Consider the following 57,671-nt stretch of genomic DNA (forward strand, 5'->3'; position numbering starts at 1 on the left):
CCGCTCTTTAAGCTAGCTAAGCTTGCAGCTCTGGTTTCTGCGAAGGATTTGGTATTAGAATTTACGCGCGCGCTAGGAGCCGAGGAAGCATCAAATCCTAAATTTAGATAATTGCCGCTTTGATAAATTTTAGGGTTATAGCTTAGACTTACCCCTACATTTAGCGTTGCATGCATATTGGCTGCGTTAGGAGCTATAAGGCTGCCGCTTCCTTGCTTATTGATTAGATGAATCTCGCTGCTTGGACTTAACGGGCCGCTTACTCCGCTGATATAAGCCGTGATATTGCTTACGTTGCTTAGATCTGTGTTAGCGGTAGGATCGCTTAGGGTAAGCACGCTATCGCCTGCTCTAATAGAGTTAGGAAGAAAGAAGTTTAGCCTGTCAAAACCGCTAATATTTTTAGCGCTTAAGGAATTTGCTGCCGCAGGAGAGCTATTGCTAGCTCCTATGTTAAGGGTGTTACCGCTACCGCTTGCGCTTATTACGCCTACATTATGACCGCTGATGAAATTTAGCGTATTATTTGCGCCTGCTGCGTGGATATTTCTAGCGTTAAAATTCTTATCCTCCCCCGCTTTGCCTATATCTATGTTGTTTCCGTTAAGACCGCCGGCACCAAGATACTTTTGCAGCTCATCCGCATCAAAGTCTCCATTTATACTCTCGTTAGTCTTAATAAGCTTTTGAATATAAAGCTCCCGCTCATCCTCGCTTATATGCATACCGCCTATGTTTCTGCTAAAGGTATTGGCATCTTTTATGACATAGTTTTTATTTAGTTGAGTTACGTAGCCTTTATCTTTAAAGCGCGGATCATATCCGGTAAATTTACCGCCTCCGCTTTTATAGGCAAGGGTATATTTCTTATTATCGTCACTCGGATAGCTTGCATTGTTTAAAGCGTTAAATTCGCTTGCTGAGTTTACGAATATATCGGTACCGCTTAGATCGGTATTGCCAGAACCTGTCAAGCTTAAAGCCCTTTTAGTACTTGATGAAGCATCATTTTCAATCTCGCTAAGGGAAGCTAAATTGAATTCCAATTTATTGAAATTTGCAAAATTCCCTGCATTTAGGCCATTGCCTGAGTTTGGAGATAGGATATTTAAGCTGTTGCCCGAATTGCTAGCGTTTGCGCTAGATACTCCGTATATCGTGCCTGCTACGCTGCCGCTTCTGAAATTTACTACGTTGTTGCTGCCGCTAGTAGCTTCCGCTGCGTAGACGTTGCCAGCAACTTGCGTGTTGCCGTTTAAATTTATAGTGTTGGAGGAGGCGATGCCGCTAGCCTTTCCGCCGTATACGCTTCCGCCTACGTTTACCGAGTTGAGAGTGATAGTGTTGGAAATCGCGCTGTTTCCCTTGCCGCCTACCGCCATTGCTCCTACGCTGCCGTTATTTATAGTTACGATATTGGATTTGGCTTCTCCGTTGCTAGTATTGCCGCCGTAAATGCTATTGTGGATTATCGTAGCATTCGTAGTTACGCTATTATCGTGGACGTTTCCGCCGCCGCTACTGCTATGAGTGATGCCCGCATTTACGTACCCCACGTCTATTCCGCTTGCTTCGAAAGTTACATGGTTATTATAAATTTCTTGCGGGGTAGCGGAATTTGAATATCCTCCATCGATCTCGCCTATATTGCTTCCGCCCTTGATCTTGGCATAGTTATCGTGGACGCTATTGCTTCCGTCGGTAGCGTCGTCTCTGCCCGAGCTTATGTTTTTGCCGCCTAGATTGCCTGCATTCTCCTTTACCATTACGGTGTTTCCTTTATTGCCGAATAGCTCAGTAGCGCCCGCAGCCTTGTTGGAATTTTGATTTTGCATTAGCTCGCTTTGATCGAAGTTGGGATCTATCCAAGAACGAGTTAATGTGCCTTTCTGCATGATTAAATTCTTACTGTTTTCGACCTCGATCGTGGTGCCGGTGATTTGATAGTGATCTTTGTCGGTAATCGTGTAAATTTGATTATCTTGCACGGTTTGTGCGGCTCTAGTAATCGTGCCGCCGCCTGAATTATGTATCAGATAGTACTTTCCTTCGCCAAGATCTGATTTTATACCCTCTATCTTTGTACCGTTTAAATTCGTATTGCCATTAGTGGTTAGAGTAAGCGGCGCATCGGCTTGGGTAGTGGAATATAGATCATGAAAATTTATAGAGCCGAAATTTTTAATGTCTTTAGCTTTTTTAATGCCGCCGCCGACCCAATTTTCTATATGTAAGGTATTAGTTTTATCCGTAGGCTTATTGCTGCCGTAGATTGTACCGCTTATAGTGCCGCCTCTAAAATTTACGTTGCTATTCTCGACGCTGCCGCTTGTAGCGTAGCCCGCAAAGACGTCTCCTGCTATCGTCGTTCTTTCTTTATTGATATAAACGACCGCATTTTTGACGCTTCCTACACGTGCGCCATAGACATTGCCTCCGATGTGTACGCCTTTGTTGGAGTCTGACGCTCCTAGAGTAACTCTATCGCCATCCGATTCGCCTGCAATGCCGCTTGCTGCCGCGACATCACCTTTTACGGTACCTTTGTAAAGATCAACTACGCTTCGCGAGCTCGAGGCGCCGCCCAAAGAGCCTGTGACGCTGCCTACGATTGCATCGTCGTTGTTGATTTCTACGCGATTTGCGCTCATTATGCTAGCGCTATTTGCTTGGCCGCCGATTACTTGGTAATTTTGCGCTTTTAGCTTTGCGCTTATGGATACGGAGTTTGCGCTAGAGCTTCCGCTTCCACCCGCTGCGCCCCAAATTCTACCACTACCGCTTAAAGTAATAGTGTTTGTGCTGACCGTTATATTGACGCTATTAGAGTTACTTTGCCCTGTGGAGGATTGCGCGCCGAATATATCGAAGCTCCCTCTAAATGTGCCACCTTTGATAGTTATTCTATTTGATACGGCATCGCCGCCGCCGCTTACTATACCGCCTACGATTACGTTTGTAACGGAGCCGTTGCCGATAGTGCCTCCGTCGATTGTTACGGCGTTAGAGGAAGCTTTTTTATCCGCTCCGCTTCTGCCGCCGATGATATTATAATGTCTATTTGAGCTACCGCCGAAGTTATTGGCATTTCCCGTAATTTCAGCGCCGTATTTTACAAAAACCTGATTTCGCGTTGCTTCACCTTCATTGCCTGTTTTAGATGCCGCTATACCTTGTCCGCCCACGACCAAATTTACCTTAGAGCCGTTTTCTAAGCTCACGTAATTATCTGATACCCCCTTGGCTTCGGCGCCTATTGCGATACCCACGTAGGCGTTTGTGCCTCTAATCGTAAGTCTATTGTTGGAAGCAGAATTCAACTCGGTAAAGCCAGCGATCCCGTCGCCGCTTCCTCCGCCGTAAATCACGCTACCAGAGTAATCCGTCCCGCCGCTTGTAACGCCCGTAATCGTCGTAATATTGCCGTTCGAGCTGGTACTTCCGCTGCCGCTAGTATTGCCGCTAAATCCAGCCGAATAGAGGTTATTATGGGTATGGATAAGCGGCGGATTAGAATCTGCATTGCAAAGCGCTTGTGCGGGCGCTAGTGCGAGCACCGCTGCGAGGCTAAGCATAGAGGAGCAGATGGATTTTTTCATATATTGATCCTTTGAAATTCGTAAAGTTTGCGATTATACATAAAAATAGATCAGTTTGCAATATGAAAATCACTGATCGGTTTTTGACAGAGGGGGGCTGCATTTGTAATTTTAAGTAGTAAAAATTTACTCTTTGCGCAGAATAAATTCTTGACTGCAAAATTTAACCTTTTTTAGGGGGGGGGGTATTTCGAGTGGATTGCAAGTGGTGAAAAAACCTAACAAAGAGATTCTGAGTAAAATTTGAAATAATAAAAATCTGAGCTAAATTAATTCTGGCAATTTCAAGCTGCCATGGAATTTATGCAGGGTAAATTTTTAAACGAGCGAAATTTTATATAAATGCCGTTTTACCCGCGAAAAAGCTTCTTTGAAAAATTTAAACGAGCAAGATTGCGCGATAAATTTTATGTGATCCCCGCTGCAAGAGCTAAAGCATAGCAAGCAGGAGATAAAATTTACGTGATAAATCTTGCGTGATAAATTTTAAAATGAGCCGCAAATCCTACAAGAAGCTGTAAATTCCATCTAGCAAGAAATATCTTTTATCCGCAGCGCCGTGATAAAATGGATTAAAAGTCCCTTCGTATGCCTTTTCAAAAAAGCCCTCTTTGCTTAGCTTTATAAGCTCTGCATTGACGAAGTCTAGTAGCTCTTTATTACCTTTCTGCACGCCAATACCCATGAAATCAGGCTTACCTAGCGTTTTAAGCGGCACTTCCACCTCGCTATCGACTACTGGATATGCCATTGCGATTAGATTATCGGTCGCATAGGCGTCCACGTCGCCGTCTTTTAGCATGCGGTAGCACTCTCTGGCGATCTTGCAAAATGTAAAATTTCCAAAGCCTTTTTGTTTAAAAAATGCCTCGCCTGTACCGCCGCTTTCAAGTAAAATTCTCTTCTCTCGCAGATCGGCTAAGGATTTTATTCTATCGGCCTTGCGGGTTAAAACTCCAAGATTTACCGAAAAATACGGTGTTGAAAAATCGATCTGCTGCGCGCGTTCAGGCGTAATGGTAATCGTAGCGATGACGATATCTACGCGGTTGTTTACTAGTGCTGGAATTCTATCCTCGACCTTCATCGGCACAAACTCGATTCTGCCGCCTTTTTCGCCGAAAAGATCATTTGCTATGGCCTGTGCCATCGTAACTTCAAAGCCCTCGAAAGTTCCATCGTTTAGCTCACTAAAAGGAGGCTGTCCGTCGTAAACGCCGATGCGAACGACGCCTTTTGATCTGATCTGTTCCAAACTATCGGCAAAAGCAACAATAAATGGTAGCAACATTGCAAGAAGCAATTTCATGGCAAATCCTTAAATTTAATCTCTTTTCCACTTTCAAATGAAGCAGGAAATTTTATTTACTAAAATTCTAAAAGCCGAACTTAAAATTTAAATAAGCTCTTAGAGCATATTATAAATCTTAGAGCATATTATAAATTCCATCTAACAGAAAATATTTCTTATCCGCCGTACCGCGATAGAATGGATCAAAGCTCTGCTCGTAGGCCTTTTTGAAAAAGCCCTCTTTGCTTAGCTTGATGAGCTCTGCATTGACGAAATCGAGTAGTTCCTTGTTGTCTTTCTGCACGCCGATACCGATGAAATCGCTAGGGCCTAGGTTTTTAAACGGCACTTCTAAAGTATCATCGATGACGGAATATGCAAGCACTATGAGATTGTCGTTTATATAGCCGTCCGCATCGCCATTTCGAATCATTTCGTAACATTCCTTAGCCGAAGCGCAATGGCCCAAATTTTTAAATCCTTTGTTTTTGAAAAATCTCTCCGCCACCGTCGCATCGCCTTCGAATACAATCTTTCTATCATGAAGCTGCGCGATATCGGTAAAAGCGTCGGCTTTGCGGGTTAATACGCCCAAATTTACGGAGAGGTAGGGGAGGGAGAAATCGATCTTTCTTTTTCGTTCGTTGGTAATACTAAATAGGCCGATCACCAAATCAAGCTTATTTGCCTCTAAAAATGGAATCCTATCATTTACGCTTAGTGGGATAAACTCGATTTTGCCCTCTTTTTTGCCGAAAATTTCTTTAGCAATAGCGTTTGCAAGATCGATTTCAAATCCTTCAAATTTGCCGCCATTAGACTCGCAAAGCGGTGGATGATCGTCGCGCACTCCGATGCGAATGACGCCGTTTTGTCTGATTTGATCTAGGCTATCTGCAAAAAGCGCCGCACAAAATAAAAATATAGCGATAAATGCCCTCATTCCCTATCCTTTATCGTTAAATCTCAATGTTATTCTAGCGAAAATAAGGCAAAAAGAACTAAAATTTTATGAAAAATTGAATTTATTTTTTGAAAACCGAGTAATTGAATGAGATTTTAAAAGATTTTTTTGAAATTTAGCGGGTTTCGTACTAAACCCGCTAAGTGTTTATAAAAGGCTGTAAATTCCATCTAGCAAGAAATATTTTTTATCCACCGCCTTTTTGTAAAACGGCTCGAAAGTTTCGTTGTATGCTCTTTCAAAAAAGCCCTCTTTGCTTAGCTTGATTAGCTCAGCATTCACCAGTTCTAACAGCTCTTTGTTGCCCTTCGAAACGCCCACGCCGATAAATTCTGTAGGTCCCAGCGTCTTAAAAGGCACGTCCATCGTCTTATCCATGATCTCGTAAGCAAGCACTATTATATTATCGTTTACGTAGGCGTCGGCTTGGCCGTTCTTTACCATCTCGTAGCACTCCTTTGTAGTAGCGCAGCGCATTAGATTGTCGAATTTTTCCTTTTTAAGATACAGCTCTGGGGCCGTTGCATTGCCCTCTACTAAAATTTTCATATCTCTAAGCTGCGAAATATCGCTGATCGTATCTGCTTTGCGGGTCAGCACGCCGAAATTTACGGAAAGATAAGGGATTGAGAAGTCGACATGCTTACTGCGCTCGGGCGTAATGATGAAAGTTCCGATGATCAGATCGACTTTGTTATTTGCCAAATAGGGTATGCGTTCACCCGCCGTAACTGGGATAAATTCTATCTTGCCGCGCCCTTCACCAAATACGCTTTTACTAAGCGCTCTTGCTAACGAAATTTCAAACCCCTCGAATTCGCCGTTCTTGGATTGGCTAAGCGGTGGGCGACCCTCTCTTACGCCGATTCTGATCGTGCCGCTTTGTTTAATGCCCTCAAGGCTATTTGCAAAAAGCCCCGCACAAAACAAAAATAATGCAAAAAACAACTTCATTTTTTGCTCCTTTTCTTTGAAATTTATATAATGATATCAAAATAAAACTGTTGTTTGTGCTAATAGTTTTCAAATAGTAATTGCTTAAATGCGTGTTTATGTGCATTCTCTCGCAGTAATTGGAATTTAGATAGTAAATTTATAGCTTTTCGCCAACCTCTACGATTTTGCTTAGCACGTATTGTTCTAGCTCGCGTCTAGGCACGTCATTCTTGAGCGCTTCGTTGTAGATATTTTCGACTATGCGGCTGTATTTTTCGTAAGGAAAGTAGAGGAAATGGTTCGCCCAAGCGCGTTTGATGAGCTCGTGGGTTAGCTTTTTTCTAGCCCACGCTTTAAAGCAATCAAAGCCGATAAAAACCGCCGACGTCGCTATGATCGTAAATAAAATGGAGAAGTGAAAGTCGATCTTTTCAAACATCGCGTGCGTCAGAGTTATCAAAAACATAACGCAGACAAATGCGAAGCAGGCGAAGATCACGTAGGATTTGCCGTAGTTAAATTTAAAATTTAGTTTCGAAGGATCGACGAGCATACCGTCGTTAAACTCGGCGTTGGCTTCGAGTAGATCGCGGAAGAGTACCGGCTTGTGCGACACATGAAACATAATTTCTAAAAGCCTATCTTTAAAATTTGATTTATCCATCGGAGTTCCTTCGATTTTTGCGGCATTATATCTTAAATTAAATTGTTATAAGATAAAATGATGCGAAATTTCAAGGAGAGATTATGTTTGAAATCAGCGGAATGAGCGGCGATGAGATAGTTTATATTAACGGTAAGCTCTGCAAGGCCAAAGAGGCCGCGATAAGCCCTTTTGATCGCGGTTTTGTGCTTGGAGACGGCATCTATGAAGTAGCGCCCGTGGTAAATTTTAAAATTTGTGACAGAGCGGATTTTTGGGAGCGCTTTGAGCGCAGCGCCGCGCAGATCGAGCTAAAAATTCCATATTCTCGCGAAAAATATGAGGAAATTTTATATGAGCTCATCGCGCAGGGTGGCGTGAGCGAGGGCGCTTTCTACACCCAGATCACAAGAGGGGCTGCGATGCGCGATTTTGATTACGTCCGCGACATCGAGCCTAGCGTCTTTGCTTTTGTCTATCATACGCAAATTTTTGATAATCCGCTCGCAAAAGAGGGGATCGAGATCGTAAGCCTGCCCGAGATCCGCTGGCATAGGCGCGATATAAAATCGATCTCGCTTTTAGCTCAGTGCATCTTAAAGCACGAGGCTCACAAGGCGGGCGCTTATGAGTGCTTTTTGATCGAGGACGGGCTCGTTACCGAGTGTTCGAGCTCCAGCGCGTTTATTATCAAAGATGACGTTCTGATCACGCGGCCGCTTTCAAACGACATACTGCCCGGTATCCGCCGCAAGGTGATCTTAGGCCTTGCTGAGCAGGCGGGGCTTAGCGTGCAGCAGCGAGCGTTTGGAATGAGCGAGGTTTATGAAGCCGATGAAGCCTTTATCAGCGCAGCGACGCTGATGGTGCTGCCGATCGTAAAGGCAGACGGCAGGCAGGTCGGCGGCGGCACAGTCGGCAAATACGTACCGCGCCTGCGCGAGATGTACGCCGCACGGCTAAAAGCCGAAGCGGGACTGTAATAGGGCGGTCAAATTTAGCCCGTTAAATTTAAACTATGCGGGCTGATTAAATTTTGCTTTCTAGCTCCCCGGTTATGTGACCCAACTCGCTTACTAATTCTAAAATTTCAGCCAGTTCGTATTGATGAGCATACGCTGTTCCGGTTGTCGGAGGTATGCTAAATAGCTCTGTTTCAAAGCGGTTCGGCGCGCCGTTTAGAAATAGGTAAAATTTATTATCCATAAACGCCGCGCTTATGCTAAATTTATGGTAGTATCGCTTTAGCTCGTTTAGTCGCTCCATCAGCGCAGGCGTTAATAGATATCGAGCTTCGACCTTGTCGTCGGCAAACACGCGAAATTCGCTATTAAAAATGACGTTGTCCATTAGCTCCTTCTCGCCTAAAATTTTTGTATTTAGCTCGCGGCTCGCCAAGATGGTTTTAGTGTAAAATCTCTTGCCGAATTCGCATATCAGCACGCTGCCGCTAAAATCCATATACGCATCATATAAGCTCATTGCAAGCGAAGCTAGCTTCACATAGGTATTGTCTATGCCCAGATCGTAGTTCTTTTTGATTCTAATCGCCTCGCTAAGGCCAAATTTTACCCCATCCCATTCGCCTTTTATCTCATCTTCGCTGATAAAATCGGAGTTTGCAAAGATTCCCACTCGCCTGAATTCCTTCGCGCTTATGCCGCGGCCTGGCGAATAAGTAAGCTGCGGATATGCCTGCGAGATCGCCGTGCGCACCAAAACTTTTTTGTAAAATAGTTTATATTCATAAGCGGCGTCTGCAATGCCGTCGTAAATGCAAGCAACATAAATAATCAAAAGCACCGCGTAGATAAGATAGACTTCGATCATCTTGTAATCCGTATCACCGTCTGTTTTAAATACCGCATCGATCGCAAACATCACGATAAATGGGAACAGATACAAAAATGCTATCTTGGCATAGATCATCACTACCTTGCAAATACACTTTTTTTGTTTGGCTCTACTTAGCGCTATCGCCCTGTCTAGTTGCATACGTTTCCTTAAATTTTTTGATCCGAAATTTTATAAAATTCATTCTCTTGATAAAATTTCACCACAGCTTCGTCCGCGCTTGCGCTGCGCTGCAAATACCGTAGCAATGGCTCTGCGCGCGTATATATCACCCCGAGCCCCGCAAGGCTCGTCGCGCGCGAAAGCGCCACGTAGAGCTGCCCTTTGGCAAAGATCCTGTCGATGTCGCAGATGAGCCGCGGGATGCTCATACCTTGGGATTTGTGGATCGTGATGGCGTATGCGAGCTTGAGCGGGAACTGATAATACCGCGCCAGCACGATCTGCTCGGCATCCGCGCTGCTTGCGGCGATTTCGCTTAGTTCGTATGTTTGCAGCTGCACGCGGCTTAGTATGCCCGAGGGTTTTTTTACGACCACGCTTTCGATATCGCCGCCGGAACTTTTTTCGATCTTTTCGACGACGCCTTGCTCGCCGTTAAAAAACTCGCCGCTTTTGTTTGCGGTAAACAGCACCTTTGCGCCCTCTTTCAACGTCAGACTTTGCGGCGTATTTAGAGAGGCGATCCATTTTTGAATTTTTTGCTCGCTCACGCCACTTTGCAGCGCTTCATAAAAGCCCTCAAAGCTGCTTTGCGGCGCATTAAGCTTGGCTAGTCTGGCGCTATTTATTGCATCCACTTCGGCGTTTCTGCCCGAGATTATCGTGGCATCTGGTTCTGCTCGCGCGGCATCGATGAGCAAAGATCGCATCAGCTCCGCCGTCTGTTCGCTTGGGGTGCCGAGCCGCAGCTCGCAAAGCAGGCGGTATAGCGCCGCGTCTGCGGTGCGCTTGGAGCCTATCATCTCGACGTAAAAAAACTCGCACTGCCTCCACGCGTACGATCCGAAGGCGTAATCTGAGTCGCTAAATAGGCTCGCGCGCGGCGCACTCTCGCCCTCTTTGCGCACCGGCGGAAGCTGATAAAAATCGCCCGTAACGAGCAGCCGTCCATTAAATTTAGAATTTGAAATTCTAAGATAGATCATCTCGAAAAGCTCGGCGCCGATCATCGAAATTTCATCAATCACGATGAGATCCGCGAGGGCTAAAATTTTTCGCAGCTCGCTTAGCTTGCCACTTTGTTTGCGATCGAAGCTTTTTAACTCCTCGTGGTTTTTGCAGATGCCGAAGCGGAAGAAGCTATGCACGGTCACGCCGCCGATCTCTACGGCACTGATGCCGGTGCTGCCGAGTACGATGACGAGCTTGCCGCGAGCGCGGTAATCTTCGATGAGCTCTTTTATCACGTAGCTTTTGCCCACGCCTGCGCCGCCCGTGATGAAAATATTGCGATCTTTTAGCTTTTGGATTATGAAATTTATCAAGTTTTTTCCTATTTTTTGGCAAAATTATAGCCAAAATTTTTTAAAAGGCATTTTGTTTGAAACGATTAGTATCTCTCATCTTCGCGGCTTTAATCCTTGCAGGTTGCGGTAAAACCGTCCATAAATTTATCCCTGAAAATCCCGCTGTTTTGGATCTCGAATACGCTCAAAACAGCGAGCGGCTGCCCGCTCCTGCGTCGGTGCAAAACATAAGCGGAAAAGCGTTTAAGAGCCGCTATTTTAAAATTTGGTTTGACGATGCGCCGATTAAGGCGGGAATCGATACGTTTTGGGGGCTTAATTACGCCAAGGGGCGCCACTTTGACGCCGCAGGCAGGATATACGACGACGCGGTTTATCAAAGCATTCGTATAAACGCCAATGAAGAGGCGTTCGGGCTGATCTCCGCGCCTGCTATAACGGTAAAAAACGCACTGCTGCGAAATATCCCAAGCGACTTGCCGATTTTCGGCGATCCGAGCGAGCCGGGGGAGGGCGAGCCGTTTGATTACGCGGCAAATTCCGCCGTGAGCGTGGGCTATCCGCTGCTGCTATCGCATTACAGCAGAGACGGAGCGTGGGCGTTCGTGCGCAACGACGGCGTGTGGGGCTGGATCAGAAGCGACGCGATAAAGCGCATCAGTCCCCAGCAGGCGGATATCTACGCAAATTCTAAATTTATAACGATCCTGCGCGACGGCGCCGCCGTTTATGACGAAAACGGCGCGGAGCTTTTTAGGGCGCGCACCGGCACGATCCTGCCGTATGATTTTAGCGGTGAGCGCGATCTTGGCGGCACGCTCGGCGTACGGAGCGTATTCGGTGGCGAAATTTTAACCCAGTTTGGCGGCAAGAGATATTTTGTTAGCGCGGATGATGCGAGGCTTTGGCCTGCGGCGCTTGATGAGCAAAACTCAAAGATCGTAGCCGCTAGCCTGCTCGGGCAGAAATACGGCTGGGGCGGGTATAAATTTCTTCGCGATTGCTCGCTTATGACGAAAGATTTTTTGGCGAATTTCGGGCTGTGGCTGCCGCGAAATTCCAAGGCGCAATCGAGCCGCGGCGAGCGTTTTTCGCTGGCGGGGATGAGCGCGGATGAAAAGCTTAGCTTCATCGGAAAAAACGGCGTAGCGTATAGAACCCTGCTGTATATGCCTGGTCACGTGATGCTCTATGTGGGGCAGGTGGATGGCGAGCCGGCGGTGCTGCACGATATCTGGGGGCTTCGCACGATGGATGGCGGACGCGCGGTCATCGGACGTACGGCGATTACGTCGCTTACTATCGGTTCGGATCGCGCCGACATCGCCGAGGATCGACTGCTGATCTCGCGTATCAGCGCGATGAGCGTACTTTCGGGCGAGGATGACGCTATCTCGGACGATCGGTTCGCTCCTGAGGATCCGAGCGCCTTATCTGCGTATGCGAGCGGAAATTAGGCTGCTTGCGGGTATGGGCGTGAATTGGACTTCGCTTAGCAGCTGCCGTCATAGTTTGCTTTTGCCGTTGGTGGAGTCGCGCGCTTGACGATGCTGCGGTGCACGCAGGCGCAAATTTAAAATGGCGTTTTATGTGCTGCGCCATTTTAAATTTAGCCTAGGCGGCGAGCAAATTTGAAATTTCGGGCTTAAATTTAGTCTAAATTTAAGCCTATATCTCGCAAGTCCTTAAAATTTCGGGCGAAATTTTAAAATTAGCCCGCAAGTCTGGTTAAAATTTTAAAGCGCTATCCAAATTTACGCTCCTGTTTTAAAGCTCAATCGCGCGCCGCTCCCCTTAAAAGAACAAAAAATATCTCGGCGTCTTGCGCTTATACTTTAGATACTGCTGTCCGTAGGCTCGCTCGCAGTAGCGCTCCTCGCCCAGGACCACGAGATGGTTGTATATGGCAAAGGGCACTATCGCTATGAGTAGCCACAGCGACGCCGAGGCGACGCAAACGCCCGCCATGCCGAGAAAATAAAAGAAATACATCGGATTGCGCGATAGGCGGTAGATGCCGCCTTGTGCGGCTCTGTCCGCAGGGGCCGCCGCATAGTCGTAAAAAGCTTTGATGAAGCCCGCAAAAGCCGCTACGTAGATCACCGCTCCGATCCAAAACCACGCGCTACCCGTCTTAAGCGGCACGAACACCGATAAAATAAGCAGCGCTACTTGCAGTAGGGCGCTTATGATCGCATTTCGCCTATCTGCGGCGTCGTACCACGAGGTATCGGTGGCGCGCTTGCCGACCTCCTTGTAGATAAACATATACGCAAATTGTATCAGTACCATCGCAAATGAGGGTATCCAAGCGCCCGCTAGAGCAGGCTCAAGCATCGTAAAAAATGAAATTTCCATGACCGCCCCTTTGGCTTTAAATTTTATCTTGCAGTCTTGTTTTGCCCTTGTTTACTTACCGTTGCTTTGCCCTTTTCTACTCGCCGCGGATTTAAATTTTACTTCGCCTCGCACCGCCCGTTTGACATACCGCGGATATGTTTGCTTGGCACGCCGCGGGTTGGGGATGCTGCTTCGGTTGGGACCATGCGGCAGCGACGCCGTCATTTAGGTATCGACTCGCCAAGCACCGATTGGATCTGCATTTTATGCGGGCGACATCCGCACTTCAACGCACCAAAATGCGAGACAGCGGCGCTTGTTTCGACGATACGACGATGCCCGCTGGCCCGTATGACTAGACGATTTGTCTATCCGGTGCCGAGATAGGGCGGGCGGTTTGCTCGGCGCCGATGTACCGCTGCACGATGAAACATCCCGCGCCGATGTGTTGCCACCTACTACATGATGAGACATTCGGCACGGATGCTTCCTGCTAGGTGCAGCGCTGACGCCGTTGCTTCGGCGCCGCGCCTTATTTACCCTCCGGGTTAAGTCCTTTTAAAATATAGCCAAATTCCGTATCGCTTAGCTCGTAATTCATAAATTTTTTATAAAACGCCTTCGTTTCGGCCTTTACGTCGATGTCGGCAAAAAGCTCCGGCTGGATGGTTTTCGCCGCCCATAAAATTTGAAGTACCGCATCCGCGCCGTATCGATCCCAGTTGAAAACCCCGCGCGGATTGCCGTAAACGCGTCCGTTTTTGACCGCATCCGTGCCGCTGTAAACCGGGCTAGATTTGATTTTTTCTACCACATCTTCGTTGTGATCGCCGCCTACGATTATGATCTGCGGGTTGCTAGCGATGATCTCCTCGGCTGTGATAGTCTTCATCGGACCTTTGGTAGCGGTGATAGCATTCGTTCCGCCGGCTAGCTCTATCCACGAGTCGATCAGCGTGCCCTTACCGTCGATCTTTAAAAGATCGCTTCCGCCTACGATGTGAAGGACGCGCGGGCGCTTATCGGGGCTTAAATTTGCGGTGCGGCCGCTAACTAAAGCGATATTTTTATCGAGATTTGAGATCAGATCCTTCGCTCTTTGCGGCGCATCGCCGCCTAGCATATCGCCGCACATCCTGATGCTGCGCCTCATCTGCTCGTAATCGCTAAAGCTCGCCTTTAAAACGGTAAAGCCTTGCTTAGCTAAATTTTCGCCTGCCAATGCAGTTGAGACGATGACTACGTCGGGGTTTAGCTTCATCAGCTCCTCTAAATTTACGTCATTATTTTTTAGCAGCACGGGGATTTGCGCTAGGCGTGGATAAATTTTACGAAACCACGAGTTTTTGCTGATGTTATCGGTAGTAGCGACGATTTTATCCGCTCCGCCCAGAGCTAGTAAAATTTGATTGTTCGAGTGCCAGAGTGCCGCGATACGCTCAACTTTTGCGGGGATTTTGACCTCAGCTCCGTCCATACCCTTGATAGTTCTAAGCTCTGCCGTGCTCGCAAAAAGCGCACCCGCCAAAAGCAGTAGTAAAAATTTTTTCATTTTTTCTCCTAAACGGTATTGAAATATATGTCGCGATATTACAAAAAACCTCATTAAAATTGCGTAAATTTTAACCGCTGTCGCCGCGATTATTTATTATTTTTCAAAGTAAATTTTTATATAATCCATTTTAAATTTAGCATTTTTAAAGGAGAGAAAATGGATGAAATTTTATATTTAATAGGCGCCGCCGTCGGGGTTTTAATCGCGCTTTTTATCATCGTGCCGCTGTTTTTCAGGCGCATAGTGGAGACGAATGAAGTGCATATCGTCCAGAGTGCACGCAAGACGACGAGCTACGGCAAAGATACCGGTAACGGCAATAGCTACTATGAATTCCCGAGCTGGGTGCCGGTGCTGGGCGTTACGAAGATCGTTTTGCCGGTCTCTGTTTTTAGTATCAAGATCGAGGATTATGAGGCGTATGATTTAGGCAGACTTCCTTTCGTAGTCGATATAACGGCGTTTTTTAGGATTATGGATTCAAATTTAGCCGCGCAACGCGTCAATAATTTTGAGGATCTTAACAATCAGCTTAGAAATATCATTCAAGGCTCGATCCGCTCGATCCTTTCAAGCCGCGTGCTTGAGGACATCTTGCAGATCCGCTCCGAGCTCGGAGATGATTTTACCAAGGCGGTAAAGACGCAGCTGCAAAACTGGGGTATCGAGCCCGTCAAAAATATCGAGTTGATGGATATCCGAGATAGCAGCGGCAGCAAGGTTATCTTAAATATCATGGAGAAGAAAAAATCCCAGATCGAAAAGGAAAGCCGCGTAGAGGTCGCAAACAACACCAAGCTCGCCCAGATCGCGGAGATCGAAGCCGCGCAGGCGACCGAAGTACGCCAGCAGGAGGCCAATAAGATGGTAGGCCTTAAAACCGTCGAAAACGAGCGAGAGGTCGCGATCTCAAAGGAGCAGGCCGAGCAGCTCATCAAGGATCAGCAAAAGATCACGCAGGAAAAGGCGATGGAGGTCGTGCGGGTAAACGACGTCAAGCAGGCCGAGATCAAAAAGCAAGTAGAGATCGTAAAGGCCGAGCAGGAGCAGCGCAAGATCGAGATCGACGCCGAGGCGCGCAAAAACGCCAAGATCCGCGACGCCGAAGCGATTAAAGAAAATCAAATTTTAGTAGCGCAGGGCGATAAAGAGAAGCAGTTTCTCGCCGCCGCGGCGCTTTTGGAGATGAAGGACAAAGAAGCGCAGGGTACGCTAAAGATAGGCTCTGCCGAAGCCGAGGCGCTTAGGTTAAAAGAGCTCGCGCCGGTAAACGCACAGATCGAGCTCGCGCGCGAGATCGGCGAAAATCAGGGCTATCAGACCTATCTCATTTCGATCAAACAGATCGAAGCGAACCGCGACATCGGCCTAGAGCAGGCCAAGGCGCTAAGCGCGGCGGATCTTAAGATCATCGCAAACGAAGGCGGCGTGGGCGAGGGGATGAGTAAATTCGGCGAAATTTTAAGCGCCAAGGGCGGCACGCAGCTAGCCGCGATGCTTGAAGCGCTAAATCAAAGCGAGGTCGGCAAAAAGGTGCTGGATAAAATTTCAGGCGCCAAGGAGGGGGATAAATCCGAGTAATATTCGCAGTCTCGGGCGAGTAAAATCGCTAGCGGCACCGCGCGGGCGAACAAATTTGAGCGGTCCGCTCGTCTGTGCGGTTTGTCTGTCTGCATTGGATAAAATTTAAGGCGCTAGCGAAATTTAAAGGTTGCGAAATTTCAAATACTCGCGGAATTTCGGATTTTCGTGAAATTTTAAAATGTCGCGGAATTTTAAATATCGTAAAATTTCAGGCCCTTGTGCGCTAGCATTTAAAGGCGGCGCTGTATCGCAAGTATTCGCAGGGCGCCAAAACTGCGGGTAAATTTTAAAAAATTCGCAAAGCAAGATTTAAAATTTAGGCGCGGGTGCATAGCGTTCACGCGAATTGCACCTAGTAGTTGTAGGTTTGCCGCCAAATGTTTGAGCTTTGCCGTCTAGCGGTCAAATTTTGCCGCCATGCGAGGCTTAATTTATTCGGTTCGGATGAAATTTAAGAAGTGCGAGCCGTTGGCGGCAGCGTAAAATTTAACCGCCCGCATAAAATTTTAAGGAGCGCACGATGGCAAATGCCGTAAATTCCGCGCAGTACCAAGCGCGCATCAGGCAGGCGGAAACTCTTTTCGAGGGGCGAAATTTTACCCGGCGCCAAACGATAAATTTAAGCGGCGGATATGAGATCGTAAAGGACGCATATAGGCTCGGCGCGACAAGCTTTAGCAGCGGCGAATACGCGCTGTTTGATACTCACAAAACGCAGATAAAAAGCTGGCGCTGTATAGACGATCGGGCGGAATTTTTTAGCCTGATCCGCCACGCAGACGGCAAATTTTACCTCGTTTTTCGCCAGGATCTATACGGCTACAGCGTGCTTGATCTAGCCTCAGCGCAGATCATGCGCTTCGTGCCGGACGCCTGGCTAGACGGCAAGGAGAGCTTCATTTGGGACGGCGTGCACTATCTGCGGGGTTGGGACGCGCTGGCCGTAGACGGCTGCTACTGGGGTGCTCCAAACGACGTGCATTTGGTAAGCTTTGCCGAGCCGATGAGCGAAGAGCAGAGATATGTCGATGTTTTAGACTGCATGCAGGGCGGCTACGACATCTACGAGCAGGCTGATTTTGCGGGCTTTGAGGGTAATGAACTTAGCCTAAAATGCTTTCGCGCGGACGCCTTGCGATATGAAAAAGTAAAAATTTCGCGCGAGCAATACCGCGAATGGATGTGTGAAGCAAAACGGCTATAAGGCTTAAATTTGCTAAATTTCGCGCTCAAATTCAAGGCTTGCAAAACGGTAAAATTTAAAACAAGCCGCAAAAAGCGGAATTCAGAGAGATCAAAGGGGCTGAAATAAGGAATACGGATGTTTTTTGAATACATTTTAATCGGCGCCTGCGTAGGCTTTATCAGCGGATTTTTCGGCATCGGCGGCGGCACGGTCGTGGTGCCCGTGATGATGCTCTTCGGCTACGATGTCAAATACGCCATCGGCATTAGCATCATGCAGATGATCTTTAGCTCGATCTTCGGTTCGTTCGTAAATTTTAAAAGCAAAATGCTAGACGTCGCGCCCGCGCTGGTGCTGGGGCTCGGGGGCTTTTGCGGCGCGCTTAGCAGCGGCTTTATCGTAAGCTATTTTTCGTCAAAATTCCTTCTGGGCACGCTTATTTTGGTGCAGATCGTAAATTTAATCAAACTCTTTAAAACCCCGACCGAGCCCGCGAGTGAGGCCAACGAATCTAAAATTTTGCTCTTTATCGTGGGGCTGTTCGTCGGCGCCGTGGCGATCAGCGTGGGTATCGGCGGCGCGGTATTTGTGATGCCTATTTTGATCAGTTTTTTAAACTACGACATCAAAAAGGCCGTCAGCACGGGGCTGTTTTCGTGATATTTTCCTCAAGCGCGGGCTTTATTAGTCTTGCCGCACACGGGCTCGTGTACTACGAAATCGGCGCGTTACTCGGCGTCGGCTCGCTAGCGGGCGTTTATGCGGGCGTCAAAACCTCGCACAGGATCGGCAAAAAAGCTCAAAAGCGCTGGATGATCGCACTTATCGTCACGATACTTTGCGTGACGATCAAAAAATTTATCGCCCTAAACTAGGGATATTCGTTTTGCCTGCCACGCCTAAATTCGGCCTAAAGAGTGCTTTAAATTTTAAAATTTAAACTCCGTCCGTTTGCGCGAGCGATTTTTGAAATTCGTATTTGAAATAAAACGTCCACGCAAGCGGACAGAGGATTATTAAAATGACGGCTACGACTTCGGCGGCTTGTGCATGAAATATTACAAATAAGGCACCTATGTAGTTAAGAACATAGGCAAAACCCCAAAATACCGTGTTTGAGCGGTCGTTTGATATTCCGGTTGCGACCAAATAGATGCAAATGCAAATTAGCGAGGCAATCAAAAAGGCTTCAAGGACGCCTAGTTTTTGGTAGTTTACGTCCGAAGCAAAATAACCCAGCGCGCAAGACGCTAAGATTATCGCGAATAAAATTTTACGTAAAATTTTAAGCGATTTGACTTCGGGCGAAGCATAGATTATATGCGCGCAAAGAGCTATAAAATAGGCACCTGCGACAAAATCGAAAAATATGTAATAAGCGAATTCTCCAAATACCCCCAAATCATAGCCGCTTACTAAAATTTTTTCATCTATGACATATAGCGTGCCGAATTTCGCCGCTAAAAACGCAGCCGTAAGCAGGATCGGATGTAGTAGCGCTCTGCCTGCAAGCAGGTCCGTGCAAATGTGCCCGAGGAAATTTATCAATCTTTTCACGCTAGGCTCCTTTGAGATTTCGCCGCTTGCAGCGTCTCTCGTGAAATCTTCGCCGTTTGGTTTAAATTTGATCTCAAATCGAGATAAATTTTAGCTCGAGAGCTTTTAAAAATCGCTTAGAGACAAAAGCATAAATTCGCGCGCCCGGGAGCGGGTCGCGTATTTTAAAATCTGCGCCGTTCAAATCATTTTCCTATCGCAAGCTGTTTGCGAGCGAGCACATATTGCAAAAGGCGCGGATGAAATGGGAGCATCAACTAGCTCGTCCGTCCGCTCGTAGCATTTAAAATTTTATTCGATTTTTAGTTGCGCAGCTGGTTTATCCGCGGCGGCGGGTTTGCGCACAGCGAGGTTCGTGTGCGGTCGGCTTGCTTACGGTATGGATTTGCGCGTAGTGAGGTTTACGCAGCAGGCGGCGGGTGGATTAAAATTTTGATTTATCGTTAGCGAGGGTGCGCCCTTTTTTCGCAGCGGATGCGAGGCAGGGCGCAAATTTCGTAAATTTTATAAATTATTTCGGCAGATCGCCGAGCTCAAAGCGTAAAATTTTACGTACCTATAATCACAGCCGACAAAAGCCCCCACAAAATGGCCTCTATCGCTAGCACTGAATGAAGTACGGTCGTATTCATCGCTTCTCCTTTGTTTTTAACTTTATTTATTGCTCGGCTCGGGCTGCTAGGGGCGTGCCCGATCGATCTATGAGCGGGATTATATAAGATGATTGTGTTCTTAATGTGTCTTTTGAAATTTAGGACAAAATTTCTCCGTCCGTTGCAAAGCGCGAGCGAGCGACGGCATATTTCAGGCAAAATTCAGCTACCTACGTTAAGGCGCGGCAAATTTAAGCGAGCCTGCCGCCCGCCGTAATGCGCGGCAAAGTCGTAGCACGCGGTAAATTTAAAGCAGATTTCCGACCTCGTCGCGGCGCACGAGGCGTCCGCTGCAAATCGATATAAAATTTAAAGTAGAATTTTATGTGAATGCGGCGCGCGACACGCCCGCACTTTTTTACGTCGTCAAAGCTTGCATCATCAAAGATTGCATCGGCCAGGATTGTGCCGTCAGGGCCCGTATCGTCAAAGCTTGCATCGGCGTGGCTTGCGCCTGTGGGGCGAAATTTTACGGCGAGTTATGAATTGCAAGACGCAGATCATCCGCACCGTCTTGATCTGAAATTTAAAGCGGAATTTTAACGCGCGCCTCGGTTCCGACGCCGGGTTCGCTTTCGTATTCGATCTGGCCGCCTAAAAGATCAAGCGCCGTGCGTACGATGCTAAGTCCAAGCCCGCTGCCGAGCTCCTTATGCGATTCCTCGCACTGATAAAATCGGTCAAAAATTTTATCCAGCTTCTCGCGCGCGATACCGATGCCCTCGTCTTTGATGCTCACCTGCGCAAAGCCATCGCAAGCGCGGCAACGGATGAAAATTTTACCGCTCGGGCGCGAGTACTTAAGCGCGTTTTCGATTAAATTTCGCCAAATTTGATTTAGTAGCCCCGCGTTTGATCGCACGCTAAGCGGCGATAAATCTAGCTCAAACTCGTGTCCTTCGTAGCTTTGGCTCAGCGATATGATGCATTGCCGCAGCTGCTCGTCGATACGTACCGTCTCATCTAGGCGCACCGCCGCACCGCTATCAAGTCTCGTTAGCTTTAGCATATCGGTGCAGAGCTTGCTTAGGCGGTTTGCTTCTGCGCCGATGGAGGCTGCGTATCGCACCGCGCGCTCCTCGCTCACGCCGCCCTCTATCATCTCGCTTAACGCGGCGATTGAGGAGATCGGCGTTTTCATCTCGTGCGAGACGTTTGAGACGAACTCCTTTTGTAGCTGCTCGTGCTTTTGCAGCTTCTGCGCCATTTTATTGACGTTTACTACGAGCTCGTCCATATAGACGTAATCAGTGCGGTGTCCGTGCAGCTTGCGCTCGGCGCGCGCCTCAAAATCGCCGTTTGCGATCGCAGTGATCGCGCCTAGTAGCCGCTTGATCGGGCGGAACAAAATTTTAAGTCCGAAGTAAAGCAGGGTAAAATTTAGCGCCATCGTGATTAGGCAGATGATCGCGCACAGCGCCACTCCGTCCCAAAACCCGCCGATCTTGCCGCCGATGCCTATGTAAAAAAGCATGCAAACCGCAAAGCAGACGATGAAATTTATCACGCCGAATGCGAGCGAAGAGTAAAACGCGATGAAGCTTTTGAGGCTGATGAGGTATTTTTTCACGCTCGCTCCTTTTTTACGGCTTTGTAGCCGAGCCCGCGCACGGTGATTATCTCGAAATCCTTGGAGTTTTCAAATTTCGCCCGCAGCTTTTTGATGTGCGTATCGACGACGCGCTCGTCGCTGTCCGTTTCGTAACCCCAAATTTCGCTCATTATCTCAAACCTCGTAAAAATTCTGCCCGCGTAGCTTAGCAGTAGAAACAAAAGACGAAATTCCTTCGGCGCTAGGCTTATCCGCTCGCCCTCGGTGCGGACGCTGAGCGTATCGTAGTCAAGCTCGCTTTCGCCGATGAGTAGCCGCTTTTCGTTCGCGATCTTTGCGCGCCTTAGCAGCGCATGCACGCGCAGCACGAGCTCTTTTAAATTTATCGGCTTGCTCATATAATCGTCCGCGCCGCTTTTAAAGCCCGTCTGCATATCCTCGATCTCGCTTTTTGCCGTTATGATCAGTATCGGCTGGCTCTTGCCGTCGCGCCTAACGTATCTGCTAAGCTCAAAGCCGTCCATCTTAGGCATCATCACGTCCGAGATGATCAGATCGAAGTGCGCCTCGTCTAACGCCTCTGTCGCCTGCTTGCCGTCGAAGGCGCAGCCCACGCTAAAGCCCTCATCAAGCAGCTTTTCCCTTATCGCCGAGCTCAAAGCCTCGTCGTCTTCGACTAGTAAAATATTAAGCATCATCGCTCCCGGTTTGATAAATTTATACGCTTAAATTTATACATAAAATTTTAAGAAACAATGAGATATTATACGTAAATTTTTTCAAGGAGTAAAGAATGAATTTCAAAAAAACCATATCGGTTGCCGTTATTGCGGCTTCGGTGCTGGCGCTATTTAGCGGATGCGCGAAAGAAAGCTCTCGCGTAGTGCAAACCCCTACGGTAGCGAGTTTAAACACCAACTACTCGGGCGAGCGAATCGCCGTGTCGGTAGGACGCTTCAACAACCAGTCCTCTTATAACAACGGCGTGTTCTCCGACGGTGAGGACAGACTGGGCAACCAAGCGCAGACAATTTTGATCTCAAGCTTACAGCAAACAGGACGTTTCTCGGTGCTTGATCGCACGAATATGCGCGCCATCAAAGAGGAAAGCGCAATCTCTAAAAGCGCACAAAACTTAAAAGGCGCCAGATACGTTATCACCGGCGACGTGACTGAGTTTGGTCGCAAGACGACTGGAGATCATCAGCTGTTTGGAATTTTGGGTAAAGGAAAGACCCAAACCGCGTATTCTAAAGTAAATTTAAACATCGTTGACGTTAGAACGTCCGAGGTGGTCTTTTCGACTCAGGGCGCAGGCGAATACGAGCTATCAAACCGCGAAGTGCTAGGTTTCGGCGGCACTGCGGGCTATGATTCGACGCTAAACGGCAAGGTGCTAAGCCTAGCGATCATCGAAGCGGTCAATAATCTCGTAAACGGCCTTGAAAACGGCGCGTTTAAAGTGAGATAAGGATTAAATTTGAAAGTAGGTAGCGCTCTTGCGCTTGCCGCTGCTGCCGTGATCTTTTGCGGCTGCGGCGGCGGGACGCGGAATCAAATTTATTACTGGGACGGCAGCTACACGGACTCGACCTATCAGTATCTAAAGCAGGAAGGCGACGTAGGCGAACAGATCGAAGCGCTTGAAAAATCCATCCAAAAGGCATACGAAAAAGGACTCAAAGTCCCGCCGGGGCTTTATTCGCACCTGGGACTTTTGTATCTAAGCGCAGGCAACGGTGCGAGGGCGAGGGAGAACTTTGAAAAAGAAGCTCAGGCCTTCCCTGAATCAAAGCCGTTTTTGACCTTCGTTACAAACCCCGCCGCGCTTAAAAAAGCTGAGGCTGCGACCAAGCCGGGCGCTGATAAAGTCCAAGGATCAAGCGGGCGCGAAGCCGCTAAAGCAGCCTCTGCGAAGCAAGGCAAAGCTGCCGCGAAGCAGGGCGGCAAAACGAATAAAAAGGCTAAAAAATGAAAAACAAAGCTCAAATAGCGATTTTTAGCGTATTCGTGGCGCTGTTTTTTAATGCGTGCGCTCTAAGCGAGCCTGAAATTTACGACTACTCGGCACTTCAGCAGGCTAAGCCACGATCGATTTTGGTGTTGATGCCGAGCAACGAAACTACCGAAGTGGATGCAGGCGCTGCCGTGCTTGCCAACGCGATCTATCCGCTAAGCGAGGCGGGTTATTACGTATTTTCGCCCGCGCTCGTGCATGAGACCTTCAAAAATAATGGAATTTACGAAGCGAGCGAGATCCAAAACGTCTTCGCGCACAAGTTAAGGCAAATTTTCGGCGCAGACGCCGTGCTATACATAGATGTCGTCAAATACGGCACTTCGTACATGTTGCTAAATAGCGTAAGCGTAGTGGCGGTCAATGCCAAGCTCGTGGATCTGCGAAGCGGCGCGACGCTCTGGGAGGGCTCGGCGCAGGTAAGTGACGACTCAAGCAGAGGCAGTAGCGATCTTGTAGGCATGCTGATCTCCGCGGTCATCAAGCAGATCGGCGATACCGTCTCCGATGCGGGATACAAGCTCTCTGCGAGCGCAGATGCGATGCTGCTGGGCCAAAACTGCAACAACTGCTTGCTCTACGGCCCGTATTCACCGCACTACGGCCAGGATAGGCAGCTTGGCGGCGGCAAATAAATTTTAAAAAGGACTAAAATGAAACTAGCCGAGGCGCTGATACTGCGCGCCGACATACAAAAACGCATCGAGCAGCTAAAATCAAGGCTCGCGGACAACGCGAAGGTGCAAGAGGGTGAGAAGCCTAGCGAGGAACCAAAGGCGCTGCTAGCAGAGCTGGACGCGCTCACAAGCGAGCTTGAGCGGCTAATCGTTCGGATAAATTTAACCAACTGCACCGCAAAAGCGGACGGCAAGAGCCTAACCGAGCTAATCGCCAAGCGCGACGTACTCACGCTAAAAGCGGGCGCATTGCGGGCTTTCGCGCAAGTTGCCGCGCAAAAGATCGATGCATATTCGCGCAGCGAGATTAAAATTTTAAGCACAGTCGACGTCGCGGCGCTGCAAAAGCAGGTGGATGAGCTGGCTAAGCAGATCAGGCAGCTTGACACGACGCTGCAAGGCGCGAACTGGCAGACCGATCTAATCGACTAAAAAATCGTCAAATTTAGCGGCGAAATTCGAAAGGATTTCGCGAAAAATAAAATTTCGGGTAAGTATCGCAAGGGGCGAGTACGAAACTCACCTGTGAAACAGGTTTATGGCAGCGCTCGCGGAAACGGGCGCATCCCTTTTACGATTTATTTTCAGTAAATTTACAGGGGCAATGTAACTACGCAATGTAACTACCGCGTACTGATCTAGCGATACCGAGGGCGGGAACGGGGAAATTTAAAACGAAATTTTGATTTTGGCGGCGCGGCTTGCAGGCTCGCGGCAAAATTTTGCGGCGCTTTGAGCGGGCTTGACGCTCAAATTTTGCGTTAAATTAAGGCGCGCTTGCCATTTTGCATTTTAACTGCGAGCGTCAAATTTTACAAAAATCATAAAATTTAGCCAAATTTAAAGGATGAAATTTGAAATTTAAAACCCTTGCGCTAGCGGCCGCATTTTTCTTTGCGATTGGCATACACGTGGAGCTTGCGGCAGAAGCGAATTCCATAGATTTTAGAAAAACGAGCGGCGCGGAGCAAAATCTCGCGGACGCAAAAGACGCCAAATTTCAAAACGCGTATTTTAAAAATGCAGATACCGCGGAGCGCGGCACGAATCCAAACTTATCGCAAAAAGCAACCCTCATCGACGAAGCGAAAAATTTCTACCGCGTGGACGAGCTGCTGTTTCGCAGCGCTCAGCTTGATGGAAGCTACGCTGCAAAGCTGCACGAGCTTGGTATCAAAAAGCATCGTAAATCTGCGCCATTTTAGCAGAAGTGGCGACAGAAGGGCGTTTGGCGATCAATTTTGGCTCTCGAACAAGCCGCTTCAAAGCTGGGAGATAAAGCCCGCACAGATCGCGGACGTTTTGCGCACCATTCGCGAGCGCCAAAAGGAGGGCGCCGTGCTCGTGCACTGCTATCACGGAGCCGATCGCACGGGGCTTGTGGTGGCGATGTACCGCGTGATCTATCAGGGCTGGAGCCTGGACGCCGCACGCAGCGAGATGATAGACGGCGGATACGGCTTTCACTCCATGTGGCAGGATATCGCGGGCTTTTTGACGCCGCAAAACGAAGCGCTCGTAAGAGCCGAGCTTGGAATTTAGACGAAATTCGCCCGTCCGATCAGACGGCGGCAAAATTTGTAAATTTAATAATGACAAAATGCCGTTTATAACGAAATTTTAGAATATGGGCTATGTATATTTTCTGGGGCGAGGCTCGGGATACACCAAAATAGGGGCGAAAAACGAGCTGAAAAGGTGCGCGGAGTTTGAGCAAAAATTTGAGGCTTGCAAACAAAAGGCGCGAGAAATTTTAAATTTATAGGTATCGCTAAAATTTTACTCTTTGCGGCGAGCTAAATTTAAAACCGTAAATTTCTACAAAGAAGCAAAGAGACCTTAAAATAGTAAAATTTAAGTCGTAAAATTTTACGCATTTTTCTACTTAAAATTATCATACTCTTTTTTCAAATATGCGCTCACACCGACGCCGCGTGCGTATCGCAACGAAAATCGGTTAAATTTAAAGAGCCCGATTTGCGCTTGCGGCGACGGGGCGCGTAAAACGCCGCAGATATTAGAAAGATATCCGTAAATTTAGCCGAAACGCAGTAAAATTCGAGCGGCAAATTTAGCAAAAGGAGCGATCGTGGAAAATTTATTACTAGCGCAGCTGCGCGAAGCGCTACCGCAGGGCATGCGCGTGCCAAGCGAGACCCAGGCGCTTTATGCGTGGATCGAAGCAAACAGCTTTTATGACGACGTTGGCGGGCGCAGACGCGGCTATCTCTACCCGCAGGATCGGCTACGGCAGAGCTGGAGCGGCGATGAGCGCGAGGGCGGCACGGACATCGTATTTTTCACGGATGAGCCGAAAAATCGCGACGAGGAGCTAAGGTATTGGTTTTACGGCGAGGATCGCGAGCTTGCCGCGGAGATCAAGCAGCGGCTTTGCGTGTTCGCAGGCAGCGGCTCGGAGGGCTCGATGTGCGCGCTGTGGCTGGACGATGCGGGCGAGACGAAGATCGTGCACATGGGCTCCGGCTCGGGCTCGACGATGACCTGCATTTTGGCTCATAGCGGGCTTGATTTTTTGCGATTGCTCGCAATCGGTTATGATGAAATCTGCTGGGACGAGGATTTTAGTGCGCCGCCAAACAGCGAGGATGACGATTTTATCGTGCATCCAAACGTGAAATTTCAGCAGTGGGTAACACAGACGTTCAAAACGACGATCCCGCAAACAGCGCTTGAGCTCGTCACGCCCGCGCATATGGACGACGAGAACCCGAGCGACGAGTTTTTGATCTGGGTAAATCGCGTCGCGGGATAAAATTTAAAGCGGCTTTTGCGCTGCTTAATGAAGTATTGCGGGGTTTGCTTTCACAGGGAACCTTGTGAAATTTAAGCTTTTGCTGGCTAATTTAAAGAGCCTAAATTTAATGGATATCTTTTGATTAAAATTTTAATGGTAGCGGTATCTATTTGGAAAAGCATTAATCATCTATTATTGCTTTTGCTACTCTTAAAATTTTTAATAAATTTGCTCGATAGAATTTAACTCTTTGCAGTGTGGCGGTAGAATTTTTGCTGCTATCCGAAATAAGACGCGATAGAAAAGTTGCTGCGTCTTTAGGAATCCAAATAAAAATTTAGCTAAATTCCGCGTGGATGGATTATATCAAAGCATGGAAGTTCTGTCGGTTTAGCAAAGAACTGATTGAGACTAAATTCTAAAGCAGAAAAAACAAGGTTAAAAGCTTTTCGGTAGTTTTGGCGATAGGTTGTCTTTAAATGTCGTATCAGAAAAATTGTAACCGCAGCGACGCAGGCAGCGCGCGCAGAGCAAAAAATGGCGCGAGCATCTGTATCGGCGTAGCGCTTTTAGGCTTCGTACGAAAGATCGTATCCAAACGATCCTATTGCCAAATATCTGCATAAATTACGACGGATTTTTATCGAGGGTATGGGGGGCGAGCTACAAGGCGTATCCAGCGAATATGTCTTTGCAGCTAGCTGCGCGCAGGCATTTAAAAGACGGAAAGTAAAAGCGAACAGGTTGAAATCTGAAAGCATTAATAGGCGCGCAATAGGCAAATTGCGCTCAGTGGCGAAGTGAGTGCAAACTTTTGTGGTAGCTTTGAGCTGTTTGCACGCGCGCAGAGTAGCAAGCGCTACTTTACTTTAAATCTCTTTTTGGATCTTGGGTTTACACTCGCAGAGCAGCAAGCACTAGCAGCTCGGCGCGGAGGTATCGTATTTTGCACCGCTTTCGCAGTAACTTCTCCTTGATACCTACCAGCTGACGCACTTTCTAGCAAGATGAGTGATTGTTGTTTTGACATTGATGAGGATGAGCTTGGCGGGCTTATGACAGCATATACAGCTCAGTAGCCGTAAACGCGTAGTTCGCAGCGTTTTATGAATTTAGCGGAGGGTTTGAGCCGGGTGGGCATGCATAGTTTTTTAGCGCCTTGTGGAAATTTAAGACGAGTGTTATTGCGAGCGGGTGCAAATTTTTAGGTAAAATTTTATGCTCATTGATTTTTATATGGCTGCACTAAAGCATGCTCTATACGGAAAAATTTCGTATAAATTTTTAACGTAAGCTTTGCCCATTTAAGGGGATAGGAGAAGGGAATAAAATTTTACGATCAAAAGGACAGGGATTGTGCTCACGGGATCGCGTGTGTGACGCAAAAATAGCGATGTAGAAAACTCACCGAGCAGTGCGGATGAAACGAGACGATCTTCATCCGCCACTTTTTAAAATAAAATTTCGCGACTAAAAAAGCGATTTTGCCTTTGTAAATTTTAAAATTTTGCTAAAAATTCTTTGTATTTTTCTGCACTTTTTGCGATATATTCGCTATCTGGATGAAATGAAAATCCATAGCCGAAGTGGCACGGCAGCAGCTTGGCGCCTGTAAAATTCATCGCGCATTTAAAAGGCGTGATAACTTCTTCTATGCCAAATCCGATCGTGCCGTCTTTTTTATAGTTGTTTCGCTCGTCGCCGATAGTGATCGCTAGGGCGAATTCTTTACCTTTTAGCTTGTCGCCGGTGCTGCCGTAAGCCCAGCCGTAGGCAAATACATCGTCGAACCATCGCTTTAAAAGCGGCGGATAGCTGTACCAATAAAGTGGAAACTGAATGATAATTTTATCGTGGCTTAAAAGTAACTCCTGCTCGTGCGCAACATCGATTTTGCCGTTTGGATAAGCAGCGTAAATTTCGTGAATATCAAATTTATCCGCTTGCTTTTTGGCTACCTCGCGCCACGCCTTATTTGCGTGTGAGCTTGCCATATCGGGATGAGCGATGATGATTAGGTTTTTCATATTTTCTCCTTGTTTAAAATTTCTTACATTATATGTTTTTTGGCTGAAATTTAAATTTACTATTCAGATACTTATATTATAAAGGATTTAAAATTTATATACGAAATGCGATAAGCTTTGTAATCGTAAAATTTTATCAGAATTAAATTTTTTACATAAATTTTATTTGCGAGATTTCATTTAAATTTATAAGTAGATTTTGACCTTAGCCATATTGGAGTGACAAGAGGGATAAAATTTGGTCTATGCGAGACTTTACTTATCAACAAAATTTAAGTTTAAGTAGATACTCTGGATGGGATATTTGCGTCATTGCTTTTAGGTAAATTTCAATATTAGTGTTTAAGTCTTAAGCGAATTAATAAAGCCGAGAGCGAGTCTCGGCTAAATTCTACAATAAAATCGGTGCTATTAGAAAGCCGAGCGCTACTGAAAACGCTATAGCTAAAACACCTGGTAGGAAAAAGGAGTGGTTGAATATATATTTACCTATCCTAGTAGTTCCGGTATCATCCATCTGAACAGCTCCAAGTAAGGTCGGATACGTAGGAAGCACGAATAGTGCGGAAACTGCAGCGAACGATGCGACTAAGATATATGCGTCTCCGTTATTTGTAGCAGTTAGTCCAAGCGCAGCAATAACCGTAGGTATAAGCGCTTTTGCAGTAGCGGCTTGAGAGTAAAGAAGCATACTCGCAAAAAATAACGCTATAGCTAGCATAAATGGATAGTCTTTGACAAAATCACCAGCGAAATTTTTGATAGCATCGGTATGATTTACCACGAAAGTATCACCTAGCCACGCTACGCCGAGTACGCATACGCACGCCGTCATACCACTTTTAAATGTAGCGGTATTAAATAGCTTATCGACTTTGACGCCACAACTTACCGTTATTAGAGTAGCGATGACTAACATGAAACTCATAATGGCGTTATCTCTAGTTAGCACTAATACTTTAGTAGGTTTATCGGTATTTTCTACGTATTTTACATTGGTAGTTGAGTCGGTTTTGACTTTTATGTTTTTTGCGACTAGTTCGTTAAATTTATCAGGATCTTTGCTTTCATAGATTTTTTCGTAGCCTGTCACGTAACTTGGTTTTATCCAGCCTACATTTTTGCTAATAGCCGTAGCGTATAAAACGACGGCGATAACACCGATCAAAAATATCAATACCGATCTTTTGGCTCCTGCAGGAAGTTCTTTATTTTCTTCTGTTTTAACCTCTTTTATTAAGCCCTCTTTAAGCCTTCTTTGATATTCTGGATCGCTACTTAGATCGAGATTATAAAATAAATTTATAACAAGAGCCGTAAGCATACAACCGATAAAGGTCGTAGGTATCCAAATAGCAAGCAATAATGGATAGCTAATGCCTAATCCGCCTAAAGCATGCTCGCCTGCCATAAATACAACCGCCGCTGAAACGGGGCTAGCAGTAATGGCTATCTGGCTAGCGACGACGGCTATACTAAGAGGTGCACTAGGCTTAATATTTTGAGTCTTTGCTACCTCTGCAATGACAGGTATCATAGAAAACGCCGTATGTCCCGTCCCTGCAAATACCGTAAGCAAATATGTAACTATCGGAGCTAAGAAATTTATATATTTTGGGTGTTTTCTTAGTATTCCTTCGGCTATTTGTACCAAATAATCGAGTCCTCCTGCTACTTGCATAGCCGTAATAGCGGCGATAACAGACATAATGATTAAAATGACGTCCCATGGTATACTGCCCGCTTTTAGACCAAGCCCCAACGTAAGAATGACGACGCCAAGACCGCCTGCATAGCCTATAGCCATACCACCTAGTCTAACACCCAAAAATATCGCACCGAAGAGTACGATCAATTGCAATATCAATGAAATGTCCATTGCAAAACTCCTTATAAAGTAATTTTTTTAACGGCGCGCAGAATTCTAAAGATTTCAGCAGGTAAAATCCGAATTATCTTTATAATTCAGTGGTCGGAATTCTATGCGGAATTTTATCCTAAAATTTCGCAAGTGGAATTTTACTCCACGGAAGCTAAATCTAACTTGATGAAATTCTGCATCTACGGAATTCTGCACGATAAATTTTATCTATTTAGAATTCTACTTTGCGGAATTTCGCCTATTAAATTAACCGACGAAATTCCGCGCCGCACCTAGTTTGGAACTATTTTTTGCTCATATGTGGGTTGAGCATAGATTTAGGCTCTAGAATTTTATCTATCTCCTCTTTTTTCAAATATCCGCGCTCTAAGCAGATTTCGCCGACAGATTTTCCGGTCTGAAGTGCCTCTTTGGCGATACTTGCAGATTTTTCGTAACCGATGTAAGGATTGAATGCAGTAACGATACCGACAGAATTTAGCACCGATTTTAGGCAAGCTTCAGGGTTTGCTTTTAGATGTTTGATAGCTTTTTCAGCTAGTGTATTCATCGCATTTTCCAAAAGCACAATCGAGTTAAATAGCGCATATGCGATGCCAGGCTCAAACGCATTAAGCTCGAATTCTCCGCGCTCTGAGCAAAGCATAATCGTAACGTCGTTGCCGATAACCTCGTAGCAAGCCTCGCCTACGACCTCGGCGATGACCGGATTTACTTTGCCCGGCATGATGGAGCTGCCCGGTTGCATCTTAGGAAGCTCGATTTCGCCTAGACCGCATCTAGGACCGGAGTTCATAAGACGTAGGTCGTTTGCGATCTTGCTTAGGCGAACGGCAGCTGTTTTTAGCGCGCCACTAACGTGAACGAAGTCTGCGGTGTCTTGTGTAGCGGCGATGAAATCCTCTGCAGCTTTAAATTTAACGCCGGTGATTTCACCCAGTTTTTTCTCGACTACGTTTTTGTAATCAGGGTGGCAGTTGATACCTGTGCCGATCGCCGTAGCGCCCATATTTAGGTAAGTCATCGACTCTCTAGCAGCTTTGATAAGTGCGATATCGGTTTTGATGTAGGTAGCAAAAGCGTTGAAAGTGTTTCCAAGAGTAGTAGGGACGGCATCCTCAAGCTCCGTCCTTCCCATTTTGATGACATCTTTGTATTCTTTGGCTTTAACTTCAAGCTCTTTTTTCAAATTTTCCATAGCTTTTAGTAGATCGGTTAGCTTGGCGTAAGCAGCGACTTTGATCGAGCTAGGATAGGTATCGTTGGTGCTTTGACCCAAATTTGTGTGGTCGTTTGGATGGAGGTATTGGTATTCGCCCTTTTTGTGTCCCATGCTCTCCAAAGCTATGTTAGTAATGACCTCGTTGGTATTCATATTCGTCGAAGTTCCGGCGCCACCTTGGATCATATCGACTACGAATTGATCTCTGAACTCTCCTGCGATGAGCCTATCGCAAGCTTTTGCAATCGCATCGGCTTTTTGTGCGTCTAGGACTCCGACCTCTTTATTGGCTAGTGCAGCTGCTTTTTTGATTTGTGCAAATGCCTTGATAAAAAATGGATAGTCTTTGAGCGCTCGTCCGCTTAGATGGAAGTTCTCTAGTGCCCTAAATGTCTGCACACCGTAGTAAAAATCGTCGGAAATTTCTAATTCACCGATGAAATCGTGTTCTTTTCTGGTCTTTGCCATAATAAGTCCTTTCGTTGAAATTGTTAATGGAATTTTAAAGCTTTTAGTATTAAAAGCAGCTTAAAACGTAACGAAAAATTAAAATTTAGAAATTAGTATGATTGTTTAAGGCTTTAAATAGAATTTTACTTAAAAAATATTTTGGAATTCGCTACTAAGGCATAATTACACTTTAATAGAAATATCGTATCATAAGTAGATTATGAAAGTGAAATTATAAAAATTCTTGTTTAGCTTAAATTATAATTTGAAAAATTTGAAGTTAAAGGCGGTAAAGGCGGAATTTTTTATTGCATTTATATTTACTAGAGCGGAGCTATTTTTTGCGTTTTATAAAATAAATATATAGGAGCGAGATTATAATGACGACAGCGAACAGAGCGATCGTAATTAGATGCAGATCTTGCTTGATTAGCTCCTCGTTTTCGCCGATGAAATATCCCAAGCTCATAAGTATTAATGTCCAAATCGCAGCTCCAAGCCCAGTAAATAGCACGAAGCGCGCGACATTCATCTTTGCAAGGCCCGCAGGAAGGCTGATGTATTGACGAATGCCTGGGATTAGGCGGCAGTTAAACGTTGAAATTTCGCCATGGCGGTTAAAAAAAGCTTCGAATTTTGCAAATTTCTCCTCGGTGATGCCTGCGTATTTGCCGTATTTAGCGATAATCTTACGTCCAAAAAAATAGCATAGATAGTAATTAAACAGCGCGCCGGTGATGCTACCGCCAAGCCCACAAACAAATGCCGCAACAAAGCTCATCTGCGATTTTGAGGCCAGATAGCCCGCGGGGATCATCACGACTTCACTTGGGAAGGGAAAGAAGCTGCTTTCTAAAAACATCATCACAAAAATGCCAAGGTATCCCCAACCTGCGACAAATTCTACTATAAAATTTACGATATCAGAAAGCATTTGAATTCCTTGATTTAATGTAAAAAACCGGCTGCGCTTAAAATTCCGCAAAATTTAACATCGGCATAGCGAATAAGTTTAGAATTTAACAATCCGGCGATACAAGAGTGATCTTAAAATTTCACAAAATTTAGCGCATATAAAACAAAGGCGCGGGCTAAATTTTATCCTTACAAGTTGCCACCGTAGCGAACTTGCATTATAAATTTAATAGCCTCGCGCCTTAAAATTAAAACTATTTTGCGTATTCGATGTTTAGTTTGCCGAATAGCTCATTAGCCTTGTCATCGATTTTTTTATTTACTTTGCTTGGAAGTAATTGATTTTTGATGAGATCTTTTACCTTTTCAAACGGCATAGTCTCAGCCTTTTTGCTGCTTTCTTTGTAGATTATATGATATCCGAATTGCGTCTTTACCGGCGTTTTGCTCATCTCACCATCTTTTAGCGCAAACGCCGCTTTTTCAAACTCCGGCACCATCATGCCTTTGCCAAAAGAGCCCAAATCGCCACCGTTTTCTTTCGCACTTGGATCGATTGAAATTTCTTTAGCTAGCTTATTAAATTCCTCTTTTAAATTCTCTTTTTTGACTTTTGATAGCTTCGCAATCGCGTTTTTAGCAGCCTTTTCGTCTGCTACTAAGATATGGCTTGCAGTAACGGAATCTGGTTGCATGAAATTCTGTTTATTTTCATCATAAATTTTTTTAGCTTCCTCGTCGCTGATGCTTACGTCTTTAGCTTGTTCGCGTTGCCATAGATTAAATGCGATGCCATCTTTAGCAAGCTCTAGCTGATGCTTATATTCGTCGCTGTTTTCAATGCCTGATTTTTTCGCCTCTGCGATTAGAAGTTTGTATTTGATCAGATCATCGATTAGTTTTTTCTTCTCATCGGCGGTTGGTTCCTGTCCGCCGTGCTGCATACCTTGAGCCAAAAACGGTGCAACATCCTCATCCGTAATAGTGATATTTGCGTCTTTTGCAGTAGCCAAAACGCCTGCATTAAGCGAAGATATAGCCATAGCGGCAACAAAGCTGAAAGATAAAATTCTTTTCATTATTTTTCCTTTATTCGGTAAATTTCGCGCAATTATAAAAAAAGATAGTAAATAAAATAGCCAATGTCAGCAAATTCGGCGCGAATCCTGCGCCGAATTTTAAAAAGAGGGGAGTTAAAACGACGGGATGATTGCGCCTTTATATTGCGTCTCGATAAATTTTTTCACTTTCTCGCTTTGAATCGCTTTATCTAGCGCCTTGATTTTAGGGCTGTTTTCGTTGCCTTCTTTAACGCTAATGACATTTGTGTAAGGGTTGCCCTCAGCCTTTTCTAAAAATAACGAATCCTTGATCGGGTTTAAATTTGCATTAAAAGCAAAATTTGAGTTGATGACTGCAATATCGACATCACCCAGAGTGCGTGGAAGCGCGGCGCCTTCAAGCTCTAAAATTTCTAAATTTTTAGGGTTTTTCGTGACATCTAACGGCGTGCGTAGCTTGGCGTTTTGATCAACTTCGATGAGCCCTGCGGCTACGAGTAGATCCAGCGCGCGGCTTTCGTTAGTCGGGTCGTTCGGCACGGCAACTTTGGCACCGTTTTTAAGATCTTTTAAATTTTTAATCTTATGGCTGTAGATGCCCATCGGCTCTAAATGCACGCCTACGGTCGCTTTTAATTTCGTGCCCTTGTTGGCGTTAAATTCCACCATATACGGCACGTGCTGGAAAAATCCCGCATCCACGTCGCCGCTATCGGTAGCGAGGTTCGGGGTTACGTAGTCGTTGAAAACCTTGACCTCAAGATCGTAGCCTTGGGCTTTTAGATCGGGCTTGATCTGCTCCAAAATTTCGGCATGCGGTATCGGAGTAGCGGCGACTACGATTTTTTCGGCAAGAGCGAAACTGACGACGCTAGCGCTAAGAAGCGAAGCGAGAAGAAATTTCTTCATATTTAATCCTTTTGGTTAAAATTTTGCGGTATTATAGCAGGTAGAATTTTTAATGTCAAGTATTTTTATATGATTTTTTAAAATTTTATCTAAAATATTCTAAAATTCGATATTTCTATATATATTTAAATACTACATTTTATTGTATAATGCAGAATTGGCACGCTTTAATGAGCGCTTTACAAAAATTCCGCTAAAATCGCAAAATTTAAAATTTTAAAAAAGGGCTGAAAATGGCAGATTTTTACGACGCGAAAGCCGTAGAGGAGAGCTTTTATAAAATTTGGGAACAGCGCGGCTACTTCGAGATCGACGGCAATAAAGATATCCAACAAAAAGGCAAAAACTTTTGCATTATGATGCCCCCTCCAAACGTCACCGGAGTGCTTCATATCGGGCACTCGCTCACTTTTACCTTGCAAGATATCATGACGCGATACAAGCGAATGGATGGCTACCGTACGCTTTGGCAACCGGGGTTAGACCACGCAGGCATTGCGACGCAAAACGTCGTCGAGCGCGAGCTTTTGATGCAAGGGATTAAAAAAGAAGCGATCGGGCGCGAGGAGTTTTTAAAGCACGTTTGGCGCTGGAAGGAGCAAAGCGGCGGGCAGATCGTAAAGCAGATGAAGCGCCTGGGCGTCACGCCCGCGTGGAGCAGACAGCGCTTTACTATGGATGAGGGGCTTAAAAATGCCGTTCGCAAAGCCTTCGTAAATTTATACGACGCAGGGCTCATCGTGCGCGGAAACTACATGGTGAACTGGTGCACGCACGACGGCGCGCTAAGCGATGTGGAGGTTGAGCACAAGGAAAACAAGGGCAAGCTCTATCATTTGCGTTACTACTTTGCGGACGGACAAAATTTATCAAATTTAAATGGATGCCGAGCACCAAATTTAAATAAAAATTCTGTTTCAAATTTAACTCAAAATGACGAGGCAAAGTATCGCGATGAAGATTTGCAGGTTGTGCAGAATTTTGCGAGCGCAGATAGAACGGATGGTTCATCAAGCGAGCAAAATTCAAACTCTTGCAAAGATTCGAGCGAGATGAGCCGCAACTACATTGTTGTCGCAACTACGCGCCCCGAGACCTACTTCGGCGACACCGCCGTAATGGTAAATCCCGCGGACGAACGCTATAAAAATTTAATCGGCAAAAAAGTCGTGCTGCCGCTAATCGACCGCGAGATAGAGATCATCGCCGACGAATACGTCGATATGAGCTTCGGAACGGGTGCTGTGAAGGTCACGCCAGCGCACGACACCAACGACTACGAGGTCGGTAAGCGCCACGAGTTGGAGTTTATCACCGTTTTTGACGAAAAAGGAATTTTAAATGAGCAGTGCGGTAAATTTCAAGGCTTAGAGCGACTTGCCGCGCGCGATCAGATCGTAGCGGAGCTTGAGCGGCTGGGCTTTATAGAAAAAATCGAGGATTACGAAAATCAAGTCGGCTACTGCTACCGCTGCAAAAACGTCGTCGAGCCGTACATCTCTCAGCAGTGGTTCGTGCGCGCAGATATCGCAAAAGATGCAATTACCAAAGTAAATTCCGGTGAGGCGGAATTTTTCCCGAAGCACTGGATCAATAGCTTCAACGCCTGGATGCGCGAGCTGAAGGACTGGTGCATCAGCCGCCAGCTGTGGTGGGGACATAGAATTCCCGTATTTTACTGCGACTGCGGCCATCAGTGGGCAGATGAGCGTGAGAGCCCCGATGCCTGCCCGAAATGCGGCGGTAAAAATTTTACTCAAGATCCCGACGTACTCGATACGTGGTTTTCAAGCGGTCTTTGGCCGATCAGCACGCTTGGCTGGGGCAACGGCGAGGCGCTGAAAAACGAGAAGTGGTTTGAGGAGGATTTGAGCGAATTTTATCCGAATACTATGTTAATTACCGGCTTTGACATTTTGTTTTTCTGGGTCGCGCGCATGATGTTTCAGTGCCAAAACGCCATGGGCGAGCTGCCGTTTCGCGACATCTACCTGCACGCCTTAGTTAAGGACAAAGACGGCAAAAAGATGAGCAAATCGAGCAAAAACGTAGTCGATCCGCTGCTAAAAATCGATGAATTTAGCGCCGATATTTTGCGCTTTACGCTTACGATTTTGTGCGTGCAGGGGCGCGATTTGCGCCTTAGCGACGATAAGCTTTTGATATATCGAAATTTTACGAATAAGCTCTATAACGCGAGCAAATTTTTGCTTTTAAACGCTTCTAAATTTGACGATTTAGACGCGGCGCAGATCAAAACGAGCCTCGGCAAATATATGCTTTCGCGCTTTAACTGCTGCGTGGGCGCGGTGCGGGAAAATTTAGACGAATACCGCTTCAATGACGCTGCGACCGAGCTTTATAAGTTTTTTTGGGACGAGTTTTGCGACTGGGGCATTGAGCTTAGCAAGGCGGACAAGGCCGCGATCGGCGAGCTAGGGATGATTTTTAAAGAGGCGATGAAGCTGCTAAGCCCGTTTATGCCGTTTCTAAGCGAGTATCTGTATCAGGAGCTAAGCGGCACGAAGCTGCAGGACGCGCGCTCCATCATGGTGATGAGATACCCGCAGCGGGGCGAGCGCGACGAGCGGATCGAGGAGCTATTTTCGCTTCTCATCGAAGCGATCGTGAGCATTCGTCGCGCAAAGGCGACGATTGAGCTCGGCAATGCGCGCGTAGCCAAAGCCTACGTCAAATCCGCAGTCGATTTAAGCGCCGCCGCGGACTACATCAAAACGCTTGCCAAGGTAGATGAAGTGGAATTTACGCAGCAAAATATCGCAAATTCCGCCCGCGACGTAAGCGAGAGCTTAGAAACTTTCGTGCCGCTTGAGGGGGTCGATCTTAGCGGCGTGATTTCGCGTCTTAACGCGCAAAAAACGAAGCTGCAAAAAGAGATCGAAAAGCTCTCAGGCATGCTAAATAACGAAAAATTCGTAGCCTCCGCCCCGCAAGCCGTGGTTGAAGCCAACCGCGAAGGGCTGCAGAGCGCGCAGGAAAAATTCGCCAAAGTATGCGACGAGCTAAAGGCGTTTGGCGAGTAGCCCGTTAGTTTGAGCTTAAATTTTAAATTAAGGAGAAAAATATGTCAAAAGGTAGTATCGGTGGATTTACGTTAGGCACGGTCATAGCCGTCGCACTATCATGGGGAGTCAATAAAAGCATAATGTGGGCGATAATCCACGGATTTTTAAGTTGGTTATACGTGATTTATTATTTCTTACTGAGGTAAAATTTCATCGGCGGCGCGCCGTTTTACGCGCTAAATTTTAAAATTTATCAAGGATAAAAAATGAGCGAAAAAATAAAAATAGCGGTTTTAGGATATGGAAATTTAGGTCGCGGCGTGGAGCTTGCCGCGCGAAATAGCAAGGATTTGCAGCTTTCGGCGGTGTTTTCTCGCCGCGAGCCGCACAGCGTGCAAACATGCGGCGCGCCGGTATTTAGCGTGGATGAAATTTTAGCGCACAAGGGCAAATTTGACGTTTTGGTGCTTTGCGGCGGTAGCGCGACGGATCTACCGACGCAGACGCCCGAGTTTGCGCTAAATTTTAACGTCGTTGATAGCTTTGATACGCACGCAAAAATCCCGGAGCATTTCGCCGCGGTGGACGCCGCAGCCAAAAAAGGCGGAAACGTAGGCATCATCGCCGTGGGCTGGGATCCTGGGCTGTTTTCGCTAAATAGATTATTTGGCGAGAGTGTGCTGCAAAACGGCAGCAGTTATACGTTTTGGGGCAAAGGCGTGAGCCAAGGCCACTCAGACGCCATCCGCAGGATCGAGGGCGTCGTGGATGCGCGCCAATACACCGTACCGATAGATAGCGCCTTGGAGCGAGTTCGCGCGGGTGAAAACCCGAGTCTTAGCACGCGCGAAAAACACCTGCGCGAGTGCTACGTCGTGGCCGAGGACGGCGCCGATAAAGCGCGCATCGAGCGTGAGATAAAAACGATGCCCAATTACTTCTCCGATTACGATACGAGCGTGCATTTTATCGATATTGCGACGCTTAAAAAAGAGCACGGCGGCATCCCTCACGGAGGCTTCGTCTTGCGAAGCGGAGCGACGGGCGAGCGCGGCGAAAATAAACATTTGATCGAGTTTTCGCTAAAGCTTGATTCAAATCCCGAATTTACCGCAAGCGTGCTCGTAGCTTACGCCCGCGCAGCGTATCGTTTGGCACAAAGAGGTGAGCGCGGCGCGTTTAGCGTATTTGACATCGCTCCGGCGCTTCTTTCGCCAAAGAGCGCAGATGAGCTAAGGCGCGAAATTTTATAAATTTCTGGGGCGTTTCGGCGGAATTATGAACGAGGAAATCTGAGTGATAAAGATAGAAAATTTAAAGAAATTTTACGGAAAAACCTGCGTGATCGACGATGTGAGCCTGGAGGTGAAACAGGGCGAAATTTTTGCCATCGTCGGTCGCAGCGGCGCGGGTAAAAGCACTCTGCTGCGCTGCATAAACGGCCTTGAGGACTATCAAGAAGGAAGCCTTAAGGTAGAGGGCAGGGAGGTAAGAGAGCTAAGCGGCGCTCAGATCCGCGAGTTGCGCAAAAATATCGGTATGATTTTTCAGCACTTCGCGCTTATGAGCCGCCGCAGCGTCGCGCAAAACGTCGCCACGCCGTTAGCGTTTTGGGGATATTCGAAAGATCACACGAAGCGCCGCGTCGCCGAGCTTTTGGAGCTCGTGGGGCTTGCAGATAAAGCAAACGCCTATCCTAGCGAGCTTAGCGGCGGACAGAAGCAGCGCGTGGCGATCGCGCGCGCGCTTGCATTAAGCCCTAAAATTTTGCTTTCCGACGAGGCGACTTCGGCGCTTGATCCCAACACCACCGCGCAAATTTTATCGCTTCTGCGCCGCATCAATCGCGAGCTAGGCATTACGATCGTGCTCGTTACGCACGAGATGGAGGTCGTAAAGGGCATCGCGCAGCGAGCGATCCTGCTTAGGGGCGGGCGCGTGAGTAACTCGGGCGATATCGTCTCGCTGTTTTTGCACCCGGATGAGAATATGAAGGAGTTTTTGGGCGAGGAGGAGGTGCTACCCGCAAGCGGCGTGAATATCAGGCTCTTTTTCCCGCCCGCGGTTGCGTTTGACAGCGTGATCACGCATATGGCGCGCGCTTTGGAGATAAATTTTAACATCGTTTGGGGCAAGCTCGAGCGCCTCGATAAAAACGTCGTCGGAAGCCTCGTGATCAACGTAGAGCCCGCACACGTCGCGCGCGTGGAGGAATTTATTAAAAACGCGGGCGTGATCTACGAGATCGTAAGCGAGGATGAGATCAAAAGCTGTGCCGCGATCTAGGTGTGATTTCGCGCCCTGTGCGCTTGCGCCGCACTAAATTTAAGGGCTTACGCGGCATGGCGAATTCAAAAACTCGCGCGAGGTCGCGAACTCAAAGGCTGGCTCGGCGTTTTTGATTTGATGTGCGCGTCGTGGCATTAGTCGTGGCATTACAAATTTAATTAGTTTAGCCGGCGGTTTAAATTTCTATTTTGCCTCGATAAAATAAGCTCGGCAATGCGCTGTTGGCGTGCGCCCTCGCTAGCTTTGATTCGCGTTTAGAATTCGACTAGCCGTAGCGAGCGATTTAAATTTCAGAGATCGCGACCGACCGAGCGCATTTAAGCCGCTCCGCGTTTGAAATTACAGGCGTTTAAATTTAAATTTGAATTTTTTTCGGAATTTCACACATACTTCACTTTTACGGAAGTATAATTCCGCTAATTTCTTTTAAGGAGTACGTAATGAAAAAACTTACTTTGTTTGCGCTTAGTGCGCTATTTGCTGGCACTTTTGCCGTAGCTGCCGACATGGGCATGAAAGATGAGATGAAGGACGCCAATACATCAATGCATAATGGTGCGAAAGAGATGAAGGGCGACATGAAAGATATGCACAAGGATGCTATGAAAGAGGGTAAACATATGAAGGATGAGATGAAAGGCGAAATGAAAAAAGAGATGAAAAAAGAGATGTAGTGAGTAAAATTTTACTCGTAGAGGACGATGAGACGCTTTGCGATCTCATCGGCGAATATCTAAAAGACGCGGGCTTTGACGTATGCGTTTGCAGCGACGCTCAAAGCGCCGCGGATCTTGCTTATGAACAAAAATTTGATCTTTTTATCTTTGACGTAAAAATCCCCAAAGGCGACGGATTCTCACTTTTAAAAGAGCTACGCAAGAGCGGCGATCGCACCCCTGCGATATTCGCCACGTCGCTAAATACGCTTGATGATCTTGAGGTTGGTTTTAAAAGCGGCTGCGATGATTATCTCAAAAAACCATACGAGCTAAAAGAGCTGTTGCTGCGCGTTAATTCTCTCATAAAGCGAAACTTCAGCCACAATTTTGATGATTTTGTAACTATTGACGACGAGTTTAAATTTTACTTTGCAAGCAAAGAGCTACGCAGATCGGGCGTGCCCGTCGCGCTTTCAAACAAAGAGCGCGAGCTGCTGGCACTTTTTTTACAAAATAAAAACAGGCTTTTAAGCAAGGATGAAATTTTCTCCGCGATCTACGCTTTTGACGAAACTCCGAGCGAGGAAGCGCTGCGAACTTATATCAAAAATCTACGCCGCGTCCTAGGCGAAGAGCACATCATAAATCGCCGCAATGCAGGGTATCTGTATGTCTGAGAAGACCGCTTTAACGCTTAAAATTTTATCTTTGTATCTCATTTCAAGTGCGTTGTTTTTGGGATATTTTTTCAAGATAAATTACGGGATGAACGAAGCCGCGCTGCTTTCGCACAGGATAAAAGAGCTAAAAGAGATCAAGATGATGATCTATATGAAAGCAAGCATGGACGGGCTGGAATCGCTAGCGGACTTTGAGCGCGAAAAGGGCGTGAGTGCGTGTATATTTAAGCCAAACTCTGATGAAATTTACGGCTGTGACGGCGAGCTTGGCGCACTTGATAAAGCGAAGCTAAAGGCGGAATTTATAAGTGGCGGTAGGCTAGGAATTTATGAGAATCTGCAAAATATGGAGGAGCGAAACGCCTTTTCCAAGGCTAAAATCATTCTGCTTGGAAGTAGTGTGCAGGGCGAAATTTTAACGCTTCGTATCAAAACCGCAGCGATGATGATAGCGCTTTTGGGCGTGATATTAGCCGTGGCGTTTTATCTGGTGCGGCTAGGTACAAAGCCGCTTTACGATAAGATTGACACGCTAAATCGCTTCATCAAGGATAGTACTCACGAGATTAATACTCCGCTTAGTATTATCTCCATGAGCGTCGAGACGATGCGGCACGCAGAGCTTGGGGAATACAACGCCAAACGCGTCGCTAATATCGATCTTGCCGCCAAGACGCTTTCGCGCATCTACGAGGATCTCGTGTTTTTGACCTTCGGTATGAATAAGGATGGCGAGATTAGCTCGATCGATCTAAAAAGCCTCGTCGCTTCGCGCTGCGAATACTTCGCGCCGTTTATTCAAAAACGCAGACTAAGCCTTAAAACCGATCTTTTGGATGCGAGTATGAATGCAAACGTCTATGAAATTTCGCGCCTGATCGACAATTTGCTAAGCAACGCCGTAAAATACGCAAACGCAGGCGGCTACGTGGATGTGCGGCTAAGGCGCGGTGAGCTAGCGATCTCAAATAGCGGCGAGGGGATCGATAGTAAAAAGGGCGGCGAAATTTTCAGGCGCTTTGCACGCTTTAACTCAAGCGAGGGCGGCTTTGGAATCGGGCTTAGCATCGTAAGCGAGGTCTGCAAAAAATACTCCTTTTCTATCTCCTACGACAGCGTGCCGGGCGAGATAACGACCTTTCGCCTTACGTGGCGCGAATAAAATTTTAAAATTTAGCAAAATTTCAAAATTTAAAAGCGGTCGCTTGCGGTTTAAATTTAATCGTCGCTCGGTCGCTTAAATTCCGCGCAAAAAAGCTCTAATTGCTGGAGCGTTTAAATTTAATCGTCGCTTGTTTTTGTTCTAAAACGGAGCGCGGAATTTTATCAGTCGTTCGCTTTGCGCTCGTAAAATGACCCTGAAAGTTATGGGTGCAGAATTTTATTCGTCCGCGATTTTATAAAATTTAGCTTTTATTTCTCGATAGATATATCCAGTGGACTATATTACTGAATAAAATCGGAACAGACATACCAAAAAACATTGAGCCGCCTCCAAAAAACGATAGTCAACCAAACAAGCTTTCTCTGCTCGCAAAAGTAGGAAACGCCCGTTGCCTACTTTGTGTGGGATGCCGTTTATGGCAAAATCGGCGTAGAAATAATTATTTAGAAGCCAATAGATAAAAGGTATGCCGATAAGCATAATTAGCTGCGTCTTGACGGCGGGAAGCTCTTTTTTGTATAAGAATGTGGCGATCGGACAATACGCGCAGCTTAGCGCGAAAGCCGTTAAAGTAGGTACCCATAATGCCGCGACGTAAAATTCCGCAAGCTGCGTGTGCGGGCTTATTTTGCCGATCGCAGCGATGTTTGGAAAAAACTGCTTCATAAATTTAACGAAGTCTGCGCATGCCGCACTTACGTCTAAAATGTTTTCGGGTAGCTCGAATACGCTAAGTGCCGTGATCGCAAACAGCGCAAAAACCGCCGCGTAAAGTCGCCCGAAAAATTTGATAAATTTCGTATCGGGATATGGCGCCTCTTGCTCTTGCGCGCCTTGAGAATTCGGCAGATCGCTCATCGTTCGCTCCTTTAATAAAATTTGCGCGTCAAAACCCGGCTCGCGCTAAATTTTAAAATTTTATGCCTTATCGTTCGGTAAAATTTCACGACGAGAACTTGCTTTGGAATTTTGCGGTCAAATTTGAAATAAAATTTATTAAATTTAACCGAGCAATGCTTTTTTAAAAACAAAGTCTCGCCGCTTCTAACGCGCAGTGATCTAGGCGGGATTTGGGCGGCAGACCTGCTTACGGTTGCTAGCCGAAGCAAAGTAAAAGGGCGCTTCGCAAGTATAGCCCCTTCCGTTCCACTTCTTCCGAGGAAGAATTTAAGCCTTATCGGAAGCGACAAATAAAATTAAACCCGCGCGTAGCGTAGCAATTTCTCGTATCGTCGGAGCGAGAAAGCCCCTAAAATAAAGAAAGCCCTTTCATTTCACGCAAGCTCGCAGCCAAAGCCTAAAATTTAATTGCCTAACAAAAAGGCAAGTTGGTATCACTGCTCGCAAAATAACCGCGGAATCCCGCTAGATCAAATTTAAAATTCCGAGTATTTCTGATAGTCGATCTGCGCGGAGTTTTTGTTGATCGTATCGACCGTAGCTTCGGCGATCGCCAGCTCCTCGTTGGTAGGGATTACAAGCGTTTTGATTTTGCTATCCGCCGCACTTAAATTTCTAATCGAGCCGGTATTTTTTGCGTTTTTTGTCGCATCGATTTCGATGCCGATATGAGCGAGCTTCTCGCAGACATTTTGCCTAAAATGCGGTGCATTCTCGCCGATACCGCCGGTAAAGATCAAAGCGTCCACTCGCCCAAGCACGGCGTAATACGCTCCGATCATCTTAACGACGCTGTACACGAGCATCTCAAACGCAAGTTTCGCGCGCGGCTCGCCGCCTTCCATCTTTTCATATACCTTTCGCAGATCGCTTGCGCCGCAGATGCCCAAAAGCCCGCTTTTTTTGTTCATTATGACGTCCATATCCTGCGCGTTGTAGCCCGCGACGCGCTCGATGTATGGGATGATCGCAGGATCGATCGAGCCGCATCTGGTGCCCATGATGATGCCTTCAAGCGGCGTTAGCCCCATCGAGGTGTCGATGCACTTGCCGTTTTCTATGGCGCTCACGCTCGAGCCGTTGCCGAGATGTAGCGTAATGGCGTTGAAGTTTTCGTATTTTTTACGCAAAAATTTCGCCCCCATCGTCGAGACGAACCAATGCGACGTGCCGTGCGCGCCGTAGCGACGAACCTTATATTTTTCGTAGAATTCATACGGCAGCGCGTACATATACGCATAAGGCGGGATGCTTTGATGAAAGATCGTATCAAAAACCGCGACGTTTGGAATTTTCGGAGCTATTTTGAGGCAGGATTTGATGCCCGCTAAATTTGCGGGATTGTGTAGCGGCGCAAGCGGCGCAAGCTCGGCGATTTTAGCCATTACGTCATCATCTATGAGCGCGGGAGCGTCGAAATAATCCGCACCTTGGACTATTCTATGCCCGATGCCGCCTACTTGAGTTAGATCGTTGATTACTCCGCTTTGTTTTAAAAGATCAATCGCAATCGCAATCGCGGTTTCGTGATTTGGAATTTGCTCGTTTTCAACTTTTATGCTTCGTCCATTGGCGCAATTGATGCTTCCGCTTGCGTGCGTCGAGCCGATCTCCTCGATGAGCCCACTTGCGATGCAAGCGTGATTTAGCATATCGTGGAATTTAAATTTAACCGAGCTCGAGCCGGAATTTATGACTAGGATATCCATTAATTCTCTCCCGCTTGAATTGCGCTGATAAGTATCGTGTTTACGATATCGGCGACCTTGCAGCCGCGACTTAGATCGTTTACCGGCTTTTTTAAGCCCTGTAAAATCGGTCCGATCGCCACGGCGCCTGCGGTGCGCTGCACGGCCTTATAACAGATATTTCCGCAGTTAAGATCGGGGAAGATAAATACGTTCGCGCGCCCTGCGACCGCAGAGCCCGGCATCTTTTTCTTAGCGACCGCTGCATCGACTGCGGCATCGAATTGCAGCGGTCCGTCGATTAAAAGCTCCGGCGCCTTTTCGCGCGCTTTTTGCGTCGCAGTTTTTATGAATTCCACGCTATCGCCGCTGCCGCTATCGCCGCTGGAGTAGCTTAGCATCGCCACGCGCGGCTCAAGCCCGAACGCCTTTGCGGTCGCGGCGCTTGAGATCGCGATACCTGCCAGATACTCTGCGCTCGGGCTCGGCGCTACGGCGCAGTCGGCAAAAAGCAGAGCCTGCGTATCCAGGCACATTATAAACGCACCGCTAACGGTTGCGATGCCCGGCTTGGTCTTGATGATCTGAAGCGCGGGGCGGATCGTCTCCGCAGTAGTCGTGCCGGCACCGCTTACCATCGCATCAGCTAGCCCTTCATACACTAGCATCGTGCCGAAGTAGGTGCGATCGCGCACTAAATCGCGCGCCTGCGCCTCGCTCATACCCTTTGCCTTGCGAAGTTCATAAAGATCGCGCGCAAATTTTTCCAAGCTCGCATCCGTCTGCGGATCTAAAATTTTAACGCCGCTTAGATCGAGACCTAGCTTGCTTGCGCTTTTTTGCACTTCGTCTTGCCGCCCCAGAAGGATCAAATTTGCCGCGCCGCTTTGCTTTATAATCGCGGCCGCGCGTAGAATTCTCTCATCGTCGCTTTCGGGCAGTACGACGGTTTTAACGTTCGCGCGAGCCTTTGCGTAGAGCTTGCTTTCAAATTTCAACGGAGTTAGAATTTCACAGCGTGTGGAGTTTGCAGCGTCCGTGAAGTAGCTTTTGTCGGCAACGACTTTATCAAGCTCTATCGCGCCGCTTTCGCAAGCGAAATTTTCGTCGTGAAATTTTGCATCGCTTTCGCAGGCAGAATTTTTACCGCAAAGCTCCGATTTTTTAGAATTTGCACCCTCTTGTGCAGGTCTTAGCGCGGAAAATGAAATTTTATCCTCATATATGCTGGCAAAGCTTACCGCTTTTGCTGCGGTGATCAAGCGCGTGCCGATGCGCGCGGCAATTTCGTTAGGATAAAATCCGCAAACTGGGATATTTAGATCCTTTGCGATTTGTAAATTTAGCTCGCGCAGATCAGCTCCCGCTACGCCGCGAACCAGCACAAAATTACACTGCTTTAGGATCTGTGCAAAGCGTTCTATCGCCGCTTTTCGCACGCGCTCATCCTGCCCATCCGCGAGCGCTTTTTCAAGCTCGCTCCTGCTAAAAAGGGCATTGTCGCCAGCGATGCAAAGTTGCAAAACGTTGTGAAAGCTCATGGATAAAATTTTATCTAGTTTTTTTAGCTCGGATTGATAGGCGGCGGGTTCGTCGCATAGGAGCAAAATTCCGTTCATCGGTTGATCCTTTGAAATAAGATAGGCAATTGTAGCAAAATTTTGCTTGCGTGTTAATCAAAGATTTATCGTGAGGGTTTAGAATTTGGTAACTTTCAACAAAGGAGCGCACATGAAAAATTTAGTGATTTTGGCTCTTTTAGTGAGCCTCGCCGCGGCGAAAATCAACATAAACGAAGCTAGTCGCTACGAGCTGATGACGATCGGCGGACTTGATGCGGGTAGGGCGGATATGCTTATGCAATACCGCCAAAAGCGCGAAATTTCAAGTGCAGATGAGCTAAAGGGCATCAACGGCTTTGCAAGTTACGATACCGCTAAACTGCAGAAGAGCTTTGAAATATCGCCTAGAGCTAACGTGCAGCAGCCGGTGCAGCCTGAGCGCGATATAGTCGTGGTCGAAAAGACCCGCACCCGCACGGTTTACGGAGGCTCTACTTACAAACGCGTTGAAAATTACGGCAATGGCATCACGATCACAGAGACCGGCACTTTACCGCCACCTCCTCCGCGAGGATATGGTAGGCACGGCGACATGATGCCGCCTCCTCCTCCGCCTCCTGGCGGTATGCCACCACCTCCGCACGGAGGTATAAAACCGCCACCTCCACCGCCACCTCCGCGCGATGATTATTCTCGCAGGAGAAGTTCTAATAGTATGAGCGATAGCGAAATCGGCGGAAGCTCGCGCCGTAACATGCCGGTGCCTATGCATATGGGAACGATCCGCTCGAAAAGATCCAGTAGCGTCACAAGCTTCGGCGACTGCGATCCGCAAAGCGGTAACTGCGCTAGCGTGGGCGTAGGCGTGCAGGTAGATAGAGGGTTTTAAAATTTAATTTATGCGGGCGGAATTTTAGGATTTTAAATCGAGATTCCGCCCGCCCTAAATTTACGGCTAAATTTTAAAATTTCGTAACGTAGAATTTAAAATTTACACAGGAGTTGCTCTGCGCTACGATAAAATTTCAAAGAATTTTGTAAATTTAATCTAGCCTCGCGTGGTAAAATTTCAAGCCAAAATTTTACGTTAAAACCGATGCACCGCGTTTTGTCATGATAAAACCTCGCGCCTTAAAATTTTAAATATGAAAATCCAGCCGCATTATAAATTTTAAATTCGCCTTTTCTACTCTTGCTAAATTCCAAAATTTTGCCCCCGTCTTGCTACTATTAAATTTTAAATTCGACCCGATTTAGCGCCTAAAATTCGTGAAATTTAATTTACAAAATAATATAATCACAAAATTATTCCAACGAAACAGGATGGGCGTATGAAAGAAATTAGCGGATCGCAGATGATCGTGGAGGCGTTGCGGCAGGAGGGGGTCGAGGTGGTTTTCGGCTACCCGGGCGGCGCGGCGCTGAATATTTATGATGAAATTTACAAACAAAAATACTTCAGACACATTTTGGTGCGCCACGAGCAAGCCGCAGCGATGGCTGCGGACGGATATGCGCGCGCTAGCGGCAAGGTCGGCGTGGCAGTCGTTACAAGCGGACCGGGTTTTACTAACGCGCTTACGGGGCTTGCTACGGCGTATAGCGACAGCATCCCGATCGTGCTTATTAGTGGGCAGGTGGCGACCTCGCTTATTGGCACCGACGCCTTTCAGGAGATCGATGCGATCGGAATTTCACGCCCCTGCGTCAAGCACAACTATCTAGTTAAAACGATAGAAGAGCTGCCTAGAATTTTAAAAGAGGCTTTTTACATCGCTCGTAGCGGCAGACCTGGACCCGTGCACGTTGATATTCCCAAAGACGTAACGGCGAAGCTTGGCATTTTTGAATATCCTAGCGAAATCAAGATGCAAACTTACAAGCCGAATTATAAGGGCAATGGAGGGCAGATCAAAAAAACCGTCGAGTTAATCGCAAGCTGCAAAAAGCCTATCCTCTACATCGGCGGCGGCGTCATCAGTGCCGGCGCAAGCGAGCTGGTGCGCGAGCTTAGCGAGTTTGCGCAGATCCCGGTCGTTGAAACCCTTATGGCGCTGGGGGCTATGCGAAGCGATGATAAAAACCGCCTCGGTATGGTCGGTATGCATGGCAGCTACGCCGCAAATATGGCGCTTAGCGAGTCGGATCTGATAATCTGCTTGGGCGCGAGATTTGACGATCGCGTCACCGGAAAGCTAAGTGAATTCGGCAAAAACGCAAAGATCATCCACGTCGATATCGATCCTAGCTCGATCTCAAAGATTATAAATGCGGATTATCCGATCGTGGGCGACGTGAAATCGGTGCTAGAGGAGATGCTGCCTCGCATTAAAAACGAGGTCAACCCTCAAAATTTCGAGCAGTGGCGGGAGCTCATCCGCAAATACGATGAAATTCACCCGCTTAAATTTAACGACAGCGATGAAATTTTAAAGCCGCAGTGGGTTATACAAAGTACCGCAAAAATCGCGGGCGAGGACGCTATCATCGCTACGGACGTGGGGCAGCATCAGATGTGGGTCGCGCAGTTTTATCCGTTTTGCAAGCCGCGCACGCTGCTAAGTAGCGGCGGGCAGGGCACGATGGGATACGGCCTGCCCGCGGCATTGGGCGCGAAGGCCTATGCGGGAGATAGACCGGTTATAAATTTCAGCGGCGACGGCTCGATTTTGATGAATATCCAAGAGCTGATGACTGCGAGCGCGAGCGGTCTAAACGTCGTAAATATCGTATTAAACAACAATTTCTTAGGCATGGTGCGGCAGTGGCAGAGCCTGTTTTACGGGCAGCGTTTCTCATCGACCGATCTTAGCTCGCAGCCCGATTTTGTGAAAATTGCGGAGGGCTTCGGCGGCGTAGGCTTTAGCGTTAGCACTAAAGCGGAATTTGAAGACGCGCTGAAGCAGGCTCTTGCGAGCAAGAAAGTAAGCGTCATCGAGGCTAAGATCGATCGCTTCGAAAACGTCTGGCCGATGGTGCCCGCAGGCGGCGCGCTTTATAATATGATTTTTGAGCAGGAGTCGTAAGGATGAATAGCATAAGAAGAGTAATATCGGTCGTCGTTACCGATGAGCACGGCGTTTTGTCGCGAATCTCGGGGCTTTTTGCGGGGCGCGGCTATAATATCGACAGCCTTACCGTTGCACCGATCCCAAATACCGGCCTATCGCGCCTTAGCATCGTCACTTCGGGCGATGAGCGCGTCATAGAGCAGATCACTAAGCAGCTTCATAAGCTGATCCCCGTCTACAAGGTCATCGATGATGCAAAATTTGTCGAAAAGGAGATGGTTTTGGTAAAGATCGCGCTGGGCGAAAATTTAGCGGGGCTTGATGCCGTTTTAAAAGCCTACAACGGCAGCATCGCAAACAGCGACGACAGCAAGATCGTCATCATGGCGTGCGACGACGCAGACCGCATCGACGGATTTTTAAAGACGATAAAAAAATACAATCCGATCGACGTCGTCCGCGGCGGCAGCGTCGCGCTGGATATGTAAGCGGCGATAAAATTTAATCAAAGGAGCGCAAATGAAATTATCTAAAATTGCTGAAATTTTAAATATAGAGCTTAGCGGAGCGGACGCGGAGATTACCGCGATAAATTCGCTTCAAAACGCAAGGCAAAGCGAGCTGAGCTACTGCGATAGCGACAAAAACGAGAAATTTTTATCCGCCACCAAAGCAGCCGCCGTGCTGGTAAAGTGCGGCACTGCGGTTCCAAACGGCGTGCGAGCGTTGGAGTGCGAAAACCCGCATCTAGCCTTTGCGATCTTAAGCGCGCATTTTGCCAAGCCGCTCATTCGCAGCGGCACGCCCGCAAAGATCGCCGCTAGCGCGCAGATCGGGCAGAACGTGCATATCGGCGTAAATTCCACGATCGGCGAGGATTGCGTCATTTCAAGCGGCGCGTATATCGGCGATGACGTGCATATCGGAAGCGGCTGCGTGATCCACGCAAACGCCGTCATCTACAACGACGCGATCATCGGCGAGCGCTGCATAATCCACGCAAACGCCGTTATCGGAAGCGACGGCTTCGGCTACGCGCACACCAAAACGGGCGAGCACGTTAAAATTTATCACAATGGCAACGTCGTGCTGCAAGACGAGGTTGAGATCGGCGCGTGCACGACGATCGATCGCGCGGTATTCGGCTCGACGATCGTTAAACGCGGCAGCAAGATCGACAATCTCGTTCAGATTGGGCACAACTGCGAGCTCGGGCAAAACTGCCTCATCGTCTCTCAAGTTGGGCTTGCGGGCTCGACGACGCTCGGGCGCAACGTCGTGATGGGCGGACAGAGCGGCAGCGGCGGGCACGTAAGCGTAGGTGATTTCGCTCAGATCGCGGCGCGCGGTGGCATAAGTAAGGATCTGGCGGGCGGCAAAAACTACGCAGGGCATCCTATAATGGAGCTTAGCGAGTGGTTTAAGCTGCAGGCTAAGATCGTTAGATTTTTTAAAGATAAAAAGCACTAGCCGTTTTGCCTTGGCTGACTTGCCTTGATTGGTTCGGTCGATCGGCTTGATTTGATCGTTTTGATCGTTCGCTCTGATCGACTCCTCTAGACAGCTTGATTTAATCGGTTCGCGTCGTTTCAGTGAAGTTTGAGATCGCCAGGCAGTTGGTGATTGTGGAGTGGTTTGCGTTGCCGTTTGTGCTTTGATGTATTTTGTAATCGCTGTGGCGGTAAATTTTGCCCTTTTATCGGCGAAATTCTGCCCGCGCCATTCTTTGTCGTGTGCTTGCTTCGCGGGTGCGGTAGAATTTGCTCTGCTAGTTTGAGCTGCGTTTGTTAGCAGTCATTGCGGCCGAGCTTTACGAGCGCTTTTAAATCAGTGAAAATTTAATTAAAGGAAAAACGATGATAGAGATGTTTTTATGCTCCTATTTTGCGGGCGCGGCGACGCTTTTTGAGGATTTTGCCGAACAAAATATCCGCACCAAGGAGGTGCTTTTTATCCCGACCGCCGCAAACGTAGAGGAGTACCGGGACTACGTGGACGAGGCGAAAGAGGCGTTTTCTAAAATGGGCTTTACGCTTCAAATTTTAGACGTTTCCAAAGCGAGCGAGGCCGAAGCGAAGGCGAAGATCGGCGCGGCGCAGGTGCTTTACGTAAGCGGCGGCAACACCTTTTATCTTTTGCGCGAGCTTAAAAAGAAAGGTCTTGCTAGCCTCATCGCAGATCGCGTCCGAAGCGGCGAGCTCGTGTACGTGGGCGAGTCGGCTGGCGCGATGATCGCCGCACCCAGCGTGGAGTACGCAGTCATGATGGACGATGGGGGCGACTACGAAGCTGCGGCGCAAACTGGGCTAGATCTTGTTAAATTCTATCCAGTAGTACACTACGGCGAGGAGCCCTTCGTGCAAAGCACGGCTGAAATTTTAAAAGCTTACGGCGGCAAGTTAAAATTGGCGCCGATAAATAACGCCGAAGCGATCGCGGTGCACGGCGATAAATTTAAAATTTTAGGACGGTAAACTGCGGCGTAAAAGTAAAATTTAGTAATTAAACGCTTCGTAAAATTTACGCTTATATTTTCGCATAGGGCTGCGAGGTGGAATTTGAGCTTAGGTGCGGCAAGCCGCTAACGAATAAATTTAATCAAAGGATCAAAATGAAAATACTACTTATTAACGGTGGGGCGCCGTTTAACGGCAATGGCGGCAAGCTAAGCAAAACCTTGCACGAGCTAGCCAAAAATACGCTGGAAGCCCTAGGGCACGAAACGCGCGAAACTACGATACATGAGGGCTACGACCTAGAGGGCGAGGTAGAGAAATTTCTATGGATGGATGCCGTGATCTGGCAGATGCCCGCGTGGTGGATGGGCGAGCCTTGGCTAGTCAAAAAATACATGGACGAGGTGTTTATGGGCGGCATAGGCAAGATAGTGGCAAACGACGGACGGCACAGCGCAAGCCCAAACGACGGCTACGGCACGGGTGGACTGATAAAGGGCAAATCGCACATGCTAAGCGTCACTTGGAATGCGCCGCTTCAGGCGTTTGAGAAGCCGGGCGATTTTTTCGAGGGCGTGGGCGTGGACGGCGTTTATCTGCATTTTCATAAGGCAAATGAGTTTTTAGGCACGAAAAGGCTGCCTACTTTTATGTGTAACGACGTCGTTAAAAACCCGGACGTAGAGCGTTTTATGAGAGATTACGAAGCGCATCTAAAAAGGGTTTTCGGCTAGCCTTGACGGCCTCAAACGAGTTTATCTGCTCGTAGTACAGCGCCAGATGGGCTAAAACGGATTATAAAATCGCTTCTTAAGCCGGATATTACGGCGCTTGTGAAATTTTAAAATAATGCCAAGCAGTACTTGTTCGAGTGTGGCTCGCGACGCGCGAGGTTTTCGTAAATCGCGAGATTCGAGCTTTGCTCGGCTGATTGACACTGCGTGATGTGAAGGAGGTGTGAAATTTGAAGTCTTGCGGCGCGCGATTTATGCAGTCACTATATAAAATTTCATACGGCTGTCGCAGCTTTTAAGTCTGTGCGAAATAAAACTTGCGAAACGACGTGGCATTTTGCGATCGTTTTAAATTTTGCAAATGCGCTGTATTTTAGCTCGGCGCGAGATAAAATTTTACGCGGCGCACTTTTATGTGATGTATGCGTCTGGCTTGCCGTTGCTCGTTAGTGCCATGTCAGCGAGTGCCTAAGCATGGATGAGTGCGATGGCTGGCTCGTGTAACTATTAGCGTGCCGTTCAGTGCTGCTAGTGGCTTTAAGAGGCGCGATGTGTATTTACAGGGGAAGAGATGCTAAAAATCGATATGCTTGAGTTTTTTCGCTAGGGCGAGTTTGCTGACGTAAAAAGCGGCTTGAGCTGCGCGCAGATCGCCTCGATGTTTGGCCCTGCGGATGCGAGCTTTAAGAGCGCGGGGGCTGAAATTTTAAGATACGGCGCCTTTGAGTTTCACTTTTTTCGGGACGAAATTTTTATGATCTTTTCGGATCATTTCAGAAGTGAGCCTCTTGATTTCGGCGGCGCAAGGGCGCGGCAAATCGAAATCGAGCCTTGGATATTATCGGGCTGTCCTGCCCCCATCGATCTTGCGGCAGTGAAAGGCGCTTTAAATCGTGAGCGGATCGAGTATCGCGAGCGCGCAACGGATGAGGGTTTGAAGCTAGACTTAAGCAGCGGCGTCACGCTTGCGTTTGAAAGCTTGATCGGGTTGGGCGAGCCCCACGGATACGAGCTTGCCGCATTTTGGATGAAATTTTAGTGGAATTTAAAAAGAGAAATATTTCTTTCGCGCGCTTTTTAAATTTAGCTTTCAAATTTACTCTTCGTCGAATGAAAATGAATGAAAATCCAAGCTAAATTTTGGCAGAAGCGGCGCCTTGTATCGCGCACGGCGCCGGAAAAACCGAGCCGTATTAGTTGCAGAAGTGCGGATTTAAAGATCGCGATAGCTTATAGCGACGCAGCTTTGTTTTTATGCTGCTACGGCGCGCCAGGATAAAGCGCCGAAATAAAATTTAAACAAAAGAGGTTTGATGTTTTTTGATACAAAATACGATGAAAAAAGATCGCTAGCTTTAATCAGATGAATACGCTTTTAAGATGCGTGCTGCTGTTTTTTATCCTTGGCGCGGGCGCGGCGCTGTATATGTCCTACACCGCGGTGCTACCGTCTAGCCCAGAAGATTTGCAGACCATAGAGGGGCGCGTTATATATGTGCAAACAAATAAGAGCAGAGGGGCTAGTTACTATAGGTTAAATTTAGTGGATAGCGCGTTTAAACAGAGGCGTTTTTCTTTAGATGTTTTCGGTGCCGAGAATACGGATACAAGACCGCGATATACGATAAGGACGTAAAAATTTGGTACCAAAGGATCGGGGGCGATACCGACCTTGCACGGCAGATCGCCCTTAAAGACGGGCAAATGGTTTTAAAATACGATTATGCTTTTGCAGCCAGGTTTTATTACGATACCATATCCGATTCCTATAGAATCACATATTTGAAATGGGGCGGCGGTGCGCTTGCGCTTTTGATCATTCAGATCGTTTTGACTCGGATAGCGAGGAGAAAATATCGCGCCAAATGGGGCTACTACGAAAAATCTACGAATAAAATTTAAAATCGCCGCCGCCGAATAAATTTAAGCAAAATTTTGACCGGGTAAAATTTCGGATCGGCTTTTGCGCGCCGATTAAATTTACGCGTCCGCTGCGCCGCGAAATTTAAATCTTAATTTAAATAGCGAAATAGGAAAAGTGAAATCGAGGTTTAAATTTTACTTTTTAAAATTATTTTGAAAAACGGCGGGTAGAAATCAGAGTTTTATCACAGAATTTTGTTTTTGGCAACTCTTGTGGGGAGCGACAAAAAAATGCGCTTTTTGCTTTTTTACTTGCGCGGTCAAAGGTGGCGCTTTAAATTTACTTGCCTTGAGACGGCGGTTTGGCTGTCGATGTAATCTTAGTCGCAAACTCATACTTTAAAATTTAACTGTAATGAAATGGTAGTGCGGCTTAAGCGTAAATTTTATCGTTGCGCCTAAGTTTTACTTCGACGTCATGCGCGGTAAATTTATAAAATTTCACGCCGCGCCGCGTAGCAAAATCAGCTCGCAAATTTTCAAATATGGCGGCAAAATTTAGCCCAAATTTAGGGCTAAATTTCACGTGCTTTCTAATTTTTCTCGGCTAATTTTTTCTCGATAAGCTTTAAAATTTCATCCGCGCTTACGCTCTGCCGCTTTAGGTCTGCACGGGTGATGAACTCGACGCTTCCTTCCGCTAGAGCTTTGCCCACGAGCACTGCGTACGGAAAGCCCATCAGCTCGAAGTCGTTCATCTTCACGCCGAAACGCTCCGCGCGATCGTCTAGCAGTACGCGAACGCCCAGTGCGCGGCACTGCTCGTACAGTTTCTCGGCAAATTCTACCGCAGCTGCGTCTTTGTGATTTGAGATGATGATCTCAAGCTCGAAAGGCGCCAGCTCGCGCGGCCAGATGCAGCCTCGCTCGTCATGGCTGCTTTCGATCGCCACGGCTATGAGTCGGCTTGCGCCGATGCCGTAGCAGCCCATGTAAAACGCACGAGCCTTGCCGTTTGCATCCAAAAATCGCGCCCCCATCGGCTCGGAATAGCGCGTGCCGAGCTGAAAGATATGGCCCACTTCGATGCCTTTTGTGATGCTAAGCTCGCCGCCGCAGCACGGACACGCGTCGCCTTCGCCCACGGCCGCGAGATCCGCAAAGCGCGATTCGTTAAAATTTATCACGCTAGCGCCCACGTAGTGGTAATCCGGCTCGTTTGCGCCCGCGATCATCTCGCGCGCTCCTTTTAGCTCGGCGTCGATGTAAAATTTCACTCCCTCGCCGAGCCCGAAAGGTCCGCAAAAGCCCGCCGTAAAGCCAGCTCGTGCGATCTCCTCCTCGCTAGCATCGACTAGCTCCAGCGCGCCGCAGGCGTTTTGCGCCTTGGTCTCTTGCAGCTCGTCGCAGCCGCGGATAAAAAACGCTACGATCTCGCTGCGATCCTCGTATAGCGCTTTTTTGATCACCGCTTTGATTGTATAGAATTTATCCACTTTGAAAAATTCCGCCACTGCGTCGATAGTTTTCATCGCGGGGGTTTTAAATTTCATCATACCGTCGGTTTCGGGCGCGGCGGCGTTCGTGGTTTTGGGAGTACGGCGCGCAGCCTCGATATTTGCGGCATACTCGCAGCGCTTGCACACGATGATATCGTCTTCGCCGTTGTTCGCTAGTACCATAAACTCCTTGCTGCCGCTGCCGCCGATCGCGCCGCTGTCCGCATCGACCGCACGGAAATTTAACCCAAGTCGCGTAAAGATCCGCGAGTACGCCTGCCTCATCACCTCAAACTCACGCTTCATATCCGCAGCGTCTGCGTGGAAGCTATAGCCATCTTTCATTATAAATTCGCGTCCGCGCAGAAGCCCGAAGCGAGGGCGCGCCTCGTCGCGGAATTTCGTATTGATCTGATAGATATTTAGCGGCAGCTGCTTATAACTCGTAATCTTATCCGCTACCATCAAAACCGCTGCCTCCTCGTTAGTTGGGCTTAGCACGAAGTCGTTATCCTTGCGGTCTTTGAAGCGCAGCAGCTCCTTGCCGTATTTGGCGTAGCGACCGCTTTTTTTCCACGCATCCGCGGACGTCACGACGCTAAAAGATACCTCCTGCGCGCCCGCAGCGTCCATCTCCTGCCTGATGACGGCGCAGATCCGCTCCAGCACTATCTTTCCTAGCGGCAAAAAATTATAAAGCCCGCTGCCCAGCTGCTCGATAAATCCCGCGCGGATCAAAAGCGCGTGGCTAGGTAGTACCGCGTCTCTAGGGGCCTCTTTTAGGCTCGGAGCGAAAAGCTTGCTAAATTTCATTCTGTCTGTCCTTTTTCTCGTTTTCTTGATTTAAAAATTTTTCGTAGTTTTCTTGCAGTTCAAAAATTTCGACCAGCGCGTTTACCGTGCCGCCCTCATCGTCCGCTTCGCCAAGGTTTTTTAAATTTACCGTCGGAGCGTGCAGAAACGCTTTAAAAACCTGATGGATCAGTTTGCGCGCTTCTTCCGCATCGCTGTGTTTTAGATAGCCCTTTTTAAGCGCCTTGG

The 57,671-nt window shown here is 47.4% G+C and carries 52 protein-coding genes and 1 pseudogene (1 of these 53 running past the window's edge); 30 read left to right on the forward strand and 23 right to left on the reverse strand.

Annotated elements, in window-relative coordinates; genetic code table 11:
* The 5 genes from Q0323_RS06525 to Q0323_RS06545 all read right to left on the reverse strand — a co-directional run.
* Positions 1-3,599 (reverse strand): hypothetical protein (locus tag Q0323_RS06525; protein ID WP_298052758.1); only part of this gene is annotated, 3,599 nt, incomplete at its 3' end.
* Positions 3,600-4,104: 505 nt separating this feature from the next.
* Positions 4,105-4,908 carry a transporter substrate-binding domain-containing protein gene (locus Q0323_RS06530; RefSeq protein ID WP_298052760.1) on the reverse strand — a complete coding sequence of 268 codons (804 nt, stop codon included), beginning with the start codon at positions 4,906-4,908 and terminating at the stop codon, positions 4,105-4,107.
* Positions 4,909-5,026: 118 nt separating this feature from the next.
* The gene (locus tag Q0323_RS06535) at positions 5,027-5,833 is read right to left on the reverse strand and encodes a transporter substrate-binding domain-containing protein (RefSeq protein WP_298052763.1); all 807 of its coding nucleotides are present in this window, start codon (positions 5,831-5,833) and stop codon (positions 5,027-5,029) included.
* A 168-nt stretch (positions 5,834-6,001) separates the two neighbouring features.
* Positions 6,002-6,808: a transporter substrate-binding domain-containing protein gene (locus Q0323_RS06540; RefSeq protein ID WP_298052766.1), complete on the reverse strand. Its 807-nt coding sequence runs from the start codon at positions 6,806-6,808 to the stop codon at positions 6,002-6,004.
* Between the two features lie 139 nt (positions 6,809-6,947).
* Positions 6,948-7,454 (reverse strand): hypothetical protein, encoded by a 507-nt coding sequence (locus Q0323_RS06545; RefSeq protein ID WP_298052768.1) that lies wholly within the window; start codon positions 7,452-7,454, stop codon positions 6,948-6,950.
* 83 nt (positions 7,455-7,537) lie between these two features.
* On the opposite strand from Q0323_RS06545, the gene Q0323_RS06550 reads away from it, so the two are divergent.
* Positions 7,538-8,416 (forward strand): aminotransferase class IV, encoded by an 879-nt coding sequence (locus tag Q0323_RS06550; RefSeq protein WP_298052771.1) that lies wholly within the window; start codon positions 7,538-7,540, stop codon positions 8,414-8,416.
* Between the two features lie 46 nt (positions 8,417-8,462).
* On the opposite strand, the gene Q0323_RS06555 is transcribed toward Q0323_RS06550, so the two are convergent.
* Both Q0323_RS06555 and Q0323_RS06560 read right to left on the reverse strand, forming a co-directional pair.
* Complete coding sequence (locus Q0323_RS06555; protein ID WP_298052773.1) at positions 8,463-9,428, reverse strand: DUF3137 domain-containing protein; 966 nt, start codon at positions 9,426-9,428, stop codon at positions 8,463-8,465.
* An 8-nt stretch (positions 9,429-9,436) separates the two neighbouring features.
* Complete coding sequence (locus tag Q0323_RS06560; RefSeq protein WP_298052774.1) at positions 9,437-10,774, reverse strand: AAA family ATPase; 1,338 nt, start codon at positions 10,772-10,774, stop codon at positions 9,437-9,439.
* A gap of 56 nt (positions 10,775-10,830) precedes the next feature.
* On the opposite strand from Q0323_RS06560, the gene Q0323_RS06565 reads away from it, so the two are divergent.
* Positions 10,831-12,213 carry an SH3 domain-containing C40 family peptidase gene (locus Q0323_RS06565; RefSeq protein WP_298052777.1) on the forward strand — a complete coding sequence of 461 codons (1,383 nt, stop codon included), beginning with the start codon at positions 10,831-10,833 and terminating at the stop codon, positions 12,211-12,213.
* Between the two features lie 337 nt (positions 12,214-12,550).
* Here Q0323_RS06565 and Q0323_RS06570 read toward each other — a convergent pair whose 3' ends face one another.
* Positions 12,551-13,114 carry an isoprenylcysteine carboxylmethyltransferase family protein gene (locus tag Q0323_RS06570; RefSeq protein WP_298052779.1) on the reverse strand — a complete coding sequence of 188 codons (564 nt, stop codon included), beginning with the start codon at positions 13,112-13,114 and terminating at the stop codon, positions 12,551-12,553.
* A 514-nt stretch (positions 13,115-13,628) separates the two neighbouring features.
* Positions 13,629-14,648 carry an ABC transporter substrate-binding protein gene (locus tag Q0323_RS06575; RefSeq protein WP_298052781.1) on the reverse strand — a complete coding sequence of 340 codons (1,020 nt, stop codon included), beginning with the start codon at positions 14,646-14,648 and terminating at the stop codon, positions 13,629-13,631.
* Positions 14,649-14,807: 159 nt separating this feature from the next.
* Here Q0323_RS06575 and Q0323_RS06580 point away from each other — a divergent pair, with 159 nt between their 5' ends.
* The 3 genes and pseudogenes from Q0323_RS06580 (at position 14,808) to Q0323_RS06590 (ending at position 18,296) form a co-directional block, all read left to right on the forward strand.
* On the forward strand, positions 14,808-16,232 hold the full coding sequence (locus Q0323_RS06580) for an SPFH domain-containing protein (RefSeq protein ID WP_298052783.1): 1,425 nt from the start codon (positions 14,808-14,810) through the stop codon (positions 16,230-16,232).
* A gap of 523 nt (positions 16,233-16,755) precedes the next feature.
* Positions 16,756-17,439 (forward strand): hypothetical protein, encoded by a 684-nt coding sequence (locus tag Q0323_RS06585; RefSeq protein ID WP_298052785.1) that lies wholly within the window; start codon positions 16,756-16,758, stop codon positions 17,437-17,439.
* A 117-nt stretch (positions 17,440-17,556) separates the two neighbouring features.
* Positions 17,557-18,296, forward strand: a pseudogene (locus Q0323_RS06590) (sulfite exporter TauE/SafE family protein).
* 61 nt (positions 18,297-18,357) lie between these two features.
* Here Q0323_RS06590 and Q0323_RS06595 read toward each other — a convergent pair.
* A complete protein-coding gene (locus Q0323_RS06595; protein WP_298052787.1) occupies positions 18,358-18,978 on the reverse strand; it encodes a hypothetical protein in 621 nt (206 codons plus the stop codon).
* A 979-nt stretch (positions 18,979-19,957) separates the two neighbouring features.
* Between Q0323_RS06595 and Q0323_RS06600 the strand changes: the two genes are divergently transcribed.
* Positions 19,958-20,116 (forward strand): hypothetical protein, encoded by a 159-nt coding sequence (locus tag Q0323_RS06600; RefSeq protein ID WP_297989079.1) that lies wholly within the window; start codon positions 19,958-19,960, stop codon positions 20,114-20,116.
* A gap of 41 nt (positions 20,117-20,157) precedes the next feature.
* Here Q0323_RS06600 and Q0323_RS06605 read toward each other — a convergent pair whose 3' ends face one another.
* Both Q0323_RS06605 and Q0323_RS06610 read right to left on the reverse strand, forming a co-directional pair.
* A complete protein-coding gene (locus tag Q0323_RS06605; RefSeq protein ID WP_298052790.1) occupies positions 20,158-21,201 on the reverse strand; it encodes a HAMP domain-containing sensor histidine kinase in 1,044 nt (347 codons plus the stop codon).
* The gene (locus Q0323_RS06610) at positions 21,198-21,878 is read right to left on the reverse strand and encodes a response regulator transcription factor (protein ID WP_298052794.1); all 681 of its coding nucleotides are present in this window, start codon (positions 21,876-21,878) and stop codon (positions 21,198-21,200) included. The genes Q0323_RS06605 and Q0323_RS06610 overlap by 4 nt, the downstream gene beginning before the upstream one ends.
* Positions 21,879-21,976: 98 nt before the next feature.
* On the opposite strand from Q0323_RS06610, the gene Q0323_RS06615 reads away from it, so the two are divergent.
* From Q0323_RS06615 to Q0323_RS06650, 8 genes are all read left to right on the forward strand, one after another.
* On the forward strand, positions 21,977-22,654 hold the full coding sequence (locus tag Q0323_RS06615; RefSeq protein ID WP_005870708.1) for a CsgG/HfaB family protein: 678 nt from the start codon (positions 21,977-21,979) through the stop codon (positions 22,652-22,654).
* Between the two features lie 9 nt (positions 22,655-22,663).
* Complete coding sequence (locus Q0323_RS06620; RefSeq protein ID WP_298052796.1) at positions 22,664-23,158, forward strand: DUF4810 domain-containing protein; 495 nt, start codon at positions 22,664-22,666, stop codon at positions 23,156-23,158.
* Positions 23,155-23,835: a DUF799 domain-containing protein gene (locus Q0323_RS06625; RefSeq protein WP_298052798.1), complete on the forward strand. Its 681-nt coding sequence runs from the start codon at positions 23,155-23,157 to the stop codon at positions 23,833-23,835. Before Q0323_RS06620 ends, Q0323_RS06625 begins: the two co-directional genes overlap by 4 nt.
* Before the next feature lie 18 nt (positions 23,836-23,853).
* A complete protein-coding gene (locus Q0323_RS06630) occupies positions 23,854-24,309 on the forward strand; it encodes a DIP1984 family protein (protein ID WP_298052801.1) in 456 nt (151 codons plus the stop codon).
* Positions 24,310-24,731: 422 nt separating this feature from the next.
* The gene (locus Q0323_RS06635; protein WP_298052804.1) at positions 24,732-25,082 is read left to right on the forward strand and encodes a hypothetical protein; all 351 of its coding nucleotides are present in this window, start codon (positions 24,732-24,734) and stop codon (positions 25,080-25,082) included.
* Positions 25,015-25,419 carry a tyrosine-protein phosphatase gene (locus tag Q0323_RS06640; protein WP_298052976.1) on the forward strand — a complete coding sequence of 135 codons (405 nt, stop codon included), beginning with the start codon at positions 25,015-25,017 and terminating at the stop codon, positions 25,417-25,419. The genes Q0323_RS06635 and Q0323_RS06640 overlap by 68 nt, the downstream gene beginning before the upstream one ends.
* An 85-nt stretch (positions 25,420-25,504) precedes the next feature.
* Positions 25,505-25,642 (forward strand): hypothetical protein, encoded by a 138-nt coding sequence (locus tag Q0323_RS06645; protein WP_298052807.1) that lies wholly within the window; start codon positions 25,505-25,507, stop codon positions 25,640-25,642.
* Between the two features lie 324 nt (positions 25,643-25,966).
* Positions 25,967-26,650 carry an SMI1/KNR4 family protein gene (locus Q0323_RS06650; protein WP_298052808.1) on the forward strand — a complete coding sequence of 228 codons (684 nt, stop codon included), beginning with the start codon at positions 25,967-25,969 and terminating at the stop codon, positions 26,648-26,650.
* 1,481 nt (positions 26,651-28,131) lie between these two features.
* On the opposite strand, the gene Q0323_RS06655 is transcribed toward Q0323_RS06650, so the two are convergent.
* The 6 genes from Q0323_RS06655 to Q0323_RS06680 form a co-directional block, all read right to left on the reverse strand.
* Positions 28,132-28,659, reverse strand: a complete 528-nt coding sequence (locus Q0323_RS06655; protein ID WP_298052810.1) for an NAD(P)H-dependent oxidoreductase — start codon at positions 28,657-28,659, stop codon at positions 28,132-28,134.
* Positions 28,660-29,050: 391 nt separating this feature from the next.
* Positions 29,051-30,538 carry an anaerobic C4-dicarboxylate transporter gene (locus Q0323_RS06660; RefSeq protein WP_177389295.1) on the reverse strand — a complete coding sequence of 496 codons (1,488 nt, stop codon included), beginning with the start codon at positions 30,536-30,538 and terminating at the stop codon, positions 29,051-29,053.
* Positions 30,539-30,824: 286 nt separating this feature from the next.
* Complete coding sequence (locus Q0323_RS06665; protein WP_005870686.1) at positions 30,825-32,231, reverse strand: aspartate ammonia-lyase; 1,407 nt, start codon at positions 32,229-32,231, stop codon at positions 30,825-30,827.
* Between the two features lie 316 nt (positions 32,232-32,547).
* A complete protein-coding gene (locus tag Q0323_RS06670; RefSeq protein WP_298052812.1) occupies positions 32,548-33,147 on the reverse strand; it encodes a DedA family protein in 600 nt (199 codons plus the stop codon).
* 235 nt (positions 33,148-33,382) lie between these two features.
* The gene (locus Q0323_RS06675; RefSeq protein ID WP_291936931.1) at positions 33,383-34,207 is read right to left on the reverse strand and encodes a peptidylprolyl isomerase; all 825 of its coding nucleotides are present in this window, start codon (positions 34,205-34,207) and stop codon (positions 33,383-33,385) included.
* 114 nt (positions 34,208-34,321) lie between these two features.
* Positions 34,322-35,098 carry a MetQ/NlpA family ABC transporter substrate-binding protein gene (locus Q0323_RS06680; protein WP_297924147.1) on the reverse strand — a complete coding sequence of 259 codons (777 nt, stop codon included), beginning with the start codon at positions 35,096-35,098 and terminating at the stop codon, positions 34,322-34,324.
* A gap of 233 nt (positions 35,099-35,331) precedes the next feature.
* On the opposite strand from Q0323_RS06680, the gene Q0323_RS06685 reads away from it, so the two are divergent.
* The 7 genes from Q0323_RS06685 to Q0323_RS06715 all read left to right on the forward strand — a co-directional run bounded on the left by Q0323_RS06685 (position 35,332) and on the right by Q0323_RS06715 (position 42,914).
* Entirely contained in the window at positions 35,332-38,142 is a 2,811-nt protein-coding gene (locus tag Q0323_RS06685; RefSeq protein ID WP_298052815.1) for a valine--tRNA ligase, read from the forward strand.
* A gap of 41 nt (positions 38,143-38,183) precedes the next feature.
* On the forward strand, positions 38,184-38,330 hold the full coding sequence (locus tag Q0323_RS06690; RefSeq protein WP_297880516.1) for a hypothetical protein: 147 nt from the start codon (positions 38,184-38,186) through the stop codon (positions 38,328-38,330).
* 60 nt (positions 38,331-38,390) lie between these two features.
* Entirely contained in the window at positions 38,391-39,377 is a 987-nt protein-coding gene (locus Q0323_RS06695) for a diaminopimelate dehydrogenase (protein WP_298052817.1), read from the forward strand.
* A gap of 43 nt (positions 39,378-39,420) precedes the next feature.
* Entirely contained in the window at positions 39,421-40,410 is a 990-nt protein-coding gene (locus Q0323_RS06700; protein WP_298052820.1) for a methionine ABC transporter ATP-binding protein, read from the forward strand.
* Positions 40,411-40,853: 443 nt separating this feature from the next.
* A complete protein-coding gene (locus tag Q0323_RS06705) occupies positions 40,854-41,087 on the forward strand; it encodes a hypothetical protein (protein ID WP_291936948.1) in 234 nt (77 codons plus the stop codon).
* Positions 41,087-41,749 (forward strand): response regulator transcription factor, encoded by a 663-nt coding sequence (locus Q0323_RS06710; RefSeq protein ID WP_297879887.1) that lies wholly within the window; start codon positions 41,087-41,089, stop codon positions 41,747-41,749. The genes Q0323_RS06705 and Q0323_RS06710 overlap by 1 nt, the downstream gene beginning before the upstream one ends.
* Positions 41,742-42,914: a HAMP domain-containing sensor histidine kinase gene (locus Q0323_RS06715; RefSeq protein WP_298052823.1), complete on the forward strand. Its 1,173-nt coding sequence runs from the start codon at positions 41,742-41,744 to the stop codon at positions 42,912-42,914. The genes Q0323_RS06710 and Q0323_RS06715 overlap by 8 nt, the downstream gene beginning before the upstream one ends.
* A 279-nt stretch (positions 42,915-43,193) precedes the next feature.
* Here Q0323_RS06715 and Q0323_RS06720 read toward each other — a convergent pair whose 3' ends face one another.
* The 3 genes from Q0323_RS06720 to pta form a co-directional block, all read right to left on the reverse strand.
* Positions 43,194-43,775, reverse strand: a complete 582-nt coding sequence (locus Q0323_RS06720; protein ID WP_298052825.1) for a hypothetical protein — start codon at positions 43,773-43,775, stop codon at positions 43,194-43,196.
* Positions 43,776-44,293: 518 nt separating this feature from the next.
* Positions 44,294-45,526 (reverse strand): acetate kinase, encoded by a 1,233-nt coding sequence (locus tag Q0323_RS06725; RefSeq protein ID WP_298052828.1) that lies wholly within the window; start codon positions 45,524-45,526, stop codon positions 44,294-44,296.
* Positions 45,526-47,124 carry a phosphate acetyltransferase gene (gene pta / locus Q0323_RS06730; protein ID WP_298052831.1) on the reverse strand — a complete coding sequence of 533 codons (1,599 nt, stop codon included), beginning with the start codon at positions 47,122-47,124 and terminating at the stop codon, positions 45,526-45,528. The genes Q0323_RS06725 and pta overlap by 1 nt, the downstream gene beginning before the upstream one ends.
* A gap of 112 nt (positions 47,125-47,236) precedes the next feature.
* Here pta and Q0323_RS06735 point away from each other — a divergent pair, with 112 nt between their 5' ends.
* The 9 genes from Q0323_RS06735 to Q0323_RS06775 all read left to right on the forward strand — a co-directional run bounded on the left by Q0323_RS06735 (position 47,237) and on the right by Q0323_RS06775 (position 55,170).
* Positions 47,237-47,956: a helix-hairpin-helix domain-containing protein gene (locus tag Q0323_RS06735; protein WP_298052834.1), complete on the forward strand. Its 720-nt coding sequence runs from the start codon at positions 47,237-47,239 to the stop codon at positions 47,954-47,956.
* A 442-nt stretch (positions 47,957-48,398) separates the two neighbouring features.
* On the forward strand, positions 48,399-50,093 hold the full coding sequence (locus Q0323_RS06740) for an acetolactate synthase large subunit (RefSeq protein ID WP_298052836.1): 1,695 nt from the start codon (positions 48,399-48,401) through the stop codon (positions 50,091-50,093).
* 2 nt (positions 50,094-50,095) lie between these two features.
* Positions 50,096-50,566, forward strand: coding sequence for an acetolactate synthase small subunit (gene ilvN / locus Q0323_RS06745; protein WP_297882007.1), 471 nt, complete (start codon positions 50,096-50,098; stop codon positions 50,564-50,566).
* Between the two features lie 31 nt (positions 50,567-50,597).
* On the forward strand, positions 50,598-51,548 hold the full coding sequence (gene lpxD, locus Q0323_RS06750) for a UDP-3-O-(3-hydroxymyristoyl)glucosamine N-acyltransferase (RefSeq protein ID WP_298022856.1): 951 nt from the start codon (positions 50,598-50,600) through the stop codon (positions 51,546-51,548).
* Between the two features lie 386 nt (positions 51,549-51,934).
* Positions 51,935-52,552, forward strand: coding sequence for a Type 1 glutamine amidotransferase-like domain-containing protein (locus tag Q0323_RS06755; protein ID WP_298052839.1), 618 nt, complete (start codon positions 51,935-51,937; stop codon positions 52,550-52,552).
* Between the two features lie 137 nt (positions 52,553-52,689).
* Positions 52,690-53,268, forward strand: a complete 579-nt coding sequence (locus Q0323_RS06760) for an NAD(P)H-dependent oxidoreductase (RefSeq protein ID WP_298052841.1) — start codon at positions 52,690-52,692, stop codon at positions 53,266-53,268.
* A gap of 634 nt (positions 53,269-53,902) precedes the next feature.
* Positions 53,903-54,307, forward strand: a complete 405-nt coding sequence (locus Q0323_RS06765) for a hypothetical protein (protein ID WP_298052844.1) — start codon at positions 53,903-53,905, stop codon at positions 54,305-54,307.
* 324 nt (positions 54,308-54,631) lie between these two features.
* Positions 54,632-54,904, forward strand: coding sequence for a hypothetical protein (locus Q0323_RS06770; RefSeq protein ID WP_298052847.1), 273 nt, complete (start codon positions 54,632-54,634; stop codon positions 54,902-54,904).
* A 68-nt stretch (positions 54,905-54,972) separates the two neighbouring features.
* Positions 54,973-55,170: a hypothetical protein gene (locus Q0323_RS06775; protein WP_298052850.1), complete on the forward strand. Its 198-nt coding sequence runs from the start codon at positions 54,973-54,975 to the stop codon at positions 55,168-55,170.
* A 554-nt stretch (positions 55,171-55,724) separates the two neighbouring features.
* Here Q0323_RS06775 and Q0323_RS06780 read toward each other — a convergent pair.
* The gene (locus Q0323_RS06780) at positions 55,725-57,443 is read right to left on the reverse strand and encodes a proline--tRNA ligase (RefSeq protein WP_298052853.1); all 1,719 of its coding nucleotides are present in this window, start codon (positions 57,441-57,443) and stop codon (positions 55,725-55,727) included.
* Positions 57,433-57,671 carry the 3' end of a glutamyl-tRNA reductase gene (gene hemA, locus Q0323_RS06785; protein ID WP_298052855.1) on the reverse strand. The gene runs 1,225 nt beyond the window's last position, so 239 of the gene's 1,464 nt are visible here — the last part of the coding sequence; its start codon lies off the right edge, out of view; the stop codon is at positions 57,433-57,435. Before hemA ends, Q0323_RS06780 begins: the two co-directional genes overlap by 11 nt.

This window comes from uncultured Campylobacter sp., assembly GCF_938030145.1.
Taxonomy (GTDB): domain Bacteria; phylum Campylobacterota; class Campylobacteria; order Campylobacterales; family Campylobacteraceae; genus Campylobacter_B.

Bases quoted from the DNA above. Each gene is read 5' to 3' on its own strand.
- Q0323_RS06530 (WP_298052760.1), bottom strand. From the start codon at position 4,908: ATGAAATTGCTTCTTGCAATGTTGCTACCATTTATTGTTGCTTTTGCC.
- Q0323_RS06535 (WP_298052763.1), bottom strand. From the start codon at position 5,833: ATGAGGGCATTTATCGCTATATTTTTATTTTGTGCGGCGCTTTTTGCA.
- Q0323_RS06540 (WP_298052766.1), bottom strand. From the start codon at position 6,808: ATGAAGTTGTTTTTTGCATTATTTTTGTTTTGTGCGGGGCTTTTTGCA.
- Q0323_RS06545 (WP_298052768.1), bottom strand. From the start codon at position 7,454: ATGGATAAATCAAATTTTAAAGATAGGCTTTTAGAAATTATGTTTCAT.
- Q0323_RS06550 (WP_298052771.1), top strand. From the start codon at position 7,538: ATGTTTGAAATCAGCGGAATGAGCGGCGATGAGATAGTTTATATTAAC.
- Q0323_RS06555 (WP_298052773.1), bottom strand. From the start codon at position 9,428: ATGCAACTAGACAGGGCGATAGCGCTAAGTAGAGCCAAACAAAAAAAG.
- Q0323_RS06570 (WP_298052779.1), bottom strand. From the start codon at position 13,114: ATGGAAATTTCATTTTTTACGATGCTTGAGCCTGCTCTAGCGGGCGCT.
- Q0323_RS06575 (WP_298052781.1), bottom strand. From the start codon at position 14,648: ATGAAAAAATTTTTACTACTGCTTTTGGCGGGTGCGCTTTTTGCGAGC.
- Q0323_RS06580 (WP_298052783.1), top strand. From the start codon at position 14,808: ATGGATGAAATTTTATATTTAATAGGCGCCGCCGTCGGGGTTTTAATC.
- Q0323_RS06585 (WP_298052785.1), top strand. From the start codon at position 16,756: ATGGCAAATGCCGTAAATTCCGCGCAGTACCAAGCGCGCATCAGGCAG.
- Q0323_RS06610 (WP_298052794.1), bottom strand. From the start codon at position 21,878: ATGCTTAATATTTTACTAGTCGAAGACGACGAGGCTTTGAGCTCGGCG.
- Q0323_RS06615 (WP_005870708.1), top strand. From the start codon at position 21,977: ATGAATTTCAAAAAAACCATATCGGTTGCCGTTATTGCGGCTTCGGTG.
- Q0323_RS06625 (WP_298052798.1), top strand. From the start codon at position 23,155: ATGAAAAACAAAGCTCAAATAGCGATTTTTAGCGTATTCGTGGCGCTG.
- Q0323_RS06630 (WP_298052801.1), top strand. From the start codon at position 23,854: ATGAAACTAGCCGAGGCGCTGATACTGCGCGCCGACATACAAAAACGC.
- Q0323_RS06640 (WP_298052976.1), top strand. From the start codon at position 25,015: ATGGAAGCTACGCTGCAAAGCTGCACGAGCTTGGTATCAAAAAGCATC.
- Q0323_RS06645 (WP_298052807.1), top strand. From the start codon at position 25,505: ATGGGCTATGTATATTTTCTGGGGCGAGGCTCGGGATACACCAAAATA.
- Q0323_RS06655 (WP_298052810.1), bottom strand. From the start codon at position 28,659: ATGAAAAACCTAATCATCATCGCTCATCCCGATATGGCAAGCTCACAC.
- Q0323_RS06660 (WP_177389295.1), bottom strand. From the start codon at position 30,538: ATGGACATTTCATTGATATTGCAATTGATCGTACTCTTCGGTGCGATA.
- Q0323_RS06665 (WP_005870686.1), bottom strand. From the start codon at position 32,231: ATGGCAAAGACCAGAAAAGAACACGATTTCATCGGTGAATTAGAAATT.
- Q0323_RS06670 (WP_298052812.1), bottom strand. From the start codon at position 33,147: ATGCTTTCTGATATCGTAAATTTTATAGTAGAATTTGTCGCAGGTTGG.
- Q0323_RS06675 (WP_291936931.1), bottom strand. From the start codon at position 34,207: ATGAAAAGAATTTTATCTTTCAGCTTTGTTGCCGCTATGGCTATATCT.
- Q0323_RS06680 (WP_297924147.1), bottom strand. From the start codon at position 35,098: ATGAAGAAATTTCTTCTCGCTTCGCTTCTTAGCGCTAGCGTCGTCAGT.
- Q0323_RS06685 (WP_298052815.1), top strand. From the start codon at position 35,332: ATGGCAGATTTTTACGACGCGAAAGCCGTAGAGGAGAGCTTTTATAAA.
- Q0323_RS06690 (WP_297880516.1), top strand. From the start codon at position 38,184: ATGTCAAAAGGTAGTATCGGTGGATTTACGTTAGGCACGGTCATAGCC.
- Q0323_RS06695 (WP_298052817.1), top strand. From the start codon at position 38,391: ATGAGCGAAAAAATAAAAATAGCGGTTTTAGGATATGGAAATTTAGGT.
- Q0323_RS06705 (WP_291936948.1), top strand. From the start codon at position 40,854: ATGAAAAAACTTACTTTGTTTGCGCTTAGTGCGCTATTTGCTGGCACT.
- Q0323_RS06715 (WP_298052823.1), top strand. From the start codon at position 41,742: ATGTCTGAGAAGACCGCTTTAACGCTTAAAATTTTATCTTTGTATCTC.
- Q0323_RS06720 (WP_298052825.1), bottom strand. From the start codon at position 43,775: ATGAGCGATCTGCCGAATTCTCAAGGCGCGCAAGAGCAAGAGGCGCCA.
- Q0323_RS06725 (WP_298052828.1), bottom strand. From the start codon at position 45,526: ATGGATATCCTAGTCATAAATTCCGGCTCGAGCTCGGTTAAATTTAAA.
- pta (WP_298052831.1), bottom strand. From the start codon at position 47,124: ATGAACGGAATTTTGCTCCTATGCGACGAACCCGCCGCCTATCAATCC.
- Q0323_RS06735 (WP_298052834.1), top strand. From the start codon at position 47,237: ATGAAAAATTTAGTGATTTTGGCTCTTTTAGTGAGCCTCGCCGCGGCG.
- Q0323_RS06740 (WP_298052836.1), top strand. From the start codon at position 48,399: ATGAAAGAAATTAGCGGATCGCAGATGATCGTGGAGGCGTTGCGGCAG.
- ilvN (WP_297882007.1), top strand. From the start codon at position 50,096: ATGAATAGCATAAGAAGAGTAATATCGGTCGTCGTTACCGATGAGCAC.
- lpxD (WP_298022856.1), top strand. From the start codon at position 50,598: ATGAAATTATCTAAAATTGCTGAAATTTTAAATATAGAGCTTAGCGGA.
- Q0323_RS06755 (WP_298052839.1), top strand. From the start codon at position 51,935: ATGATAGAGATGTTTTTATGCTCCTATTTTGCGGGCGCGGCGACGCTT.
- Q0323_RS06760 (WP_298052841.1), top strand. From the start codon at position 52,690: ATGAAAATACTACTTATTAACGGTGGGGCGCCGTTTAACGGCAATGGC.
- Q0323_RS06770 (WP_298052847.1), top strand. From the start codon at position 54,632: ATGAATACGCTTTTAAGATGCGTGCTGCTGTTTTTTATCCTTGGCGCG.
- Q0323_RS06775 (WP_298052850.1), top strand. From the start codon at position 54,973: ATGGTTTTAAAATACGATTATGCTTTTGCAGCCAGGTTTTATTACGAT.
- Q0323_RS06780 (WP_298052853.1), bottom strand. From the start codon at position 57,443: ATGAAATTTAGCAAGCTTTTCGCTCCGAGCCTAAAAGAGGCCCCTAGA.